The organism is Streptomyces sp. NPDC060194 (assembly GCF_042728285.1).
In the GTDB taxonomy this organism is placed as follows: domain Bacteria; phylum Actinomycetota; class Actinomycetes; order Streptomycetales; family Streptomycetaceae; genus Streptomyces.
The window spans coordinates 1-57,671 of the sequence record NZ_JBHWZH010000014.1 but is presented as its reverse complement, the minus strand read 5'-3'; the positions used below and the strand labels follow the sequence as shown (position 1 = coordinate 57,671).

Here is a 57,671-nt window from a genome sequence, read left to right as displayed (position 1 = left end):
AGGAGAACTACCTGCGCTGGGACAGCCTGGGCGAGTTCCTCGCGCTGGCCGTCAGCTTCGAGCACCTGGCCACCACGACGGGCAACGCGCGCGCCCAGGTGCTCGCCGACACCCTCGACCGCGCCACGGGCACCTTCCTCAACGAGGACAAGTCGCCCAGCCGCAAGCTCGGCGGGATCGACAACCGCGGCAGCCACTTCTACCTGGCGCTGTACTGGGCGCAGGAGCTGGCGAAGCAGACGGACGACGCGCAGCTCGCGGAGGCGTTCGGGCCGCTGGCGAAGACCCTCGCCGAGAACGAGGAGACGATCGTCGGCGAGCTGATCGCCGTCCAGGGCTCGCCCGCCGAGATCGGCGGCTACTACCAGCCCGACCCGGCGAAGGCGTCGGCGATCATGCGGCCGTCGGCCACGCTGAACGAGGCGCTGGCGCAGCTCGGCTAGTACGCAAGGGGTCCGCTGAGGGCCTTGACGACGGATTCCGCCCCGGTCGGCTCACTGCCCGGCCGGGGCGGAGCCGTGCCCTGAGACGTGTCGGGGTCCGGCGGAGGGGGGCCCGGGGGCCGTACGGCCGGTGCGTCAGATGCGCCAGGAGCGGATGCTGTCGGCCGCGGCGAAGACGTCGGCCTTCTCCGCGCGCAACTCCTTGGCCAGCTCCACGAGTTCGCCGTACGGGGCGTCCAGGCCCTCGCCGCTCGCGTGCATGTAGGCGATCGTCACCGCGCAGGCGAACCGGACGTTGTACGCGGGCAGCGGCCGGAGCAGCAGCAGGGTGTGCAGCAGTGCGGCCGCGCGCCAGGCGGGGTCGGAGTCGACGCCGAGGCGCGGCGGGTCGACACGGTGCCGGGCGACGGCGGCGACCAGGGCCGAGAAGTCGGATATGACCGGTGAGTCGGGCAGCACGGCCTCGTGCTGCTGGAGCAGCCAGCGGACGTCGATGTAGAGGATCGGCATGGGTCAGGCGGCCCGGCCCGTCGCGGGGCCGTCGTCGATGCCGGCTTCGGCGATCGCGGCGGCGAGGTCCGGGTCGTTGAACACGCGGCGGAACGCCTCCGCGCCGTCCTTGAGCGCCCGGTGGTGGGTGATGGCCTCGACGGCGGACGCGCGCACGAAGGCCTTCATGGTCATGCCGCGCTCGCGGGCGATCTCCCGGATCTCCTCGAGCTCCTGATCGGCGAAGTCCACGTTGAGTGCTGACATGGGTCAACGGTACCGCTCGGGTACCGCGTTGCCCATCGACACTGGTGGGAGCGCAGGAGTTCGGGTACCGCGCCGGTGTGCGGGGTGCGGCCGCGTGCCATCATGGCCGGTTGTGGACGACGACCCGGCACCGTACGACGACATGGCGCCGGACGACGGCGCCACCGGGTGGCCGGACGTGGTCGGGGACACGGCGCTGACGATCCAGCTCCCCGAGGCCGACCCTCTGGTGCGCGGGGAGGTGCCCGCGCACATCACCGTGCTGTACCCGTTCCTGCACGTCAGCCGGATCGACGCGGCGGTCGACGGAGAGCTGCGGGCGCTGTTCGGCCGGCACACGGCGTTCGAGCTGGTCCTTGCGGAGTTCCGGCGGTACCCGGGGGTGCTGTACCTGGCCCCGGAGCCGGCGGCTCCGATCGGCGCGCTGACCGCGGAGCTCACCGCGCGCTGGCCCGAGGCCGTGCCGTACCGGGGGATCTTCGGCGGTGACGGCCTGGATCCGCATCTGACGGTCGCGAACGACGAGGGGCCGGAGACCTGGCGGGCGGCCTACGACGCGCTGGAGGCGCGGCTCGCCCCGCTGCTGCCGCTGCGGGTCGGGGTGTCCGGTGTGCGGCTGATCGTGCGGGAGGCGGAGGGCTGGCGGGACGCGACCCGCTATCCCCTGGGGGCCTCCTTGGGCGTCCCCTAGGGGATTGTCGCGCGTTTCCTCGGGGTTTCCCGTGCCGTCGCCGACGCTCGAACCATGCCGTGACGGGGAACACTCCGAGGATCAGGGAGCCGAACACGCAGGGGGAAGGCGGACCGCATGATCGAGCGACTGAGGAAGCTCTTCGAACTGCCCTACCGGCCCCCCGGACCGGTGCAGGAGCGGCGGCCCGAGCAGCACAACCTCTTCGAGGCGGCGGCGGCCTACGTCGCGGCGTGCGCCGAGGACGACCCGGAGCGCAGCGAGGAGGCGGCGTCGTGGACCTCGCCCGAGGCGCTGTCGTTCGGGGTCAGTGAGCTGGCCTGCCGGGCGGTGATCCTGCTGGCCCGCGAGCGGAACGAGTCGCCGCAGACCGTCGCGCGCTCGCTGCTCGGGCTGCCGCGGGTGGCGGGCCAGGCCTCGCCGTAGGCGCGCAGGTCACGGCCGACGCTCCGGCGTGCGCCCGCTGTCCGGTGCGTCCGCCCGGTGCGGCCGGCGGTGGTGACATCCGTGCCGATCCGGTGGGCGTACGGCGCGTCCCGTCGTCCGTACCGGTCATCCGTCGGCGGCGCCGGGTCATGACAACATGTCCCCGGAGCGCCCGTTCGGACATGTGCTGGCGATCTCCGTGGCACCGCCTGGGACAGCGGGGGTGCGCGACCCATGGGATCGGCAAGGGGTGGAGATGGCCAACACGGCGAGTACCGGTGCGGACACCGGTCGGCGGGCGGTTGCGCGCGGCAAGGGCGGTACGAACGGGCAGGTCGGCGAGCCCGAGCTGCGGCAGCTGCTGGCCGGTCTCACGGCCGTGCGCGACGGCGACTTCGGCACCCGGCTGCCCGCGGACAGCCAGGGGCTGCTCGGGGAGATCGCGTCGGTCTTCAACGGCATGGTCGACCAGCTGTCGCTGTTCACCTCCGAGGTGACGCGCGTGGCCCGGGAGGTCGGCACCGAGGGCCGGCTCGGCGGGCAGGCGCACGTGCCCGGCGTGGACGGGACCTGGAAGGACCTGACCGACTCCGTCAACGCGATGGCCGGCAACCTCACCACGCAGGTGCGTGACATCGCGGAGGTGGCGACGGCGGTGGCGCGGGGCGACCTGTCGCAGAAGATCACCGTGGACGCGCGCGGCGAGATCCACGAGCTCAAGAACACCATCAACACGATGGTCGACGAGCTCTCCTCGTTCGCCGACGAGGTGACCCGCGTGGCCCGCGAGGTGGGCACCGACGGGCGTCTCGGCGGGCAGGCGCAGGTACCGGGCGTCGGCGGCACCTGGCGCGACCTCACCGACTCGGTGAACTTCATGGCCGGCAACCTCACCGCGCAGGTGCGGTCCATCGCCCAGGTGGCCACCGCGGTCGCGCAGGGCGATCTGACCCGCAAGATCGACGTGGACGCCCGGGGCGAGATCCTGGAGCTGAAGACGACCATCAACACGATGGTCGACCAGCTCTCGTCGTTCGCCGCCGAGGTCACCCGCGTGGCCCGCGAGGTGGGCACGGAGGGCCGGCTCGGCGGGCAGGCGGACGTGAAGGGCGTCTCGGGCACCTGGAAGGACCTCACCGAGTCGGTGAACGTCATGGGCGACAACCTCACCGCGCAGGTGCGGTCGATCGCCCAGGTCACGACCGCGGTCGCCGAGGGCGACCTCTCGCAGAAGATCACCGTGGACGCCCGCGGGGAGATCCTGGAGCTGAAGACCACCATCAACACGATGGTCGACCAGCTCTCCGCGTTCGCCGACGAGGTGACCCGGGTGGCCCGCGAGGTGGGCACCGAGGGCAACCTGGGCGGGCAGGCGACCGTCCGGGGTGTCTCGGGCACGTGGAAGGACCTGACCGACAACGTCAACGTGATGGCGTCGAACCTCACCAGCCAGGTGCGCTCCATCGCCCAGGTGGCCACGGCGGTGGCCCGCGGCGACCTGTCGCAGAAGATCACCGTCGAGGCGAAGGGCGAGGTCGCCGCGCTCGCCGGGGTGATCAACACGATGGTGACGACGCTGTCGGCGTTCGCCGACGAAGTGACCCGGGTGGCCCGCGAGGTGGGCACCGAGGGCATGCTCGGCGGCCAGGCGCAGGTGCCGAACGTGGCCGGCACCTGGAAGGACCTGACCGACAACGTCAACTCCATGGCGAACAACCTGACCAACCAGGTGCGCAACATCGCCCAGGTGACCACGGCGGTCGCCGAGGGCGACCTGACCCGCAAGATCGACGTGGACGCGCGCGGCGAGATCCTGGAGCTGAAGACGACCATCAACACGATGGTCGACCAGCTCTCGTCGTTCGCCGCCGAGGTCACCCGCGTGGCCCGCGAGGTGGGCAGCGAGGGGCGGCTCGGCGGGCAGGCGGAGGTCGAGGGCGTCTCGGGCACCTGGAAGCGGCTGACGGAGAACGTCAACGAGCTGGCCGGGAACCTCACGCGGCAGGTGCGGGCGATCGCCGAGGTGACCAGCGCGGTCGCCGAGGGCGACCTGACCCGGTCGATCACCGTGGAGGCCTCGGGCGAGGTGTCCGAGCTCAAGGACAACATCAACTCGATGGTGGAGTCCCTGCGCGAGACCACCCGCGCCAACCAGGAGCAGGACTGGCTGAAGACCAACCTGGCCCGGATCTCGGGGCTGATGCAGGGCCGCCGGGACCTCACGGTCGTCGCCGAGCTGATCATGGACGAGCTGACGCCGCTGGTCAGCGCCCAGTACGGCGGCTTCTACCTGGCTCAGGATGCCCCCGGCGGCCCGGAGCTGCGGCTGATCGCCTCCTACGGGCGGCCCGACGACGCCGACGGGGCGGACCGCCCGGTGCGGTTCCGGATGGGGCAGTCGCTGGTGGGCCAGGCGGCCCGCAGCCGCAAGACCATCGCGGTGGACGACCTGCCGGCGAACTACGTCACCATCTCCTCCGGTCTCGGCTCGACCAGCGCCACCAGCCTGCTCGTGCTGCCGATCGCGGTCGAGGACCAGGTGCTCGGGGTGATCGAGCTGGCGTCGGTCTCGGCGTTCACGCAGGTGCACCGGGACTTCCTGGACCAGCTGATGGAGACCGTGGGCGTCAACGTCAACACCATCGTGGCGAACGCGCGGACCGACGAGCTCCTCGGCGAGTCGCAGCGGCTCGCGGCGGAGCTGCAGGCCCGGTCGGGCGAACTCCAGGTGCGGCAGGAGGAGTTGCAGAACTCCAACGCCGAGCTGGAGGAGAAGGCGGCGCTGCTCGCGACGCAGAACCGGGACATCGAGACGAAGAACCTGGAGATCGAGCAGGCCCGCCAGGAGCTGGAGGAGCGGGCGCGGCAGCTGTCGCTGGCGTCGAAGTACAAGTCGGAGTTCCTGGCCAACATGAGCCACGAGCTGCGCACCCCGCTCAACAGCCTGCTGATCCTGGCCCAGTTGCTGTCGCAGAACCCGTCGCGCAACCTCACGCCGAAGCAGGTCGAGTACGCCGGGGTGATCCACTCGGCGGGCTCCGACCTGCTGCAGCTGATCAACGACATCCTCGACCTGTCGAAGGTCGAGGCGGGCAAGATGGACATCAACCCCGAACGGCTGCCGCTGCGGCGCCTGTTGGACTACGTCGAGGCCACGTTCCGGCCGATGACCGTCCAGAAGGGGCTCGACTTCCAGATCAGCGTCGCGCCGTCCGTTCCGGAGGAACTGGTCACGGACGACTCGCGGTTGCGCCAGGTGCTGCGCAACCTCCTGTCCAACGCTGTGAAGTTCACCGAGAGCGGCGCGGTGGAGCTGCGGATCGCGCCGGCCGCCGAGACGGACCTGCCGCACTCGCTGCGCCCGCACGGCCCGGCGCTCGCCTTCCGGGTCCTCGACACCGGGATCGGCATCGCCGAGCAGCAACTCGACGTCATCTTCGGCGCGTTCCAGCAGGCGGACGGCACGACGAGCCGCAAGTACGGCGGCACGGGGCTCGGTCTGTCGATCAGCCGGGAGATCGCGCACCTGCTCGGCGGCTCGATCCACGCGGCGAGCACGGTCGGCGAGGGCAGCGTGTTCACGCTCTACCTGCCGGTCGCCCGGTTCGAGGCCGACGGCGGCGAAACGGGCCGTCCGCACGGCTTGGAGGACGGCCTGGACGGGGTGGCGGCGGCCGTGCAGCCGAGTTCCACCCCGGCGCTCCCCCAGCAGCGCCGGCTCCTGGTGATCGAGGGGCGGCCGCACGGGCTGCTCTCGCTGGTCGCCGACAGCGCGGTGGCGGAGCTGTCCGAGGGGCGCGGCCACGCCGACCCGCGCGGACCGGTGCGCGTGCGGACCGTGGTGGGGCCGGAGGAGGCGGCGTCCGTGCTCGCCTCCGAGCCCGCCCACTGCGTGGTCCTGGAGCTGGACATGCCCGACAACGCGGCGCTGCGCTTCCTGCACGCGCTCGACGGTGACCCGGCGCTGCGCCAGGTGCCGGTCCTCGCCCATCACACCCGGCGCCTCGACCCGCAGACGGAGCGGCTGCTGCAGGAGCGGGCGAGGATCGAGCCGCTCGAACTGCTGCCGAGCCTCGACGAGTTGCGCGAGCGCATCGCGCTGCACCTGACGGCCGACACCCCCGGTGACGTGCTGCCGCTGGTGCGCCCGCTGGTGCCCAGCCAGTCGGCGGGCGCGGCACCGGTGGAGGAACTGCCGGCCGCCGACGACGACCTGGCGGGGCGTACGGCGCTGGTCGTCGACGACGACGCGCGGAACGTCTTCGCGATCACCGGGATGCTGGAGCTGCACGGCATGCACGTGCTGCACGCCGACAACGGCCGCAAGGGCATCGAGGCGCTGGCCCGCAGCGGCGGCGTCGACCTGATCCTGATGGACGTGATGATGCCGGAGATGGACGGCTACGCGGCGACCGCGGCGATCCGCGCGATGCCGGAGTACGCGGAGCTGCCGATCATCGCGGTGACCGCGAAGGCGATGGAGGGCGACCGGGCCAAGTCGCTGGCGGCCGGGGCGAGCGACTACATCACCAAGCCGGTCGACGCGGGCGCGCTGGTGGCCTGCATGCGCCGCTGGCTGAAGCGATGACGGCCGCAGGGGGGCGGGAGGCGCCGGCGCGGAGCGGCGCGGGGGACGCCGCCGAGGTCGACCGCACGGTCGAGACGCTGGCGTCCCTCGTCGACGAGCTGCGCGGGGAGGTGGGGCGGGCGCGCGCGGAGGCGGACGTGCGGGTGCTCGTGGGCATCGCGACCGGCATCCTCGTCGAGCGCGGGCACGGCGGCCCCGCCGAGGCCGCCCGCCGGCTGAAGGAGCTGGCCGCCACCACGCAGGTCCCGGTGCCGGAGCTGGCCGCGGACATCGTCCACGCGACGGCCGACGACCCGGTGGCCGAGGCGCTGCCGGGCCGGCTGCCCCGGCAGGCGGGGCAGGGCAGGGCGCCGGCGGAGGTGACCCAGGTGCGGGCGGCGGAGGCCGGCGCGCTGGGCGGCGACGCGCAGGCGGCCGCGGAGTCCCTGCTCACGCAGGCGCTCGCCCCGCTGGGCGCCACCGGGCTCGCGATCTGGGCGGCGCGCGGGCAGGGGGCGCTGACCCTGGCCGGTCAGGCCGGTTTCCCGGCCGTGGAGGCGGACGCCTGGCGGTCGGTGCCGCCGGGGGCGGGCACCCTCGCCCAGCGGGCGCTGGCCGAGCGGGGCCCGCAGTGGTTCGGCAAGCTGCCGGCCGACGCGCTCGGCATCGGCTGCCGCGAGGGGCACACCGGCGGGGCGCGGGCGCTGCTCCCGGCACAGGTCGGGGGCCGCTACCTGGGGGTCCTGGAGGTGTGCTGGCCGCACCCCCAGCCGCCGCTGTCCGCGGTCGCCGAGCGGCAGCTCGACGCGCTCGCCGAGGTGTGCGCGCACACCCTCTCCAGCGCGGACATGGACGGCACCGCCGACGAGCTGCCCGGCGGCACGGTCCGCCGGCTCGTCGACCTGGCGGACGGGCTGCTCGATCCGGCGATGGTCCTCCAGCCGCTCCTCGACGACCACGGCGCCGTCGTCGACTTCCGGATCGCGTACGCCAACCGGCACTTCAGCGACCTGGCGGGCCGCAGCCGGGCCGCACTCACCGGCTCGCGCCTCCTGGAGGCGTACCCGCTGATGGTCCATCCGGGCGGGCTCTACGAGCAGGCGCTGCGGGTGCACGCCACCGGGGAGCCGTTCCGGGCCGAGCGGATGGTGCTGAGCGCGGCGGTGGAGCAGGTGTCGATCTCGGCGGTGGCCGCGGTCGGGATAGGGCGCTACGGCGACGTGGTGCTGCTGAGCTGGCGGATCGAGGACGAGGCGACGCGGCTGGCCGCGCTGCTCGGGCACGCGCAGCGGCTGGGCCGGTTCGGCGGGTTCGAGGAGAACACCGTCTCGGGCGAGGTGCTGTGGAACAACCAGCTCTTCGACCTCTACGGGCTGCCGCGCACCGCGCACCCGGTGCCGATCGAGCAGCTGCACCACCACGCGCACCCGGACGACGCGGTGGCCATCGGCCGGTTCGTACGCCAGCTGCTGCACCACCGGCGGCCGACGTCGACCGCGTTCCGGCTGCAGCGGCGGGACGGGGTGGTGCGGCACATCCGGATCGTCGCCGAGCCGGTGCTCGATCCGGCGGGTCACCTGGTGGCCGTACGGGGTGCGTACCAGGACGTGTCGTCCCAGCACTGGACGGAGGTGGCGCTCGCGGCCACCCGGGACCGGCTCGCGGACACCGAGGAGCGGGCGGACGAGCGCAACCGGCTCGCCCTCCAGCTCCAGCAGGCGATCATGCCGCCGGCCCGGGCGCCGATCGACGCCTCGGGGCTGCGGGCCGCGGTCCGCTACCGGCCGGCCGAGACCGAGCACCTGGTGGGCGGCGACTGGTACGACACGGTGGTCATGCCGAACAAGCAGGTGCTGCTCGTGGTCGGCGACGTGGCCGGGCACGGGATCGAGGCGGCGACCGGGATGGTCGTGCTGCGCAACGCGCTGCGGGGCCTCGCGGCCACGGGGGCGGGCCCGGCGCAGCTGATGGGCTGGCTGAACACCGTCGCCCACCACCTGACGGCGCAGGTGACGGCGACGGCGATCTGCGGTCTGTACGACTCGGAGACGCGGACCCTGCGGTGGGCGAGGGCCGGGCACCCGCCGCCGGTGCTGGTGCGGGACGGGGCCGCGTCCGCGCTCTCGATGCCGCGCGGCATCCTGCTGGGCGCGATCGGGGAGGCGACGTACGACGAGCACCGGATCACGCTGGAGCACGGCGACCGGCTGCTGATGTACACCGACGGGCTGATCGAGCGGCGCGACCGGTCGATGGAGCGGTCGATGGAGCAGCTGCTGGAGGTGGCGGGGGCGCAGGTGCCGAACCTGGAGGAGCACCTGGACCGGCTGCTCACGCACAGCCGGTCCGACACCGACGACGACACCTGTCTGATCGGGGTGCAGCTGCACTGAGCGGCGGCGTGGCGGGCCGCCGCCGCACCTCGCGTCGGCGTGGGGACGCCGCCGGCGCGAGGTGTCGTGGCTCGGTGCGGCCGGGGCTCGACGCGGCCCGCGGGTCAGCGCGGCCCGCGGGTCAGCGGCCGAGCTCCTTGCGGGAGACGCGGCGCAGGCGCTGACGCTGGCTCTTGTCGAGCATGAGGTAGGCGGCGGTGGGGACGCCGACCATGATCAGGAGTGTGATCCACCAGTTGGTCAGGAGGAGCAGCACGACCGCCGTGGCCGCGCCTCCAGCGACGATTTTCGTCTGCTTCGTCATGTCGGTCCCCTTCTCCGCGGCGCCGTGCCGCGCTGTTGTCTCCAGTAACGGGCGGGGGCGGCCCACGGTTCCAGGGCGTCGCCGCACGCCGTTCGCCGGGCGTGACGCGCGTCACGTGGTTTCCGTGGGCGGCCACAGCCGGACGTTTGGTACTCTCGGCCGCTCCGGCTCCACTAGTCAAGTTTGAGGAATACGCCATTCCCGTGCCGCCCGCGTTCCGCACCGCCTTCTCCGCCGATCCCTCCGTCCGCGCCGAACTCGCCCGCTTCGCCGCGGTGTTCCTCCCCGGGGACCCCGCCCGGGCGGGGCGCGTCGCCTTCTGGCACCCCGACGGGGAGCACCCCCCGGCGGGACTCGGGCCGGTCGAGGAGCTGACGGTCGCCCTGCCCGAGGACGGCGAGGTCGGGCTGTACCTCGTGCCGGCCGCGGTGCTCACGGTCGCCGACGCGCTGCCGCTGCTCACCCGTGCGCGGCGGGTGCCGGGGGCCGATCCGGCGCTCGCGTTCTGGGGCGCCGCGACGCTGCTGGCGCTGGGGTTCGCCGCGCGGGGTCTGCTGCTCCCGGGCCTCTCCCCCGCCGGCCACGACTCCTGGCGGGCGGGGCCGCTCGCGCCGGAGGACGCGGCGCGGGTCCGCGAACTCGCCGCGTCGATGCCGCCGACCGCGCACGCGGTGCCGGTGGACGAGGAGGAACTGCTGCTGCCGGAGCCGGAGCGGCTCCTCGGCGCGTTCCTCGACGCCGTCGCCGACACCCTGCCCCGCTCCCCCGGCGCCCCGCTCGCCGCGGACGCGCCGGTGTTCGCGGACCGCGCCCCGCACCGGGCGCCCGAGCTGCGGACGTGGGCGGCGGACGTCGCGGCGGGGCACGACGCGGGGGTGCGGATCTCGCTGCGGGTGGAGGTGACGGGGCTGGGCGGGGCCGACGGCTTCGGTCCGGACGAGGGCGGGGCCTGCGGAGAAGACTCGAGCGAGGTCGGGGCCGGCGGGGAAAGTCCGGACGGTGGCTGCGGCTCCCCCGCGTTCCGCGCCGTCCTCCAGCTGCACAGCGTCGCCGACCCCGGGCTCGTGGCCGATGCCGCCGAGGTGTGGTCGGGCGCGGCGGCGGGGTTCGGGCCGCGGGCCCGGATGGACGCGCTGCTGGCCCTGCGGCGCGCGGCGCGGGCCTGGGCGCCGCTGGCCCCGCTGCTCTCGGCCGCGGTGCCGGACGCGATCCCGCTGGAGAACGAGGAGATCGCCGAGCTGCTCGGGGAGGCGTCACGGGAGCTGGCCGCGGTCGGCACCCGGGTGCACTGGCCCAAGGAGCTGGCCCGGAAGCTGACCGCCCGGGCGGTCGTGGGGCCGCCGGCCGGGTCGGCCACGAAGATTTTGGGGGCCTCGGGGAACTCGGGGGCCGACCCCCGGGCGTCGGAGCTGCCCTCGCTCCTCTCCGCGGACGCGCTGCTCGCCTTCAACTGGACGTTCGCGCTGGGGGACGTGGAGCTGTCGCGGGCCGAGCTCGACCGGCTGGCCGAGGCGAACCGCCCCATGGTGCGGCTGCGCGACCAGTGGGTGCTCGTCGACCCGGCCGAGGTCCACCGGGCGCGGGAGCAGCAGGACCGCAAGGTGATCCCGGTGGACGCACTGGGCGCGGCGCTCACCGGGTCCGCCGAGGTCGGCGGGCGCCGGGTGGAGGTGCGGGCGAGCGGCTGGCTGGCGGCGCTGCGGGACCGGATCGCGGATCCCGAGGGGCAGGTGGAGATCGCGCAACCGGCCGCTCTGGCAGCCGAGTTGCGTGACTACCAGCTGCGCGGGCTGAACTGGCTGGCGCGGATGACGTCGCTCGGCCTCGGCGGCTGCCTCGCCGACGACATGGGGCTCGGCAAGACGATCACCCTGATCTCCCTGCACCTGCACCGTCAGACCGAACCGGCCTTTGAAGGGCCGACGTTGGTGGTCTGCCCGACCTCGCTGATGGGCAACTGGCAGCGCGAGATCGAGAAGTTCGCGCCGGGCACCCCCGTCCGACGCTTCCACGGGTCCGCGCGCACGCTGGACGGGCTCGCGGACGGCGAGTTCGTCCTGACCACGTACGGCACCATGCGGCTGGACGCGGCGGCGCTGGGCGGGACGTCGTGGGGCATGGTCGTCGCGGACGAGGCGCAGCACGTGAAGAACCCGCACGCGGCGACCTCGCGGCAGCTGCGGACCATCGGCGCGAAGGCACGGGTGGCGCTGACCGGCACCCCGGTGGAGAACAACCTCTCCGAGCTGTGGGCGATCCTCGACTGGACCACCCCCGGCCTCCTCGGCCGGCTCGGGACGTTCCGCAGCCGCCACGCGGCGGCCGTGGAGAGCGGCCACGACCCCGCCGCGGCCGAGCGGCTGGCCCGGCTCGTGCGGCCGTTCCTGCTGCGGCGACGCAAGTCCGACCCGGGGATCGCGCCGGAGCTGCCGCCGAAGACGGAGACCGACCGGGCGGTGTCGCTCACCCCCGAGCAGGCGGGTCTCTACGAGGCGGTGGTGCGCGAGACGCTCGCCGCGATCGCCGCCGCGGACGGGATGGAGCGGCGCGGGCTCGTCGTGAAGCTGCTGACCGGGCTGAAGCAGATCTGCAACCATCCGGCGCAGTACCTGAAGGAGGAGCAGCCGCGGCTGACCGGGCGGTCGGGGAAGCTGGAGCTGCTCGACGAGCTGCTCGACACGATCCTCGCGGAGGGCGCGAGCACGCTGGTGTTCACGCAGTACGTGCGGATGGCCCGGCTGATCGAGGAGCACCTGGCGGCGCGGGGGGTGGCCACGCAGTTCCTGCACGGGGGGACGCCGGTGGCCGCCCGGGAGGCGATGGTCGAGCGGTTCCAGGACGGGTCGGTGCCGGTGTTCCTGCTCTCGCTGAAGGCGGCGGGGACGGGGCTGAACCTGACCCGGGCGGAGCACGTCGTGCACTTCGACCGGTGGTGGAACCCGGCGGTCGAGGCGCAGGCCACCGACCGGGCGTACCGCATCGGGCAGACCCGGCCGGTGCAGGTGCACCGGCTGATCGCGGAGGGGACGATCGAGGACCGGATCGCGGCCATGCTGGAACGGAAGCAGGGGCTCGCGGACGCGGTGCTCGGGGCGGGCGAGAGCGCGCTGACCGAGCTGAGCGACGCGGAGCTGGCGGAGCTGGTCGAGCTGCGCGGAGGTGACCGGTGAACTTCGCAACGCATGACGGATCGGAGGGGGCGGGCATGGACGGTACGGACGAGGTGCGCACCTTCGCCGCGCTGCCGCCCGCGCGCGGGCGCGGCTTCGCGCAGACCTGGTGGGGCCAGGCGTGGCTGAAGGCGCTGGAGGACACCGCGCTCGACAACGAGCAGCTGAAACGGGGCCGGCGGGCGGCCCGCGAGGGCGCGGTGGGCGCGGTCTCCGTGCAGGCGGGGCGGATCACCGCGGTGGTGCACGACCGGGACCGTACGGCGCACCGCTCGGACGTGCTCCTGACCCGGCTGTCGGACGCGGAGTGGGACCGGCTGCTCACGATGGCCGTGGAGCGGTCCGGGCACATCGCGGCGCTCCTGGACCGGGAGATGCCGCCGCACCTGGTGGAGGACGCCGCCGGTGCGGGGGTCGAACTCCTGCCGGGCATCGGCGACTTGGAGCCGCGGTGCGACTGCGGGTCATGGGACCACTGCATGCACACCACGGCGCTCTGCTATCAGGTGGCGCGGCTCCTGGACCAGGACCCGTTCGTGCTCATGCTGATGCGCGGGCGGCCCGAGCGGCTGTTCCTCGACGAATTGCAGGCGCGGGGCAGTGCGGCGGCGGAACCCGCGGAGGAGCCGCCGGCCGGTGTCCCGGCCGCCGAAGCGTACGCGGACGGCGGCATCCTGCCCCCGCTGCCCGCGCTCCCCGAGCTGACGGATGCGCCCGGGCGGCCGCCGTCCCTCGACACCGGCGCGGAGCCGCCGGCGGGGGTCGACGTCACCGCTCTGGAGTTCCTCGCGGCGGACGCGGCGGCCCGCGCGCACGTGCTGCTGGCCGAGGCACTGCGGGACGGCCACGAACAGCAGCCGATGGTCGGCGAGTTGACGCCGCAGGAGGACGCCGTACGGATGGCCGCCGCGTCCCCCGACGCCTCCGTCGTGGGTCGGCTCGCGGCCGGGTCCGCCCGGACCCGCGACGGTCTCGTCCGGGCGGTGCGGGCGTGGACGTACGGCGGGGCGGCCGGCCTGCGCGTCCTGGAGGAGGAGTGGACGCCCGACGGCGAGTCCCTCGTCCGGGCGGCGGCGTCGCTCGACGCGGCCTGGGAGGACGGCGAGCGCCCGCACCTGGTCGCGGCCGGCAACCGGTGGACGGCGGGCGACGGCCAGCTGCGCTACGGGCGCGACGGCCGCTGGTGGCCGTACCGGCAGGAGAGCGGCCACTGGGTGCCGGCGGGCGGGGGCGGCACGGACCCGGCGGCGGTGCTGGCGGGGCTCGACGAGGCGGAGTAGGGCGCGCCGGCGCCGCGGCACATCCGGGGAGCGGGGTGCGCGGGTATTTCGTCAGGGGTGTTTACAAATTAGGATGCGCAGCGATCGCAGGTCGGGCCGGAGCAGGAGGAGACCCGAAGATGGCCGTTGGTGAGGGTCCGTTCGTCGTGGGGGTGGACTCGTCGACGCAGTCCACGAAGGCGCTCGTGGTGGACGTGGCGACGGGTGAGGTGGTGGCGAGCGGGCAGGCGGCGCACCGCGTGTCCGGGAACGGCGGGGCGCGCGAGAGCGATCCGGAGCAGTGGTGGGCGGCGCTGGTCGAGGCGCTGGAGAAGTGCGGCCCGGTGGTGGAGCGGGCGGGCGCGGTGTCGGTGGGCGGGCAGCAGCACGGGCTCGTGACCCTGGACGCGGTGGGGCTGCCGGTGCGGCCCGCGCTGCTGTGGAACGACACGCGGTCGGCCCCGCAGGCGGCGCGGCTGGTCGAGGCGCTCGGCGGGCCGAAGGCCTGGGCGGAGCGGGTGGGCAGTGTGCCCGGGGCCTCGTTCACGGCGGCGAAGTGGGCGTGGCTCGCCGAGCACGAACCCGAGGCCGTCGCCGCCACCGCGGCCGTACGCCTCCCCCACGACTACCTGACCGGGCGGCTGACCGGGCGCGGCACGACGGACCGCGGGGACGCGTCCGGCACCGGCTGGTGGGCGGCGGCGGACGAGGCGTACGACGACGGGATCCTCGGGCTGGTCGGGCTCGACCGGGCGCTGCTGCCCGAGGTGGTCGGGCCCGGCGACGCGGCCGGCACCGTGCGCGGCGGGCTGCCGCTCGCCGAGGGCACGCTCGTCGCGGCCGGGACCGGCGACAACGCGGCGGCCGCGCTCGGGCTCGGACTGCGGCCCGGCGAGCCGGTCCTCAGCCTCGGCACGTCCGGCACGGTGTACGCGGTCGCGCGCTCCCGGTCCGCCGATCCGACGGGCACGGTGGCGGGATTCGCGGACGCGCGCGGGGAGTGGCTGCCGCTCGCCTGCACCCTGAACTGCACCCTCGCCGTCGACCGGATCGCCGGCCTGCTCGGGCGCGAGCGCGAGGACGTCGAGGCGGGCGGATCGGTGACCGTCCTGCCGTTCCTCGACGGCGAGCGGACGCCGAACCTGCCGTCCGCGTCGGGCCTTCTTCACGGACTGCGGCACGACACCACCGGTGGCCAGGTCCTCCAGGCCGCGTACGACGGCGCGGTGTACGCGCTGCTCGACGCGCTGGACCGGGTCCTGGCCGTCGACGGCGACGCGCCGGACGACACGCCGCTGTTGCTGATCGGCGGCGGGGCGCGCGGCACCGCCTGGCGGCAGACCGTGCGGCGGCTCAGCGGGCGGCCGGTGCGGGTGCCGCGGGCGGGCGAGCTGGTCGCGCTCGGCGCGGCCGCGCAGGCCGCGGCGCTGGTGACGGGGGCGGACGCGGCGGAGATCGCCCGCCGGTGGGGCACGGCGGACGGGCCGGTCCTCGACGCGGTGGAGCGCGACGAGGAGGCGTTGGCGCGGATCGGGGCAGTGCTCGGGGGCGCAGGGCCGCTGCTGAGCTGACGACCCGTCAACTCTGCCTCGTGTGCGACCGGTTGCCGGGACCTCCCGGCGGGGTGAGGATGGGGCCGAGCGCCGTCCAACGGCGGGCGGTGCCACCCCGCACGGGAGGCCAGCAGCGATGACCCGTTACACGGCACCTGGTTCGGACGGCGCGATCGTGGACTTCGCGTCGCGGTACGACCACTTCATCGGCGGTGCGTACGTCCCGCCCGCCCGCGGGGAGTACTTCGAGAACCCGAGCCCGGTCGACGGGCGCCCGTTCACCGAGATCGCGCGGGGCACCGCCGAGGACGTCGAGAAGGCCCTGGACGCCGCGCACGCGGCCGCGCCGGGCTGGGCGGCGACCTCGCCGACCGACCGGGCCAACATCCTGCTGCGCATCGCGGACCGGATGGAGCAGAACCTGGAGAAGCTCGCGGTCGCGGAGACGTGGGAGAACGGCAAGCCGGTCCGCGAGACGCTCGCCGCGGACATCCCGCTGGCGATCGACCACTTCCGGTACTTCGCCGGGGCGGTCCGCGCGCAGGAGGGCACGCTCAGCGAGGTCGACGAGGACACCGTCGCCTACCACTTCCACGAACCGCTGGGCGTGGTCGCGCAGATCATCCCGTGGAACTTCCCGATCCTGATGGCCGTGTGGAAGCTCGCGCCGGCGCTCGCCGCGGGCAACGCGGTCGTCCTGAAGCCGGCCGAGCAGACGCCGGCGTCCATCCACTACCTGCTGTCCCTGGTCTCCGACCTGATCCCGCCGGGTGTGGTCAACGTCGTCAACGGCTTCGGCGCGGAGGCCGGCAAGCCGCTCGCCTCCAGCCCGCGGGTCGCGAAGGTCGCCTTCACCGGGGAGACGACGACGGGGCGGCTGATCATGCAGTACGCCTCGGAGAACATCAAGCCGGTCACCCTGGAGCTGGGCGGCAAGTCCCCGAACATCTTCTTCGACGACGTCTGGGCGCGGGACGACGACTTCCGCGACAAGGCGCTGGAGGGCTTCACGATGTTCGCCCTCAACCAGGGCGAGGTGTGCACCTGTCCGTCGCGGGCGCTGATCCAGCGCGGGCACTACAGCGAGTTCCTCGAAGCCGCGGTCGCCCGCACCGAGGCCATCGTGGCCGGCCACCCGCTCGACACCGACACGATGATCGGCGCGCAGGCCTCCAACGACCAGCTCCAGAAGATCCTCTCCTACCTCGACATCGGCCAGCAGGAGGGCGCGAAGATCCTGACCGGCGGTCAGCGGATCGAGTACGACGGGGACCTCGCGGGCGGGTACTACGTCCAGCCCACGATCTTCGAGGGCGACAACCGGATGCGGATCTTCCAGGAGGAGATCTTCGGGCCCGTCGTCTCCGTGACCTCCTTCAACGACTTCGACGACGCGATCTCGGTCGCCAACGACTCCCTCTACGGCCTCGGCGCGGGCGTCTGGACCCGCGACATCACCACCGCGTACCGCGCCGGCCGCGCGATCCAGGCGGGCCGCGTCTGGACGAACTGCTACCACGCCTACCCGGCGCACGCCGCGTTCGGCGGGTACAAGCAGTCCGGGATCGGGCGCGAGAACCACAAGATGATGCTGGACCACTACCAGCAGACGAAGAACCTGCTGGTGTCGTACTCGGCGAAGAAGCTCGGCTTCTTCTAGGGGTGCGAGGGGGTCGCCCGGAGGCTGCGGGCGACCCCGGGCTCACCTGTGCGCGTCCGCTGCCCCGCGGTCCGCGTGCAGGGCCGCGAAGGCCTCGTGGAAGGCGGGGAACGTCTTCCGTACGCAGCCGGGGTCGTCGAAGGTGATACCCGGCGCGCGCAGGGAGGCGACGGCGAACGACATCGCGATGCGGTGGTCGTGACGGGTGCGGACACGGGCCGGTCGGGCGGCGGCCGGAGTGATCTCGATCCAGTCCGCTCCGGTCGCGACGGGCACGCCCATCTCCCGCAGGTTCTCGGCACAGGCCTCCAGCCGGTCGCATTCCTTGACCCGAGTGTTGGCGACGTCCTCGATCCGGACCGGTCCGTCGGCGAAGGGGGCGAGGGCCGCCGGCGTGGGCATCGTGTCGGAGATGTCCCGCATGTTGACGGTGATTCCGCGCAGTCGCCCCGTGCCCGAGACGGTGGTTGACGCCTCTCCGATGCGCACCTCCGCCCCCATCCCTTCGAGCACCTCGACGAATCGGAGATCGCCCTGGAGCGCGTCCCGGCCCAGGCCGGGGACCGTGACCTCGCGCCCCGTGAGCGCCGCGGCGGCGAAGAAGTAACTGGCGGTGGAGGCGTCGGGCTCGATCGCGTACTCGGTGGCCCGGTAGCCGCCGGGCCGGACGTGGAAGACCTCGCCGTCGGGCGACGGCGTGCGGTCCACCGTCGCCCCGAAGGCCGCCATCATGGCCAGTGTGATCTCGACGTAGGGAGCCGAGACCAGGCGGGTGACGCTGATCCGCAGCCCCTCGCGGGTGAGCGGACCGAGCATCAGCAGCGCGGTCAGGTACTGCGACGACTCGCCTGCGTCCAGGGCGATCTCGCCGCCTCGGACTCCGTCGGCGGCGACGGTCAGCGGATGGTGGCCCTCGGCCAGGACGTGGCGGACGTCGACGCCGAGCGCGCGCAGGGCACCGGTCAGCGGGGCGACGGGACGGCGGCGCATCTGGGCGGAGGCGTCGAAGCGGTAGGTGCCGTGCCCCGCCGCGACCAGGGTGGGCAGGAACCGCGCGGTGGTGGCCCCGTCACGACAGAAGACGTCGGCCTCCGGCCGCGGCGGGCCGGCCGGGCGCCCCTCGACGAGCCACCGCTCCGCCTCGCGCTCGACGCGGTAGCCGAGAGCGCCGAGGCCTTCCGCGAAGCCCTCGGTGTCGTCCGAGCTCAGGGGGCGCAGCAGGGCGGAGGTCCCCTCGGCCGCGGCGGCCAGGAACAGGGCCCTGGCGGTGAGCGACTTGGAACCGGGGATGTCGACGATCGTCACGGCGGGCGCTCCGGTGCGGGTGTCGTGGGGAACGGTTCGCGCCCGGATCCTGCCATGTCCGGACCAGGCCTCGCCCCGTGGTCTCACCCGGTGGACGGGCGGAGTAAAAAATAGTCATGCTGACCATAACTACTGGCTAGCATCGCGTCCATGAGTAACCGTCTGAGGAATATCGCCGGTGAGAACGAGCGGGTTGCGGCTGACGGCGTGTACACCGGTGGCGCCGGCGCGTCGGTCTCCGTTGCCGCGGAGCTTGCCGCCGCGCGCGCGGGGACGGTGTCCTACTCGCCGGCCTTTGCGCCCGGGCTCACCGGGGCCTTCGCCGGAGGGGTCGAGGTGACCGACGAGGACAGCATCGGCGCCGCCCGGCGGCTGACCGGGGAGGGGGTGGAGCATCTGGGCGTCCTCAACTTCGCGTCGGCCCGGAACCCGGGCGGCGGGTACCTGCGAGGAGCGAAGGCGCAGGAGGAGGCGCTGTGCCGGGCCGCTCTGCTCTACCCGTGCCTGCTCGAGGCCCCCGATTACTACGCGGCCCACCGGGCGTCCACCGACCTCCGCTACAGCCACCGGGTGGTCTACTCCCCGCACGTGCCGGTGATCCGGGACGGGTCCCACGCCCTGCTGGACCGTCCGTACCCGATCTCCTTTTTGACGTCCCCCGCCCCCAACGCCGGTCAGCTGGCCCGGCGTTCGCCGGACGGGAAGGTCGACGTCAGGGGTGTCCTCGCCGAACGCGCCCGCCGGGTGCTCGGCGTGGCCGCCCGCCACGGGGTGCGCGAACTCGTGCTGGGGGCCTGGGGTTGCGGTGTGTTCCGGAATGATCCCGCCGAGGTGGCGGACGCGTTCGCCGAGGCGCTCGCCACCCACGGCGCCCCGTTCCTCCGCGTGACCTTCGCCGTCTGGGACCGCACGCCCGCCTCCCCCAACCGCGCCGCCTTCCGGGCCAGGTTCGCCCACTGACGACGCGCAGCCGAAAGCCAGCGGGGTTGGGCGGTCCGGGTGAGGGTCCCAAGCCGCTCACCGACCGGGCGGAAGACCGGCCTGGTCGCCGCCACCATCGCGATCACCGGGCTGTCCGTGACCGTGTGGGCGCACCACATGTTCGCCACCGGCGCGGTGCTGCTGCCGTTCTTCTCGCACCGGCCACGTCAGTCGTCGGGTGCGTCCGGCTCGGGGAGGACCTGCCACGCCTGCACGGCGAGCAGGGCGACCTCGTCCTGGGGCGTGCCCTGCTCCACCTCGACCGAGACGACGAGGCCGTCCGGCAGCAGGGCGACGCGCGTCTCGCTCGCGGGCTCTTCGTTCCACTCGTCCGGCATCGCGCACCTTCCCTTCCCGGCCCGACGGCCGCGGAGCGTTCCGAGTGCCCCGGACGCGGCATCCCATGCGGCACGCGGCGGAGTGACGGACTGCGCGGCCCGGCCGTCACTTGAGGAAGCGGGAGGTCCTGCGGTCCGCGAGGGGTTTGCCGGCGGTCTGGCAGGTGGGGCAGTACTGGAGGGAGGAGTCGGCGAAGGAGACCTCGCGGACGGTGTCGCCGCAGACCGGGCACGGCTCACCGGTGCGGCCGTGGACGCGCAGGCCGCTCTTCTTCTCGGCCTTGAGGCGGCCGGCGGCGACGCCGCGGGAGCGTTCGACCGCCTGAGTGAGGGTGTCGCGCAGGGCGGTGAAGAGGCGGCTCGTCTCCTCCGGGGTGAGGGAGGCGGCGAGCTTGAAGGGGGACATCCTCGCCGCATGCAGGATCTCGTCGCTGTAGGCGTTGCCGACACCGGCGACGAGGCTCTGGTCGCGCAGCGCGCCCTTGAGCTGACGGCGTTCGCCGGCGAGGAGGCCGGCGAACCGCTGCTCGTCGAAGTCGTCGGCGAGCGGGTCCGGGCCGAGCCGGGCGACTCCGGGCACGTCCCCGGCGTCCCGCACCACGTACACCGCGAGCCGCTTCTGGGTGCCGGCCTCCGTCAGGTCGAAGCCGGCGCCGGTCTCCAGCGCGACGCGCAGCGCGAGGGGGCCCTTGCCGGGGCGGGGCGGGCCGTCGGGGAGGCGGTCCTTCCAGTGCAGCCAGCCCGCGCGGGCCAGGTGCGTCACGAGGTGCGGGCCGTCCGCGGTCTCCAGGTCGAGGAACTTGCCGTGGCGGTGCACGGCGGTGACCTCGTGGCCCTCCAGCGCGGACAGCGGCGGGTCGTACGTCTTCAGCACACTGATCGCGACGGGCAGCACCCGTACGATCTCGTGGCCGACGAGGTGCTCGGTGAGGAAGTCCTTGAGCGCCTCGACCTCGGGGAGTTCCGGCATGGGACCAGGGTGCCACGTGGACTCGGCGGCGGCAGGCCGTGAGAATGGGGACCAGGGGAAGGGGGGGTGGGGTCGCGATGGAGTCCGAGGTGGCGGGGCACCTGCCCCCGCGGCTGACGGGGCACGGGTTCCGGCGGCCGGGGGACGTGGTGGCCGTGCGGCAGACGCTGACCCGGCCGTACCGGCCGCACTGGCACGACTTCCACGAGATGGTGCTGGTGACCGGCGGCAGCGGGGTCCACCGCGTGGACGGGGTCGCGTACGCGGTGGGTACGGGCGACGTGCTGGTGGTCCCGCCGAGTTCCCTGCACGCGGTCGCGCCCGGGCCGGGAGGCCGGCTGGAGCTGGTCGACGTGACGCTCGACGTGCACGGGCTGCCGCCGGAGGTGCCGTCGCTGCTGGCCGGGCTCTCGACGGACACGGGCCCGCTGCGGACGGGTGCGGACGACCCGGTGCGGCGCCTGTTCGACGAGCTCGCGGGCGAGTCCGAGAGCGGCCGCGCGCACCGCAGGCTCGTCTGCGACGCCCTGGTCACCCAGCTGATCGCGTCCCTCGCGCGGGACCACCGGGCCCGGCCGGCGGCCGACCGCGGGCCCGTGCCGGCGTGGCTGCCGCGGCTGCTCGACCACATGGAGCGCCACTACGCGCGGCCGCTCGGCACGGACGACCTCGCCGCGGTGGCGCACCTGTCGGCGGCGCACCTGCGCGAGCGGTTCCGGCAGGAGACCGGGGAGACACTGTCCGGGCACCTGCAGCAGGTGCGCCTGCGGGCGGCGAAGGCCCTGCTGGCGACGACGGACCTGCCCGTCGCCGAGGTCCGCCGGGCGAGCGGCTTCGGCGACGCCTCGCACTTCGCGCGCGCCTTCCGGGCGGCGGTCGGCTGCTCGCCGACCGCCTACCGCAGCGCTACGCGTTGACGAAGTTGTTGCCGCCGTCGCGGTCGACGCCCCGCACCAGCCAGACGGGGCCGTCCTTCAGGACCCGCGCGGAGGTGTCGAAGTACCGCATCGTGTAGCCGGCCCGGCGCCGGCTGCTGGTGTTGGCGTCGGCGCCGTGGATGATCCGGCTGTCGTGCAACGACGCCTGGCCGCGCCGGAGTTCGAGGTAGACCGCGGTGCTGTCGTCCACCTGGCTGATCTCCTCGCCGAAGGTGTACGCCTCGCCGTCCGCAAGGGCGCGGTAGGCGGAGAAGCCGTTGTGCTGGGTGCCGGGGATGACGGCCATGCAGCCGTTCTCGCGGTCCACGTCGTCCAGCGCCAGCCAGACGGTGACGATGCGGTCGAACGCGTTGAACTCGGCGTTCCAGAAGGCGGAGTCCTCGTGCCAGGGGGTGGGGCGGCCGGTCAGCGGCTCCTTGGCGATGAAGTGGCTGGAGAACAGTCCGATGTCGGAGCCGATCAGCGGTTCGACGAGGTCGGCGACCTCCGGGGCCAGCAGGAACTCCAGGAGGCGCTCGTCCTCCAAGTGCGGCTTGTCCAGCTCGTCGGTGCGCTTGGCGCCCGCGCCGGCGACGTGCTCCTCGAAGATCGCCGCGAGCCGCTCGAAGCGCTCGGGGGCGAAGACCTGCTGGGTGAAGCGGTGGTAGCCGTCGTGCCGGTAGGCGGCGACGTCGTTCTCGGTCAGGCGGCTCATGGTCCTGGTCTCCTCGGGGTGATCGGTGGTCGGTGACCCGATGACCCGAAGGCTGCCGCCCGCGGCGGACGCGCGGTGTGCGCGGATGCGGCACGTGGTGTGCGTGGACGAGGACACCGTCGGCCGGGCCGGGCTCCGCGGCCGTGGGGCCCGCGGCCTCCACCCCGGGAAGCCCGGGGCCGCCGCTGTCGGTGGCGCGCCCGACCGGCAGGGGGGTGCCGACCGACGCGCACGACGGGCCGACCGGGACCTTCGCCGGGCTGGCCGGCCGAAGCGGCCGAGCCGACCGCACACCCGCCCTCACCAGAGGCTGCGCACCGACTCCCGGATGACGAGGTGGGTGCCGAAGACGGCCGTCTCCCGCCCCGAGCCCGGCTCGGCGGGGGCGAGCACGAGCCGCGCGGCGGCGCGGCCGAGCTCGTCGAACGGCAGGTGGACGGTGGTGAGCGGCGGCCAGGTCTCCTGCGACACGTCGAGGTCGTCGTAGCCGATGACGGAGACGTCGCCGGGGACGGAGAGGCCGGCCTCGCGGAGCGCGGCGAGGCAGCCGGCGGCCATGTAGTCGTTCTCGGCGAAGATCGCCGTCATGCCGGCCTCCTCCGCGAGGAGTTCTCTGGTGCGCTGGTAGCCGGTGGCCCGGCTGCGTTCGCCGGTCTTGACGAGCCGCTCGTCGACGGGGACGCCGAAGGAGGCGAGGGCGGCGTCGTGGCCGGCCGCCCGGCCCTCGCTGGTGGAGAAACCCCGCGGCCCGCGGAGGAAGGCGATCCGGCGGTGGCCGCGCGAGAGCAGGTGGCCGACGGCGGAGGCCGCGCCGCCGGCGCGGTCGTAGTCGACGACCGTGATCGGCGAGTCGTCGTCGAGGCCGGGGCGGCCGCAGAAGACGAGCGGGAGGCCGCGGTCGGCGAAGCGCCGGGCCATGGCGGCCATGCCGGCCCGGTAGGCGGGGGTGTCGTAGGCGCCGCCGGCGACGACGACGCCCTCGATGGCCGGGTCGCCGACGAGGTTGTCGAGCATGGCCAGTTCGGTCTCGGCGGAGTAGCCGGTCGACCCGACGAGGCAGAAGTGCCCGGCGCCCGCGGCCACCTGCTCGATGCCGGAGACGATCTCGACGAGGAACTCCTGCCGGATGTCGTGGGCGACGACGGCGACCGTGGGGAACCGCCGCTCCGCGTCGCCGGCCCGGCGGCCGCGCGCGTAGCCGAGGTCGGTCGCGGCCTCGACCACCCGGGCCTTGGTCTTCTCCGCGACCGGATACGTCCCGGCGAGGGCGCGCGAGGCGGTCGCCAGGGAGACCCCGGCCCGCTCGGCGACCTCACTCAGTGTGGCCCTGCGTGCAGCGTCCTGACCGTCCGATGCGGGGTTCGTCATGAAAAGTTTTCTATCAGACGCCCTGATGACCTCTCAACTCCGTTGCGGAACTGCTGGCGAAGCAGGCCCTGCACAACCCTTGACACCCCAAAACCGGCGGTCCTACGTTACACGCCAGTCAGCAAGTTTTCTTTCTTAGATAGAAAGTTTTTCTATCCATGGTGATGCAGTCCACGTCGGAACCCAGCCCCGCCGTCGCGGTGACGCACCGTGCGGTCGTCTGCATGGACCGGCGACTCAAGCCGGCCGTCTTCCCCGAGCCCGTACGGGCCCGCATCGCCGCGGCGGCCCCGCTCGTCGACCTCGACGACCTGGCCGGCTCGCCCGAACTGGCCGAGGCCACGGTGCTCTTCACCAGCTGGGGCGCACCGCTGATCGACGCCGCCGTCCTCGACCGGGCCCCGAACCTGCGCGCCGTGCTGCACGCGGCGGGGTCGGTGAAGGACGTCGTCGGCCCGGACGTCTTCGACCGCGGACTGCTCGTCTCCTCGGCGGCCGGGGAGATGGCGGACCCGGTCGCCGCGGTCGCCTACGCGTTCATCATCCTGGCGGCGAAGAAGTCGCTGACGCTCTCGCAGAACTACCGCGAGGGGACGGTGGCGGCCCGGCACGACCGCCCGGACATCGGCTTCGGTGACAAGACCATCGGCGTCGTCGGCGCCTCGCGGATCGGGCAGGCCCTGATCCGCCGGCTGCGCGCGGACGGCCGGCGGGTCGTGCTGTACGACCCGTACTGCACGCCCGCCGTGGCCGCGGAGCTCGGGGTGGAGCTGACCGACCTGGACTCGCTCTGCGCACGCTCGGACATCCTGTCGCTGCACGCGCCGATCCTGCCCTCGACCGTCCACATGATCGACGCCGCCCGGCTGCGGCTGCTGCCCGACGGGGCCGCCGTCGTCAACACCGCCCGGGGCCGGCTCGTCGACACCGAGGCGCTGCTCGCCGAGTGCGCGAGCGGGCGTCTGGAGGCGTACCTGGACGTCACCGATCCCGAGCCGCTGCCGCCGGAGCACGGCCTGCACCACCTGCCCAACGTGTTCCTGACCCCGCACATGGCCGGCACCGAGGGCGCCGACCTCGACCTGATGGGCCGCTTCGCCGCGGAGGAACTGCACCGGCTCGTCGCCGGAGAGCCGCTGCGCGGCCAGGTCCACGCCGACCGGCTCCCCCGGCTCGCCTGAGCCCGCCCGCCCCACCTCCCCCCTCCCGCCCGCTCTCCCCCGGTGCGTCCCCGCACCGAAGACCCGAACCCGAAGGGGCATGACAATGACGTCTCTTGACCGCCGGACCCTGCTCAGGGCGGCGCTCGGCGCCTCGCTCGCCACCTCCACCCTCGGACTGGCCGGCTGCGGGGGCGGTGGCAGCGCCGGCGCGAAGCAGAACGGGTCGCTGTCGGTGCTCACGCCCGTATTCGCCACCGCGCCCGGCAAGAAGGTCCTCGAGGGCCGGATCACCAAGGCCCACCGCGCCGCCTACCCGGAAGCGAGGCTGCGCGTCGACTACAACACCTGGGACGTGCTGCCGGAGAAGATCTCGACCGGTCTCGCCGGGGGCACCCTGGCGGACGTGGTCATGGTCGGCTTCGGCTGGATACCCCCGTTCGCCGCGAAGAACACGTTCACCGAGCTCGACTCCTCGCTGACGGACAAGGCGGGCTACCTGGACCAGGTCGTCGCCCCGGCCCGCTACCTGGACAAGCCGTACGCGCGCCCGCTGGGCCTGGATCCGAACGTCGTCGCCTACCGCAAGGACCACTTCGAGGCCGCGGGCATCACCGCCGCGCCCCGGACCCTGGACGACCTGCGCGCGGCGGCGAAGGAGCTGGCCCGGGCCAAGAAGGGCGGCGGGTTCGAGCGGGCCGGCATCGACATCTCCTCCGTCAACCTGCGCCAGCTGTGGGTCAACGCGCTGGACGCCGCCGGGGGCCGGATGTTCGACGAGGAGGGCACGAAGGTGCTCTTCGACGGGGCGCAGGGCGTGCGCGGGCTCGCGTTCATGGCGGGGCTCGTGGAGGACGGGTCCACCTCGCTGTCGTTCCGCAGCACCACCCCGCTGCAGTCCCTGCTCAAGGGCACCAGCTCCATGATGGCGACGGCGGCCTCGGCGATCGGGCAGGTCGCCGTCGAACTGGGCGCCGGCAACGCGGACCTGCAGAACATCGGCTACTTCGTCCTGGAGGACACCAAGCCCTCGATGTTCGTCGGCGGGACGCTCGTGGCCGTCAACAAGCGCTCGCGCAACCAGGAGGCGGCCGTCGCCTTCGTCGAGGAGGTCACCGCGAAGAAGAACTCCCTGGCCGTCACCGACCCCAACGGCTACATCCCGCCCTTCGCCGACGTCGCCGCCGACAAGGCGGTCCGCAACCCCGCCGCGCCGCTGATCCGGGACCACCTGAAGCACTCGGTCAACGAGGGCGGCTCGCCGGCCTGGATGGAGATCCGCACCGTGGTCAACCCCGCCGTCGAGGGAGTGCTCACCGGCAAGTCCTCCGTGGACCAGGCACTGGACTCGCTGCGCAAGCAGGCCGAGGACGCGATCGGGCGCCTGTGATGAGCACCGTCGACAAGACCGCCGCGGACCCCCGCGGCACGGCACGGCGCAGCCTGCTGCGCGGCCAGCGCCGGGCCGGGCTGCTCTTCGCCCTGCCGGGCACCCTGCACATCGGGCTGTGGATCGGCCTGCCCGTCGTCGCGGCGTTCGTCCTGAGCCTCACCGACTACGACGTGTTCACCACGCCGCAGTTCGTCGGCCTGGACAACTACGCCGAGATCTTCGGCGACGACGGCTTCCTGCGCAGTCTGTGGACGACGCTGCTCTACGCGGTGGGGACCGTGCCCGTCACCATGGCCATCTCGCTGGGCCTCGCGGTCCTGCTCAACCAGGGCATGCGCGGCCAGGCCTTCTTCCGGACGGCGATCTACCTGCCGCAGATCACGGCCACCGTCGCCGTCGCACTGATCTGGAGCTACATCCTCCAGGTGGACGGGCTGGCCAACGAGATCCTGGGCAGCGTCGGGATCGGCCCCGTCGCCTGGCTCAACGACCCCTCGGTGGCACTGGTCTCGGTGATCCTGATCAGCATCTGGCAGGGGCTCGGGTTCAACACCCTCATCTACCTCGCGGCCCTCCAAGGCGTGCCCGGCGACCTGTACGAGGCCGCGGCGATCGACGGGGCCGGGCCGTGGCGCAAGTTCCTCGACATCACGGTCCCCCTGCTGCGGCCCGCCACCTACTTCGTGCTCATCACGGCCACCGTCGGCGCGTTCCAGGCCTTCGACCAGGTGTACGTCCTGACCCGCGGCGGGCCGGCGTACGCGACCACGCTGACCACGTACGAGATCTACAACACCGGCTTCTCGGACTTCCGGCTCGGCGTGGCCTGCGCGCAGTCGGTGGTCCTGCTCGTCGCGCTGATCGTGCTGACGGCCGTGAACACCCGCACGATGGGAGAGTCCCGCGATGGCCACTGAAGCCCCTCCCGCGACGAGCCGTCCGGCCCCGGCGAGGACGCCGGGGGCCGGGCAGGGCGGCGGCGGCCGGCCCGCGTCCACCCGGCGGGCCCGGAGCCGGCGCGAGGGTTCGCCGGTCGCGCGGATCGCCGCGTTCTGGCTGCTCGCCATGGTGTCGATCCTGATGATCACGCCGTTCGCCTGGATGGTCCTTTCCTCGCTCCGCGACCCCTCGCAGGCCGCCTCCGGGGCCCTCCTCCCCGACTCCCCGCGCTGGCGCAACTACCTGGACGCGCTCACGGCGGCACCGTTCCTGACCTACGCCCGCAACAGCTTCTTCATCGCGACCGGCCACACGGTCATCAACGTCGTCCTCGCCTCGATGGCCGGCTACGCGCTCGCCCGGCTGCCGTTCCGCGGCTCGAAGGTCCTGTTCTTCGGCTTCATCGGCGCGATCATGATCCCGATGTACACGATCGTCGTGCCGCAGTTCATCCTGGTCCGGTCGATGCCGTTCTTCGGCGGCAACGACATCCTCGGACAGGGCGGCACCGGCTGGCTCGACTCCTGGTGGGCACTGATCATTCCCGGGGCGATGAGCCCGGTCTCGGTCTTCCTCTTCCGCCAGTTCTACCTCGGCGTCCCGCGCGAGCTGTCTGAGGCGGCCCGGATCGACGGGGCCAACGAGTTCACCATCTGGGCCCGGATCGTCACCCCGCAGATCCGCCCCGCGATCATCACCGTCGCCCTGCTCACCTTCCAGACCGGCTGGACCAACTTCCTCTGGCCCCTGCTCGTCACCGGCCGCGAGGACCTGCGCGTCCTGCAGGTGGGACTCGCGTCCTTCCAGCAGGAGAACACCACGCAGTGGGAGTTGCTCATGGCAGGTACGGCGATGGCGACCGTGCCCATGATCGTCCTCTTCGTCCTGGCCCAGCGGTACTTCGTCAACAGCCTCGCGCACGTCGGCATCAAGTGACGCCCCGCGCCGTCCCGGCGCACCCTCCTCACCCGCAGACCCGCCCCGGAGGTTCCGCATGTCCGAGCACAGCAGGTCCGGCCCGACCCGCCGGCACGTCCTCGCCATGGGCGCGGTGACCGCCGCGTCCGCCACCGCCCTCGCCCTCGCGCCCGGCGCGACGGCCGCCGCCGCGCCCCGCCGGGGCACGCCCCGCCCGCGCCGCGCGGGCGAGCCGAGAGTCCTGGTCACCGCCCGGCACCTGCCGGCCGTCCGCGCCAACCTCACCGACCCGGTGATCGCCCCGCGTTACGCCCTGCTGCAGAAGAACGCCGCACTCGACACGGACGGCACCCTCCCTGACGGCGTCTACAGCCTGCCGGTGAAGAGCGCCGTCGAGGCCAACGCCTTCCTCTACCTGGTGCACCGGGAGGAGGCCGTAGGCCGAAGGGCGGTCACGCAGATGCGGAACTTCCTCGCCACCTTCCGCCCGTTCCCGCACACCGCGTCGGTCACCGAGGTCCGCAGGACGGGGACCACCCTGTTCACCGCCGCGCTCGTCTACGACTGGTGCTACGAGCTGCTCGGCGACGACGACCGGGCGGCGTTCGTCGCGGCGATGAAGCGGCTCGCGGAGAACCAGGGGGTGGGTTTCCCGCCCGACCGGCTCAGCTCCGTCACCTCCCACGCCTCCGAGAACGAGTTGCAGCGCGACCAGCTGGCCGCCGGTATCGCCGTGTACGACGAGGACCCGGAGATCTTCGACCTGGTCTCGGCCCGCATCCGTGAGGAGTTCGTGCCGGCCCGGAACTTCTTCTATCCCACGGGCCGCCACCACCAGGGCGACTCCTACCAGGGCGTGCGCTTCGTCCCGGACATGCTCGCCACCGTCCTCTACGACCGGATGGGGTCCGACGCGGGGTACCTCGACGTCCAGCAGGAGCAGATGACGGACTGGATCCACCAGCGCCGTCCCGACGGCCAGCTCATGCGCTCCGGCGACACCTACCAGAGCACGTACCACGCGCTCGGGAAGTACTGGAGCGACTCGCCCACCGTCATCTCCCTGCTGCTGTCCACGGCCCACTACCGCAACCGGTGGCACCAGGACTACCTGCTCAGCCACATCGAGCACGGCCACAACGTCCGCACGGAGGAGGCCCTGTTCTTCTGCCTCTTCCACGACCCCTCGCTGCCCCGCAAGGCGGCCTCCACGCTGCCGCTGACCCGGATCGGCCCGCACCCGCTGGCCGGGATGACCGCCAGGACCGGCTGGGACGAGGGGCCGGACGCCGACACCTCGATCGCGCAGGTCCACATCGGCGGCCACAACTTCAGCAACCACCAGCACCTGGACGCCGGCGCCTTCCAGATCTACTACCGCGGCGCGCTCGCCCTGGACTCCGGGGTCTACGAGGGCCGCAGCGGCGGTTGGGCCTCCGCGCACGACCTCAACTACAACAAGCGCACGATCGCCCACAACGCGCTCCTGGTCCACGACCCCGCCGAGAGCTTCCGCTTCTACACCACCCCCGTCTCCAACGACGGCGGCCAGCGCTTCCCGGCGCACGCGAAGGAGGCGCGCGACCTCCCGGAGCTCCTCGACCCGGCGAACGGCTACGAGAACGCCACCGCCGCGTCGGGCTGGGCCGGGCCGGACCGCAGGAAGCCGGTCTTCAGCCACGTCAAGGGCGACATCACCGTCGCCTACGGGCCCAAGGTGCGCTCCTGCACCCGCTCGTTCGTGTTCGTCAACCACGGCGAGGAGGGCCGGCCGGCGGCGCTGCTCGTCCGGGACTCCCTGACCACGAGCGACCCGTCGTTCCGGACCGCCTTCCTGCTGCACAGCGCGGAGGAGCCGCGGGTCGAGGGGGCCAGGGTGGACGTCGCCCGCACGGATCCCGGGTACAGCGGGCGGCTGCGGATGGAGACGCTCTGGCCGGTCGACCCCCGGGTCACCGCGGTCGGCGGCCCGGGGCGGGAGTTCGAGGTCGACGGGAGGAACTACCCCAACGAGATCCCCGCCAACTCCTCGACCGACCCCGGCGCCTGGCGGGTGGAGGTGAGCCCGGCCGTGCAGGGGACGCAGACGGAGTTCCTGCACGTGCTCCAACCGCACGCCGCGGACGCCGAGCCGTTCCCGGTGCGGACCGCACACCCCGACGGCGCGTTCCTGGTCGGCGTGCACCGCTCGCTCACGCTGTTCGGCGACGGGCCGGGGCCGCTGCGCCGCACCGTGGAGTTCACGGTCGGCGAGGACGGCGGCGAGCGGACCTCGTTCCTCGCCACCGACCTGCGCGGCCCAGGCTGGACGCTGACCCGCCGCGGCGGCAGCGGACGGTGGCGGCAGGTCCGCGGGCAACTGCGGCGCGGTCACATCCTGTTCGCCGAACTGACCCCGGGCTCCTACCGGTTGAGCCGCTGAGAAGAAGGCAGTCATGACGCACGACATCTTCTACAACACCCACCACTCCCCCGCGGGCGCGTTCGCCTCGTTCACCCTCGGCTTCCGCGGGGCGAACGGCGGACTCGGGCTCGAACTGGCCGGGCCGGCCGGGGACAACGTGTGGATCGGCGCGGAGTCCGCGGACGGCTCCGGCTTCGAGGCGCTGCCGTTCTTCACCCCCGCGGCGGACGACCGGGTGCGCTTCGGCGACCCCTCCTCGGGCATCGGCCCCGGCACCGCCGCCGAGGGGGCGGCGAGGACCGTCGAGCGGCCGCTGACGGCGTTCGCGGACGACGCGATCCGGCGGGAGCTGACCGCCGGACGCGACACCTGGCGGGCCGGCGACCTCACCTTCACCGTCCGCTCCCCCACCGGGCCGCTGCCCGATCCCGACCACGCCGACGACGACGCGCTGCGGGAGGCGTACGTCCCCGCCGTCCTCGCCGAGCTGACTCTCGACAACACGGCGGGGACGCGGCCCCGCCGGGTGTTCCTCGGCTACCAGGGCTCGGACCGCACGCGCGGGATGCGGCACCTGGAGCCCGCCGGCGGGGTCACCGCCGGGGTCGGCCAGGGCCGCACGACGGCGCTGGCCACCGGCGACCCGGGGGTGCGGTCGGCGATCGGCCTCGACCTGGAGGACATCGTCGGCTCCCCCGACGGGGAGAACTGGGACTTCGGCCTCGGGGCGGCCGGAGCGCTGGTCGCCGACGTGCCCGCCGGGGAGCGCCGGACGCTGCGGGTCGCCGTCTGCTTCCACCGGGCCGGCACCGTGACCACCGGCGTCGAGGCGGCCTACCTCTACACCCGCTGGTTCCCTGCCGTCGAGGACGTCGCGGCGTACGCGGTCGGACGGTTCGACGCGCTGGCGCGGCGGTGGGAGCACGACGAGGCTCCGTTCGCCGCGGCCGGGCTGAGCGAGGACCAGCGCTTCATGCTGGCGCACGCCGTCCGCGGCTACTTCGCCTCCACCCAGGCGCTGGACGCCGGCGGGTCGCCGCTGTGGGTCGTCCACGAGGGCGAGTACCGGATGATGAACACCTTCGACCTCACCGCCGACCACGTGTTCCTCGAGGCCCGGCAGAACCCGTGGGTGATCCGCAACGTCCTCGACCGGTACGCCGAGCGGTACTCCTACGAGGACACCGCGCGGCTGCCCGGTTCGGCCGTCGAGCACCCCGGCGGCATCGCGTTCACCCACGACATGGGTTTCGCCAACGCCTTCTCACCGCCCGGCCGTTCGTCCTACGAGCGGTCCGGCAGCGACGGGCTGTTCTCGCAGATGTCCCACGAGCAGCTGGTCAACTGGGTGCTCTGCGCGGGGGTGTACGCGCACGCCTCCGGTGACGGCGGCTGGCTCGCGGAGCGTACGCCGCTGCTCGCCAGGTGCCTGGAGAGCATGCTCGGCCGCGACCATCCCGATCCGTCGCTGCGGGACGGGGTGATGAGCCTGGACGGCTCCCGCTGCGGTTCCGGGGCGGAGATCACCACGTACGACAGCCTCGACGCGTCCCTCGGCCGCGCCCGCCGCAGCGCCTACCTCGCGGTGAAGACCTTCGCCGCGTACGTCTGGCTCGGCGGGGTGCTCGACGGCGACGCGGCGGCCGCCGCCACGGCCCAGGCCCGTCGCTGCGCGGACACCGTCCTCGCCCACCGCACGCCCGAGGGGCTGATCCCGGCCCTGCTGGAGCAGGGGGCGCGCGGGGTCACCGTCCCGGTGATCGAGGGCCTGGCCCACCTGTGGGCGGCGGGGCGCGCCGACGCCCTGGCGGCCGACGGGCCGTACGGCGACCTGGTCGCGGCCCTGCGCGCGCACCTGGACGCCGTGCTCGTGAAGGGGACGTGCCTGTTCGACGACGGGGGCTGGAAGCTGTCGGCGACCAGCGACAACTCCTGGCTCAGCAAGATCTACCTCTGCCAGTTCGTGGCCCGGCACCTCCTCGGCCGTGCCGCCGACGACGTCGACCGGGCCGCCGACGCCGCCCACCGGGCGTGGCTGCTGCACCCGGAGCACTCCGTCTGGGCGTGGAGCGACCAGATGCTCGCCGGCGAGGTCACCGCCAGCCGCTACTACCCGCGCGGGGTCACCGCCGTGCTGTGGCTGTCCGAGCACAGCCGCTGACCCTTTCCTCGCCCCGACCTCCCTCCCCTCGAAGGACTCCCATGGACACGCACCACCCGAACCAGTCGACAGCGCGGCACCCGTCCGGCACACCGCGCTTCGGGGTCAACTACGTACCGAGCAGGAACTGGTGGTACTGCTGGAACGACTGGGACGCCGACGCCGTCCTGGCCGATCTGCGGGCTCTGGCGGGCCTCGGGCTCGACCACATCCGCATCCAGCTGATCTGGCCGGTCTTCCAGCCCAACCCCGCCTTCGTCAGCCCGGCGGCCCTCGGCCGGCTGCGCGAGCTGCTCGACCTCGCCGACCGGCCCGACACCGGCCTGGACGTCATGGTGAGCGTCCTGGACGGCTGGCTGAGCGGGTTCACGTTCGAGCCCGTGTGGGTCAGGGGCCGCAACATGATCACCGACGCGGAGGTGGTGGCGGCCGAACTGCACCTGCTCGACGTGCTCGCCGGCACCGTCGCGGACCACCCCCGGTTCCTCGGCTTCGACCTCGGCAACGAGATCAGCGTCATCACCGGCGGGACGCCGTCCGACGAGGGCGACCGGTGGGCCGCCCGGCTGCTCGACCACTGCGCCCGGATCGCGCCGGGCGGCTTCCACGTCAACGGCCACGACCACCGGCCCTGGCTGCACGGCGAGGTCTTCACCCCGGGGGGCGCGGCGACCAGCGGCAGCGCCAGCGTCTTCCACAGCTACCCCTACTGGACGGGTGTCCTCGAACGCTGGGGCCCCGACGGCACCGGCACGCTCCACCTGGCCGAGTTCATGGCCGAGCTGGCCGGCGCCCACGCGCCGGGCCCCGGGCGCCCCAAGTGGCTGCAGGAGTTCGGCGCCTCCCCGGTGGAACGTCCGGACGCCTCCATCCCCGGCTGGGCGGAGACGTTCGTCCGCAACGCCCTCACCTCGGCGGACGTGTGGGGCTGCACCTGGTGGGGCAGCCACGACATCGACCGCGGTCTCACCGGCTTCGACCCCTACGAGTACGAGCTGGGCCTGCTGACGGTGGACAACGAGGTCAAGCCGGTGGGCGCCGCGATCGCCTCCCTGGTCGCCTCGGTCCGTCGGAACCCGCCCCGGCCGCTGCCCCGGACCACCGCGCTGGTCCTGGCGAAGGACGCCGAGACCCTGGACGTGGCCGACCGGTTCTTCCGCTGTATCGAGGACGGGGTCCGCCCGGCGCTCGTCACCGCCGAGCGGGTGCACGACGAGGCGCACCTGACCGCGCGCGGCATCACCGAGGTCGTGCACGTCTGACCCCGGGGTGGCCGTTGCGGTGGCCGCGGGGTCGGTCAGCGCTCCCAGCGGCCGTCCACCCGGCGGGGCAGCCCGAGCGGATTGCCGTCGCGCAGTTCGGGCGGCAGCAGGGCGGGGGGCGTGGTCTGGTAGGCGACCGGTCGCGTCCAGCGCTCGAGAGCCGTCCCGCCGACGGAGGTGGAGGTCGAGGTCGAGGCCGGGTAGGGGCCGCCGTGGTGCTGGGCGAGGGCGACGGCGACCCCGGTGGGCCAGCCGTCGACCAGGACCCGGCCCGCGATGCGGGTGAGCCGCGCGAGCACGTCTGCCGCCGCACCCTCTCCCGCGGCCTCGCCGGCGGAGAGGTGAACGGTCGCGGTGAGGTTGCCCGGGAGGCGGGAGAGAACGGCGTCCGCCTCGTCCTCGCCGCGGTACCGCGCGACGACGGTGACCGGCCCGAAGCACTCCTCCAGCAGGAGGTCGTGGGGGCCGGCGGCGGTCAGCCGGGCGGCCGGGACGGTCAGGAAGCCCGGGCTGACCCGGCGCTCCGCGTCCGCCTCCGCGGGCACGGGGACACCGACGCCGGGCAGGGCGGCCCGCTCGGCGACGCCGGCGACGAAGGCGTCGCTCATCCGGCGGTCGAGCATGACGCCGGGGGCGGCCCGGGACACCTGCCCGGCCAGGGCCGCGACGAGGCCGTCGCCGGACGCTCCGTCGGGGACGAGGACCAGGCCGGGCTTGACGCAGAACTGGCCGGTGCCGAGCGTCATCGAGGCGGCGAGGCCGGCCCCGATCTCCTCGGCGCGCTCACCGGCCGCCGCCCGGGTGACCAGCACCGGATTCAGGGAGCCCAGTTCGCCGTGGAAGGGGATGGGCGCGGGGCGGGCGGCGGCCGCGTCGAACAGGGCCCGTCCGCCGCGCACCGACCCGGTGAAACCGGCCGCCGCCACCAGCGGGTGGCGGACGAGCTCGACGCCGGCGTCGAAACCGTGCAGCAGCCCGATCACGCCCTCCGGGAGGCCGTGCGCCGCGGCCGCCCCGCGGAGCACCGCGGCCACGCGCTCCGAGGTCGCGGGATGGTCGGGATGCGCCTTGACGACGACGGGGCACCCGGCGGCGAGCGCGCTCGCCGTGTCCCCGCCCGGGACGGAGAAGGCGAACGGGAAGTTGGACGCGGCGTAGACGGCGACGACGCCGAGGGGCACCCGGTACCGACGCAGATCGGGGACGGGCGGTACGGCGGTGTCGTCGGGGCGGTCGATGATCACGTCGAGGAAGGAGCCCTCGTCCACGAGGTCCGCGAACGCGCGCAACTGGTGGCAGGTGCGTGCGAGTTCACCGGTGAGGCGGATGCGGCCCAGCGCGGTCTCCGCGTCCGCCGCCTCGACGAGCGAAGCCTCGGCCCCGGCCAGGGACGCGGCGGCCGTCCGCAGGAAGGCCGCCCGCACGGCGCGGTCGGCGAGGGACCCGCGGGCGGCGTGGGCCGCCCGGACCGCCGCGTCGACGTCTTGGGCGGTGGCCTCCGCCGCGACCTCCTCCCGGCGCTCCCCCGTCCGCGGGTCGACACTCCACACCCCTCGTGCTGTCACGTCCTCGGCCTCCACTCACAGGGACGTTCGACTGATCGAACGCCGTTTGTCGTGTCGAACGTCCGGAGAGTACGGCCGCACCTCCAACTGGTCAACCGCGAACGGGCCGTTGACACCACCGGAGAGCCTCCTTACAGTCGCGTCAGCATGTCGAACCGTTGTCGAAATATCGAACAAGAAGGTCGGTGGCCGTGCGTATCACCCGCATCAGCACCCACGTGATCGGGACCCCGTGGCGGAACCTCACGTACGTCCAGGTCCACACCGACGAGGGGATCACCGGTGTCGGCGAGACGCGCATGCTCGGACACACCGACGCGCTCCTGGGCTACCTGCGGGAAGCCGAGGCCAACCACATCGTCGGATCCGACCCCTTCGCGATCGAGGACCTGGTCCGGCGGATGAAGTACGGCGACTACGGGCGGGCCGGCGAGATCGTCATGTCCGGCATCGCCTGCGTCGAGACGGCGTGCTGGGACATCAAGGGCAAGGCGCTCGGCGTGCCGGTGTGGCAGCTGCTCGGCGGCAACGTCACCGACCGCGTCAAGGCGTACGCGAACGGCTGGTACACCACGGAGCGGACCCACGAGGCCTACCACGGGGCCGCCCGGGCGGTCGTCGAGCGCGGCTACCGCGCCCTGAAGATCGACCCGTTCGGCACCGGACACCTCGAACTCTCCCACCGGGACACCCTGTACGCCGTCGCGCTGATCGAGGCGGTGCGCGACGCCATCGGCCCCGACACCGAGCTGATGCTGGAGATGCACGGCCGCTTCTCGCCCTCCACCGCCGTCCGGCTCGCCCGCGAGATGGCCCCCTTCCGGCCCGCCTGGCTGGAGGAGCCGGTCCCGCCGGAGAACCTCAAGGCGCTCGCGAAGGTGGCGGAGAAGGTGGACCTGCCCATCGCCACCGGCGAGCGCATCCACGACCGCATCGAGTTCCGTGAACTGCTCGAGTCGCAGGCCGCCGACATCCTCCAGCCGGACGTCGGCCACCTGGGCGGCATCCTGGAGACCCGCAAGCTCGCGGCCGCCGCCGAGACGCACTACATGCTGCTCGCACCGCACAACGTCGGAGGGCCGGTGCTGACGGCCGCCTCGCTCCAGGTGGGCTTCTGCACACCGAACTTCAAGATCCTGGAGCACTTCAACGACTTCGCGGACGCCGGCATCAAGAAGGTCGTCAAGGGCGCACCCGAGGTCGTCGACGGCTACTTCGCGCTCTCCGACGCCCCCGGCCTCGGGGTCGAACTGGACACCGACGCCGCCGCCGAGTTCCCCCAGCAACGGGCCCGGTTCGACCTGTGGGCCGAGGGCTGGGAGAAGCGCGCCCCCGCCGGGAGGCCGGCGTGAGCGACCGCCCGGCCGCCTCGGGGACGGGACACGCCGTCGTGGTCGACGGGCCCGGCCGGCTCCGCCTGACCGACCACCACCCGAGGCCGCCCGGCCCCGGGGAGGCCCTGGTCCGCGTGGCCGCCGTCGGCGTCTGCGGCAGCGACAGCGAACTGCTCCGGGGCACCCGGCCCGCCGGATACGTGCGCTACCCCGTGACCCCGGGGCACGAGTGGTCCGGGACCGTCCTCGCGGTCGGTGACGGGGTGCCGCAGGAACTCGTCGGCCGGCGCACGGTGGGCGAGGGGTTCCGCAACTGCCAGACCTGCGCCCGCTGCCGGGCCGGCGACACCACCCTGTGCACCGCCGGCTACGAGGAGACCGGCTTCACCCGGCCCGGGGCGATGGCCACCACCCTCACCCTCCCCGCACGCCTCCTCCACCCGCTGCCCGACGACGCCGACCTGACCGCGGCGGCCCTGCTCGAACCCGCCGCCTGCGTGGCGTCCGCGGCACTCCTCGCGGACGTCCGCCCCGGCGAACGGGTCGCCGTGGTCGGCACGGGCACGCTCGGCCTGCTGGCGACGCAGCTCCTGGCCGCCGCCTCGCCCGCCGACCTGGTCGTGTTCGGAACCCGCGCGGACCGCGCGGAGCCGGCCCGCCTCTTCGGCGCCACGTCCTACCGCACGGCGGACGGCTCCTCGGACCCGGCGGACTTCGACACGGTCGTCGAGGCCGCCGGCTCGGCGTCCGCCGCCCACCGGTCCGCCGCGCTGCTGCGGCGGGGCGGCAGGCTGGTGCTCACCGGCATCCCCGCCGCCGGAGCGCTCGGGCTCGACCCGACCGACCTCGTCGTGCGGCAGCTGGAGGTCCGCACGGTGTTCGGTGCGACACCCGCCGCCTGGACCCATGCCGTGCGCGCCTTCGCCGCGGGGCTGCTGACCCCCCTTCCGCTGGTGACCCACCGCCTCCCGCTCGGCGACGCCGGCGCGGCGATCGACCTGGCGGGATCGGGCCGCCCCGGCGTGGGCAAGGTCCTGCTCCACCCGTGAGCCCCACCCGTGCCCGCCCCCTCGACCCCAGGAGCCCCATGTCCGTCTCCGTCCCCCACCGTCCGCCCGGGGAGCCCCTGATGACCGCGCTCGGCCTGGGCGGGCCCGACCCGGACGCGGCCGACGCCTCGCCGCACCGCTTCCCCGACGGCGGCCGCTGGCGCGTCGAAATCCCCTCCGTCGAGGGCCCCGAGGCTCTGGCGGCGGTCCTCGATGAGTCGGCGCGCCTCGACGTCCCGGTCCACCGCGTGAGCCAGGGCAGCGGGGTGTGGATGCTGACCGACGCGGAGATCGCGGAGATGGCCGCCGCGACCGCCGAACGGGGCGTCGAACTGTGCCTGTTCACCGGCCCGCGCGGCACCTGGGACATCGGCGGCTCGACCCGGACGGACTCCCGCGGCGGTGGGACCCGTGCCCGCGGACAGGCCGCCGTGGCCGGCTGCGTCGAGGACGCGGTCCGCGCCACCGCACTCGGTGTCGGCTGCCTGCTCGTGGCGGACGAGGGCGTGCTGTGGACGCTGCACCGCGCACGGGCCCGGGGCCTCCTGCCCGCCGGGACCACGCTGAAGGTGTCGGCACTCGTCGGCCCGGTCAACCCGGCGGCGTACGCGGTCCACGAACGGCTGGGGGCGGACTCGGTCAACGTGCCCAGCGATCTCACCCTGGAGCACTTCACCGAGATCCGCCGGGTCAGCCGCGCCCCGTTGGACCTCTACGTCGAAGCCCCGGACGACCTCGGCGGCTACGTCCGCATGTACGAGGTCGCCGAGCTGATCCGGCGCGCCGCCCCTCTCTACCTGAAGTTCGGCCTCGCCAAGGCGCCTCCCCTGTACCCCTCGGGCCTCCACCTGCGGGAGACCGTCCTCGCCACGGCCCGCGAGCGCGTGCGCCGGGGGAGGCTCGTCCTGGACCTCCTCGCCCGGCACGGCGCCGACGGCGGGATGTCGCCACTCGGGTCACGACTGCCGGGTGAGCTGCGGCGCTTCGAGGAGGACCCGGACCCGGCCCGGGGGCCGGAGCACTCCTGACGCCCGGTTCAGCCCGCGAAGGCCGGCTGCACCACACCGCGGCCGGCTCCGGGCAGGACCAGCAGCGAGCCCGACAGCGGCGCACCGGGGGTCGCCCCCCGGTGCGCCGTGGTGACGTACAGGTCGGTCAGGTCGGCGCCGCCGAAGGCGCACGCCGTCGGGCGCGGCACGGGAAGCGGGACGATCCGGTCCAGGACGCCGTCCGGGGTGTAGCGGCGGAGGGCGCCGCCGTCCCACAGCGCGACCCAGACGCCGTCCTCCGCGTCCACGGTCAGACCGTCGGGCCATCCGGCGCCCTCCTCGACGACGGCGAAGGGGCGGCGGCCGGTGGGGAGCGGCTCGCCGCTGTGCACGTCGCAGACGTCGATGCGCCGGGTGGGCGAGTCCACCACGTACATGCGTCGGCCGTCGGAGCTCCAGCCGATGCCGTTGCTGACCGACATGCTCCAGGGGACGGGGGTGACCGCCCCGTCGGGGCCGTACCGGGCCAGGCTGCCGCCACCGGGGGCCTCGTCGTAGCGCATCGTGCCCGCCCACAGGGCGCCGTCGGGGGCGACGGCGGCGTCGTTGGCCCGGCGGCCGGGCACCGGCTCGCGGTGCAGCCAGCTGAACGCCCCGCGGGCGTCGTACAGCCCCACGCCGTCGCGCAGGTTGACGACGAGGCCGCCGGCGGTGCGGGGCTTGGCCGCGCCGACGTGCTGGCCGGTCGCCGTCACCGTGCGCCCGCCGGTGGCCGGGGTGAAGGTGTGGACGCGCGCGCCGAGGATGTCCACCCAGACCAGCCGCGCCGCGGCGGCGTCCCAGGTGGCCCCCTCCCCCAGTGCGGCCTGCGCCCGCACGGCGACCTCGACGTTCACTGCGCCCCCCGGAAACCGAGGCGCGCGGAGAGGTCCGTCGCGCCCTGCACCGCGAGCGCCCGGAGTTCGGTCCGGCGCTCGTCGCTCAGCCGGATCATCGGCACGGAGATCGACAGCGCGGCGACCACGCGCCCCCGCCCGTCCTTCACCGGGGCGGCCAGGCAGCCGACGTCCGGGTTCGACTCGCGCTCCTCGCTCGCCACCCCCGACGCCGCGATCTCCCCGAGCGCGGCCCGCAGCGCGGCGGGGTCGGTGATGCTCCCGGCGGTCATCGCGGGCAGCGGGCCGGCCGAGGCGAGGAGCGCGTCGAGTTCGGCCGGGGCGAGGGAGGCCAGCAGGGCCTTGCCCACGGCGGTGCAGTGGGCGGGGAGTCTGCGCCCGGCGGCGGAGACCATGCGGACCGCGTGCGTGGAGTCCGCCTTGGCCACGTAGATGACGTCCAGGCCGTCCAGGACGGCGACATGGACCGTCTCGCCGCAGGTCTCGGCGACGCGGCGGGCGACCTCCTGCCCCTCCTGGGCGAGGTCGAGCTGCTCCGCGTACCGGCTCCCGAGCTGGAAGGCGCGGACCCCGAGCCGGTAGTGCCCGGGCCGACCCGGCACGGTCACGAGATAGGAGCGCGCGACGAGTGTGGTGAGGAGTTCGTGCACCGTCGTGCGCGGCAACCCGAGTCCCCGCACGACCTCCGGCGCCGTCAGGACCCCGTCCCCGTCCAGGCACAGCTCCAGGATGTCCAGCGCCCGGGTCACGGCGGGCACGTGACGCCCCATGACCGACCCCCCTTGTTCGACATGCCAACACATGGTCGACAGTGCGAACACCTTAGCGAGGGGCGGCCGATGAGGACAGACCCGGGAGGGAAGCACGGGAGCGCGGAAGCTCGGGAGCCGGGCGGCGGCCGGGTCCGGATGCCCGTCGGGGTTCCGGACCCTCCCGCGCCGGCGGCCGCGGGTCAGCCCGGCGGCGGGAGCTGTGCGCCGCCCTTGAGTCGTTCGAGGTCGGAGGCGCGGACCTGGATGACGAACACGGCGATCAGCGCGGCGACCACGGCGAAGAGGGCCGCGGCGACGAACGCGGAGGAGACGCCGGACGACAGCACCTGGTCGCCCCAGGGCGGGGGCAGCTCGCCGGTCCGCTTGAACTGGAGCTGCTGGGCAGGCGTCGCCTCGGCGAGGAAGCGGGGGATCTGGTCGTCGGCCTCGTGGCGGCTGGCGGCGCCGAAGACGGTGACCAGGATGGACAGGCCGAGCGAGCCGCCGACCTGCTGCATGGTGTTGAGGATGCCGGAGGCCGCACCGGTGTCCTCCGCCTCCACCCCGGAGACCGCCATCAGGGTGAGCGAGACGAACTGCATCCCCATGCCGAGGCCGAAGACCAGGATCGGGCCGAGGATGCTGCCCGCGTAGGTGCTGTCGGCGTCGGTGAGCGTCAGCCAGCCGAGACCGGCCGCCGCGAGGACCGCGCCCGTGATCATGAAGGGCTTCGGGCCGTAGCGCGGGAGCAGCTGGGAGGCGAGGCCCGCGCCGACCGCGATGATCGCGCTGACCGGCAGGAAGGCGAGCCCGGCGACCAGCGGGCTGAAGCCGAGCACGTTCTGCACGAACAGGGTCAGGAAGAAGAACATCCCGAAGATCGCGGCGGACAGGGTGAGCATCATGCCGTAGACGCCGGCCCGGTTGCGGTCGCGGAACATCCACAGCGGGGTGATGGGCTGCCGGGAGCGGCTCTCCACCACGACGAACAGCCCGAGGAACACGACGGCCGCGACGAAGGAGCCGATGGTGAGCCCGTCGCTCCAGCCGTCCTCCGACGCCCGGATGAACCCGTAGACGAGCAGCCCCATGCCGGCGGTCGCCGTGAGCGCGCCGGTGAGGTCGAAGTGGCCGGGCCGGCGTTCGGACTCGCGGATGTAGCGCGGTGTGGCGAGGACGATCAGCAGGCCGATGGGCACGTTGACGAAGAGCACCCACCGCCAGTCGAGCCACTCGACCAGGACGCCGCCGGCGAGCAGGCCGATGGCACTGCCGCCGGCGGAGACCGCGGCGAAGACGCCGAAGGCCCGGTTCCGCTCCGGCCCCTCCGGGAAGATCGTGGTGATGAGGGACAGCGCGGTGGGCGAGGCGATCGCCCCGCCGACACCCTGCAGGGCGCGAGCGGCCAGCAGTTGCCAGGAGTCCTGCGAGAGCCCGCCGAGAAGGCTGGCGAAGACGAAGAGCAGCACGCCGAAGACGAACACGCGCCGCCGGCCGAGGATGTCGCCGAGCCGTCCGCCGAGCAGCAGCAGTCCGCCGAAGGTCAGGGTGTAGGCGTTGATGACCCACGACAGCGACTCGGTCGAGAAGCCGAGTTCCGACTGGATCTGCGGCAGGGCGATGTTCACGATGGTGATGTCGAGCACCACCATGAGCTGGCAGGAGGCGATGACGAGCAGCGCCATGTTGTTGTTGCCGCCGCCGCGCGGGGGCGGGGTGCCGGCGCGCGAGGATGTCGCTTCGGTCATCGCGGGGCACGCCTTCCGGGGGCGTGGTGTGCAGTCATGCTCCGGACGCTAGACGCGATGCACCTGACCTGCCATTCGGCACAGGGGTTCGAGTACGGCGGGGCGGGCGGGGGGCGGTCAGCGCCGGGCTCAGGCCGCCCCGGGGCGGCCTGCCAGGGGGACGGCGCGAAGGCCGGAGGGCGGTGTTCGGGGTCGCGGCCCGCGTCTCGTGGGAGGTCCTGAGCACCGTGTCCGCGGACCCTGGTGCGGGGATTCGTGTGCCCGGGGCCATTCCGCCGGGCGGGTGTTGAGCCTACGGTGCGAGTGATCAACCCGCCGGGGCGCCGTCGCCCCCACCTCTGCCCGCTGGAGATCGCCCATGGACTCCGTCTTCACCCAGGTCCTGCTGCCGGTGACGCTGGCCGTCATCATGGCCGGGCTCGGCCTGTCGCTGACGTCGCTCGACTTCCGGCGGATCGCCGAGCACCCGAAAGCGGTGACGGTCGCGTTGGTGCTGCAGGTGCTCGTCCTGCCGGCCGTGTGCTTCGGGATCGTGCTCGCGCTGGGCCTCTCCCCGGTGCTCGCGACGGGCATGATGCTGCTCGCCGCCTCGCCGGGCGGCATCCTCGCCAATGTCTTCAGCCACCTCTTCCGCGGGGACGTGGCCCTCAACGTGACGCTGACGGCGGTCAACTCGGTGCTCGCGGTGGTGACGCTGCCGCTGGTGGTCAACTTCAGCCTCTGGTACTTCGACCCCGACCTGGGCGAGGACGGCGTCACCCTGCAGTTCGGCAAGGTCCTCGAGGTGTTCTCCATCGTGCTGGTGCCGGTCGCGATCGGCATGCTCGTGCGGCGGGCGCGGCCGGGACTCGCGGACCGGCTCGACCGGCCGGTGCGGCTCGTCTCCACGGCCGTGCTCGCCCTGGTGGTGGTCGCCGCGGTCTTCAGCGAGCGGTCGGCGATCGGGGGGTACGCGGCCCAGGTCGGACTGGCCGCGCTGCTGTTCTGCCTGGTGAGCCTGGCGGTCGGCTTCTGGGTGCCGCGCGCGTTCGGCGTACGGCACCGGCAGGCGGTGGCCGCCGCGTTCGAGATCGGCGCGCACAACGCGACCCTCGCGATGACCCTCGCGATCGCCACCATGGACAGCACCCGGCTCGCGGTCCCCGCGGCCGTCTACGCCGTGGTCATGATCCCGGCCACGGCGGGCTTCGGCTGGTTCCTCACCACCCGCGCCCGGCACACCGCCGCCGCCGACCCCGTACAGACGGCGGACGGCGTGGGCTGACCCGCCGGGCGACGACGAGACCCGCACCGAGAGAGGACGCGCACCCCCGTGGCCAACCCGTACGACGTCGAGCGCACCTGGCCCGACTACTTCCTGGAGCACCGCGAGCTGACCGTCGAGCGGCAGGGCACCTACCGCTGCGGAGACCTGCCGGTGTGGACCGTGCACTGCCCCGGCGGGTACCTCGGCAACAGCATCGTGATCGAGGGCGACGACGGCCTGATCGTGTACGACACCGGCGTCAGTGTGGAGGCGGGCGAGATCATCGCGGCGGAGATCCGCAAGGTATCCGGCAAACCGATCCGCGCGGTGTTCTACTCGCACCACCACGCCGACCACTACAACGGCACCACCGCCCTGGTCGACCCCGACGACGTCAGGGCGGGGCGCGTCACGATCTACGCGTGGGAGAACTTCGAGCGGGAGCGCGCCGGGGAGTACGGCGAGATCGCGGACCGGCAGGCGATGGGGATCGCGTACTTCGGCGGGGCGCTGCTGCCCCCGGAGGACCGGCACCACCACGGCATCGGGCTGCTGCCCCCGGGCGGCACCCCCGGCTTCGTCCCGCCGACCCGGCTGCTGCGCGGCGACGAGGTGCTGACGATCGAGGGCGTCGAGCTGCGCGCCTTCCACACGGGCGGGGAGGCGATCAGCGAGTTCGGCATCCACCTGCCGCAGTTCGACGTGGTGCTGATCGCGGACGAGTTCTTCACCGGCCTCCCGAACATGCACACCATCCGCGGGTCCCGGCCGCGGATCCCCGACCACTACGTCGGCGCCCTGGACCGGGTGCTGGCGATCCGCCCGGAGTGGCTGGTCGGTTCGCACATCGAACCGCTGCGGGGCAAGGACCGGATCGCGGCGGCGGTCACCAAGTACCGGGACGCCACGCAGTACCTGTGGGACCAGTCGATCCGGCTCATCAACAAGGGGTACACGCCGGTCGAGTTGCAGCACGCGCTCAAGGAGCTGCCGGAGGAGGTCCTCGACCCGCCGTTCACCGTGCCGACGTACGGGGTGCCGTTCACGACCGTGCCGGAGTTCTTCACCGGGTGGGTCAGCTGGTTCTCGGGCGACGCGACGGACATGTTTCCCTCCGAACCGGCCGTCCAGGCACGGCGGTTCGCGGAGCTGATGGGCGGGGTCGAGGCGGTGCTCGCCGCGGCGAAGGACGACCACCGGGCGGGACGGCACCAGTTGGCGGCGGAGCTGGCGCAGGTGGCGCTGCGGGCGGACCCGTCGAGCCAGGACGCCCGGCTGGTGAAGGCGGCGGCGCTGCGGGCGATCGGGTACCAGCAGGTCAACCCGATCGCCCGGTCGTGGTACCTGACGGGCGCGCTCGAACTGGAGCAGGTCTTCGACCCGCAGCTGATCCTCGACTTCGTCGGCCCCCTCATCGCGGCGCCGCGGACCGGCCCCGAGGTCGTCGCGGGCTGGCGCTACCGACTCGACGCGGAGAAGGCGGCGGGGAGGACGCTGGTGGTGGGCGTGCGGTTCACGGACTCCGGCGACGAGCTGACCGTGCGCGTACGCCACCGGGTGCTCGTCGTCGAAACGGGCCCCGCGGACGACCGCCAGGCCCTCGTCGAGACGGACGCGGACGTCCTGGCCTCCGCGCGGACGGTGGAGGGGGACGAGGGCGCTTGGCCGACGCTGGTGCAGCTACTGGACCTGCCCCCGGCCGGGTTCCACATGCACATGCGGTGAGCGGGACCGTGCGTAGGATCCGACTGATCACGATCGCCAACTCGACCCCGTGGAGCCCGATTTGACCCGGCTTGCTGGTCTGGTCCGTCCGATGTCCCTGCTCCTGACGACCGCGCTCGCGGCCGTGTCGCTCACCGGCTGCGCGCTGCTCGATCTCGCCGAGGACTGCGACGGGACGGAGGAGCGGGTGGCGGAGTTGACCGGGCTCGACATTTTCGAAGCCGAGCCCTTGGGAGCCGAGGCCGCCGACGGATTCGAGAAGGTCGACGCCGACTGCTGGGCGGACAGCGGCGACGTGGTGGCGTACGCCAAGCGGACGTACACCTTCCCGGGGACGCGTGACGAGGTGCAGGAGCACTACCGGGCGGAGGCGGAGCGGGACGGATGGCGGTGGTTCCCCGAGGAGCAGTGCTTCGGCAAGGACGGCATGAGCCTGCGGGTGCTCGTCGTCGCGGCTCCGCACTTCGAGGCGGAGAGCCTCGGGGAGCCCACGGGCCTCGGTGCCGGCCCCGGCACCGACTACTGGGTCGAGGTGGAGTCCTACGGCGCCGGCGGCAAGGACGCCGTCTGCTGACGGAGAGCACGTGCGCCCCGGGCCCGCCGGGCCCGGGGCACGCGTTCACCGGCTGCGATCCCTCAGCAGTACTGCGCCTGCTTCCCGATCGACCGGTACATGCAGTCCGCGTTCTCCAGGAGCTGCAGCACCGCGTCCCGGTTGCGGCTCGTCTCCCGCTCGATCACCTCGTCCGGCGGGTAGAACCCGCCCCCGGACGCGCTGCGCGGGTACATCTCGAAGGTGTAGGCGAAGACCTTCTGGTTGCCCCACAGCCAGTCGGGGATGGACCCGTCGGTGATGTACAGGTCGCTGGACTGCTGGCCGGTGTAGCCGTTGGACGCGGCCATCTTCCCGCCGACGGTGGCGAAGACGTTGCGGTCGTCGGCGGTCAGGCCCGGGCCGGTGTCGTTGTAGGTGTAGCCGTAGGGCCACAGGACCAGCTCGCTGTAGGTGTGGAAGTCGATCGCGGCCTTGATCTGCTGCTTGCCGCCGACCACCCGGCTGCGGACGAAGTCCGCGACGACCTTCACCTCGGGCGCGGACTCGGCGCGCGGGCCGCGGTAGGTGTCGGAGGACGTCGAGCCCGAGGAGCCGCCGCAGCAGCCCCAGTTGTAGTTCCAGTTCCGGTTCATGTCGGTGCCGACGTAGCTGGAGCCGGAGTTGGGCTGCCGGTTCTTGCGCCAGTTGCGGTACGAGCCGGTGGCGACGTCGTACTCGCCGCCGTCGGGGTTGAGGTCCGGGATGATCCAGATCTCGCGCCCGTCGATCATGTTGCGGATCCGGGCGTCGGTGGCGTAGTCCTCGTTGAACTCGCGCAGCAGGTAGAGCGCCATCTCGACGGTGAGGTGCTCGCGCGCGTGCTGGTGGTGGGTGAAGAGGACCTCGGGCTCGTTCTCGTCGGTGGCGGCGTTGTCGCTGATCTTGATCGCGACGATGTCCCGGCCCTGGTAGCTCTTGCCGATGACCCGCTTGACCATCCGGCCCTGGCTGGCGGCGATGCGCTGGTCGATCTCCGCGCTCATCTCCGCGTAGTTGTGGTAGCGCGCGTCGGCGGAGGGGAAGTCGAAGGTCTGCGCGCCGTCCGCGGCCGTCTTCCGCGCCGGCGGGGGCGGCAGCAGCTCCAGCGTGTGGCCGGCGGCGCGGAGCTTCGCCGCCTGCGCCTTGTCGGCGGTGACGACGACGGCGTGCCCGTCGGCCTCGTCGATGGAGACGCCCGTGCGGGCGATGGCGGTCCGGGCCTCGGGGGTGGAGGGCCCGTGGATCTCGTACTGCCGGACGGCCTCGTCGGCCAGGACCTTGGCCGGGACGGGCTTCGGTCCTCCGGCGTTGGCCGTGGCGCCGGCGGTCAGGGGCGCGGCGACGGCGAGGGCGAGCGCGGCGGCCAGCAGGGTGGTGCGTCTGCCGCGTAAGGCTGAGCGCATGGGGAGTCCTTCGGGGGGTGGTGGACGTGCGACAGCACGAAGATGCCCCCGTGGCATGGGCGCGTCAATAGGGCCCTCGGGGGCGGCTCCGACGGGGCTACAGGCCCGCGGTCGTCCGCGAGGCCGAGTCGTAGGTCCGGGCCGCGGCGAACCGGCCCGCGGGGGCCGCGGGGCCGCGGAGCGCGGGCGGCAGCAGGAGGTCGTCGGGCAGGTCCCAGGTCGCGCCCCGGGCCCGCCCGAGCGTGATGTGCGGCTGCCAACTACCGGGCTGTAGATGGGGGTTGCCCGCCTCCACCCCGGCGTCGCGCAGGATGCCGTGCACGGTCCGGTGCAGCCGCAGCAGGCGCGCGTCCGGCCGGACGCGCAGGGCGAGGACGTCGTACCGGCCGGCGAACCGCAGCAGGCCGTCGAAGGCGGCCGGGAGGTCGAGGCCGTGCAGCTCGGCGCGCACGGCGGCGAACGCCGACGGGGTCCAGGCGTCGGCGCTCGCGAAGGTGAGATGCGGTCGGTTGGTGGGGTGGGAGTGGTTGCTCTGGCTCGGCAGGCCGGCGGCGGCCAGCCGGTGCCAGGCGTCGACGACCCGCTGCTCCGTGTGCTCGTCGAGGAGCAGTTCCACCGTGCGCATACCGGAGAGCTTAGGCGGAGCGGGTGCCCGCCCGGCGCTCCACGCACCGGCCGGGCACCCGTCGGGCTCACGCAGCGGTCACGGCGCCCAGGGGGCGACGATGTTCCAGCTGCTGTCCGCGGTCAGGGTCTGCGGACGGTTGTAGCCGCCGTCACCGCTGCCGGAGGCGATGTACACCTGCGAATCGAAGTGGCGGAGGTAGGAGCCGGGGATGTTGATCGACTCCAGGGTGACCCCGGTGCCGCCGACTCCGGGCCGCGCGCACCAGGTCGCGTCGGACCGGAAGAGCGCCGTGTTCTCGCTCGGCGCGTTGCGGACCCGGCTCGCGGCGTGCCGCAGGAACTGGCCGGGGAAGTTCACCGACTCGAAGGAGTAGCAGGAGGAGTCGGCGAGCCCGCGCCGGACGGTGTAGGTGGCGTCCGCCTTGAGACCGGCGGGGCTGCCGGAGGTGACGACCTCGGTATAGGCGAGGCTGTCGGCGTGCCGCAGGTAGCGGTTGGTCAGGTTGAACGTGGTCACCTGGAACGAGCGCCGGGTGTCGACGGGCAGCGCCGCGGAGCTGCGCCACAGGGCGGGGTCGGCGGTGTTCCAGGTGGCGTCGGCGTTGAAGTTGGTGGCGGTGTCCCAGGCGTTGGGGCCGCCGCTGCGGGCGAGGTAGACGTTCTCGGCGTAGTGCCGGAGGTAGCTGCCGGGGAAGTTCAGCGACTCGTAGGACGTGCCGCCGCCGGAGAGTCCCGGCCTGCTGCACCAGGTGGCGTCGGCGTTGAACGAGCCCCCGGCGCCCGCCTCGACCCGGGCCCGGCTGCCGGCGTGCCGCAGGTAGCGGCCGGGGAAGTTGACCGACTCGAACGAGTAGCAGCGCGGGTCGGCGAGGCCGGGCACGGTGCGGAAGGAGGCGTCCTGGCGGGCGCTGTCGGAGGAGGCCGCGCTGATCACGTCGGTGCGGGCCACGTAGTCGGCGTGCCGGAGGTAGCGGTCGGTGAAGCCGGCCGTGGTCACCTTGAACGAGCGGACGTGCCCGAGGGTGAGGTTCGGGGACGCGTTCTGGTTGCGCGAGGCCGCGATCAGCGCGAGGTGGGCGTTGCGGACCTGCGCGGTGTCGACCTTCTGGACGCGCCGGTCGTAGGTGAACAGGCCGTTGTACTCCCCCTCCAGGTCGGTGATCTCGGTGTAGATGGACGCGGACAGGCCCTTGGTCGTCATGAGCTGCTGGACGTCGCGGACCATGCCGGTGTAGCGGTCGTTGAGCTGGGCCGCGCTGGAGACCTGCTCGTAGGCGAAGAACTGCCCGTTGGGGCTGTACTCGTGGCCGGGCGTGCGCAGGCCGACGCCGCCGAACTCGCCCAGGGTGGAGAAGCGGGTGGCCGAGGGGCGGGGGGCGTCCGGACCGGTGTATGCATGCCAGTCGAGGGTGTCACCCGTGCCCGGGTCGCCCCGGGAGTCGCAGCAGTTGTAGCCGGAGTGCGCGTTCATCAGGCGGGACGGGTCCTGGTTCTTGATGTCCTCGGAGATCCGCCGGGTGGCGTTGATGTCCCACTCGCCCCAGCCCTCGTTGAAGGGCACGTAGGCGATGACCGCGGGCGAGAAGCGGTGCTCGTCGACGATCTCGCGCGCCTCGGTCTCGAACTGCGCCTGCTGCGCCGCCGTTCGGGTCTGGTCCCCGGTCGGGGTGGAGGGGATGTCCTGCCAGACGAGGAGTCCGAGCCGGTCGGCGTGGTAGTACCAGCGGGCGGGTTCGACCTTGATGTGCTTGCGGACCATGTTGAAGCCGAGGTCCTTGTGCTTCTGCAGGTCGAAGGCGAGGGCCGCGTCGGTGGGCGCGGTGTAGAGGCCGTCGGGCCAGAAGCCCTGGTCGAGCGTGCCGACCTGGAAGACGAACTCACCGTTCAGGGTGGGCCGCAGGACGCCGTTGACGAGCTTCTTGCCGACCTCCCGCATGCCGAAGTAGCTGGTGACGGTGTCGACCGGGGTGCCGGACGCGTTGCGGAGGGTGACCCGCAGGTTGTAGAGGAACGGGTCGTCGGGCGACCATCGGCGGGCGTTCGGGACGGGGACGGAGAACTCGGTGAAGCCGCCGACCGTGCTGCCCACCACCGTGGAGCCGTTGAGGGCCTCGGCGAGGACGGTGTGGCCGGTGACGCTGCCGCGGGTGAAGACGCGGACCCGGGCGGTGTTGTCGGAGAGATCGGCGCGGATGTCGACGGAGTAGATCGACGAGGCGGAGGTGGGCTCCAGCCACACCGTCTGCCAGATGCCGGAGGTGGGGGTGTAGAAGATGCCGCCGGGGTTGTCGACCTGCTTGCCGGTGGGCTGCTTCTCGCCGCGGCCGTTGGTCGGGTCGTAGACGCGGACGATCAACTCGTTCGCGCCGGACCGCAGCTGGGGCGTGATGTCGACCTCGAACCGGTCGTAGCCGCCCTTGTGCCGGGTGACCTCGGTGCCGTTCACGAAGACGGTCGCCTCGTAGTCGACCGCGCCGAAGTGCAGCTGCACCCGGCGGCCGTTCCAGCTCTGCGGGACGGTGAAGGACCGCTTGTAGAACATCAGGTCGCGGTTGTCGTTGCGCATGATCCCGGACAGCGCCGACTCCACCGGGTACGGCACGAGGATCCGCTCGGGCAGGGTCTGGCCGATCGGCGGGGCGGCGTTGCGGTTGACGTTGCCGACGCCGTCGACGGGCGGGTTCAGGAACTCCCACTCGCCGTTGAGGGACTGCCAGTCCGCTCTGGTCATCTGGGGTCTGGGGTACTCGGGCAGCGGGTCGGTCGTGGACACCTGGTTGGTCCACGGGGTGCTCAGGGGCGGTGTCTTGGGCTGGATCGCGGCGGCTGCGGTGCCGGCTCCGGTGAACACCAGGCCGGTGGCCATGAGCAGCATGGCCAGCAAGCCGGTGAGGATGCGGCGCATCGAACTCCTCCAGGGCAGGACGGCGCGCGGAGTCCGGGCAGCACGCCGTCCACGGCTCTGGCGGCGTGCGGGAGTCCGTGCGGGGCGGGTGGGGGCGGTGGATCAGCGGGTGGGCGCGCGCCCCCGCGCGGCGGCGGGGGCGGGCGCGATCCGGCGGGGCGGCCCCGCCGGAGGCGTCACGTCACTCGAAGTACTTCAGACTGAACCCGGTGTCCGTGTTCGGCCCGGGCACGTCGGCCCTGCTGTACGTGGTGTTCCCCCACCAGGTGAAGGTGCCGGAGTACCAGTGGCGGTTGGCCCACGTGTACGGCGTGCCCTTCGGCACGGCGTGGTACATGAGCGGGAAGCGCGGGCCGGCCGGCGGACTGGTGGTGATGTCACCGTCGAGCAGCACGAAGGAGTGGTGTCCCGGCCCGTTCACGTACAGCGTCGGGTCCCAACCGGCCATCATCGTGGACCGGTGGGAGCCGAAGAGGCAGCCGTTGGACTTGTACCAGTCCCACACGTACGTCGGGTCGCCGCCGGCCCGCAGCCTGAGGTCCGCGATGCAGTACTGGTCGCTCCAGCTGCCGTTGGCCGAGTAGGCGATGTGCAGCCGGCCGTCGGGGTCGCGGATCGGCTCGGGGCCCTCGTTGATGAAGGGGTTGCCGACCACCCGCTCCCAGCTCTCGCGCGGCTGGGAGATGACGTACCGGGGGCCGGTGGTGGCGGTCGGAGAGCTCATCCGGGCGATGTAGAGGTTCTGCTCCACGTTCGTGTCGCCCGCCCAGCCGGACCAGACGAACCAGCGCTGGTTGTCGAACCGGAAGCTCGTCCCGTCGATCGCCCACTTGTCGTCGGGCAGCACCATCCGCTGCTCGGCGGAGTAACCGCTGTCCGCCGAGGCCGAGTTGATGACGTACATCCGGTGCGCGGCGCCGACGCCCGCGGCGAAGTAGATGTAGTACCGCCCGCCGTCGCGGACGATCTCCGGCGCCCACACCTCGCCGAGCCGGCGGCTGTCGGTCCACACCGTGCGGGCGGGCGCGGCGGACAGGCCGTCGGGGGACGACGCCCGGCGGACGGCGAGGCCCCCGCCGGTGGACTGGACCGAGACGTACGTGGTGCCGACCCGGATCACGCTCGGGTCCGCGGCCCGCTGCCCCTGCCCCGCCGCGGCGGGCGGGGCGGACACGAGCGACAGCACGGCGACCAGGATGCCGGACAGCGCGGCGGCAGCGGCGCCGGAGAGCAATCGGGAGAGTTTCATGGCCCCATTCCTGTTCGATCATCGTGCCGGTGGGGGGAGGCGACCGCATTTACATCGATGGAAGAGCGCTGTCCAATGTCACGACTCGCGGCGAACATGTCAACAGTTGCGACAGAACGCGAAACAGCGCCGCCCCCGACCGGGGCGGCGCTGCGATCGGCGCCCGAGGGCCGGACCTACACGAACGCGCTGAGACCCGTCACCGATCGCCCGGTGATCAGCGTGTTGATCTCCCGTGTGCCCTCGTAGGAGTACAGGGCCTCCGCGTCGGCGACGAAGCGGCCGATGCTGTAGTCGAGGACGATGCCGTTGCCCGCGAGGAGTTCGCGGCCCCAGCCGACGACCTCCCGCATCCGGGTGGTGCAGTGGGCCTTGGCCATCGCGGAGTGCGCGTCGCGGAAGGTGCCGGCGTCCTCCAGCTGGGCGAGCCGGACGACCATGCCGAGGCAGGCGGTGGCGTCGCTGGCCATGCGGACGAGGAGGTCCTGGACGAGCTGGAAGCGGGCGACGGGCCCGCCGAACTGCTGCCGCTCCTTGGTGTAGTCGAGCGCGATCCGGTAGGCGGCGAGCATCACCCCGACGGCCTCCCAGGCGACGCCGCTGCGGGTGCGGCGCAGGACGTCGGCGGTGTCGCGGAAGCCGTGGGCCTCCTGCAGCCGGTTCGCCTCGGGGACCCGGCAGTCGGTGAGCACGATGTCGGCGTTCTCGACGGTCCGCAGGGCGATCTTGTTCTCGATGAGCGTGGCGGAGAACCCCGGGGTGCCGCGCTCGACGACGAAGCCGAGCACCCGGCCCTCGCCGCCCTCCTCCTTCGCCCAGACGACGATCAGGTCCGCGAAGGTCGCGTTCCCGATCCACCTCTTCTCGCCGTTGAGCACCCAGGTGTCGCCCTCGCGCCGGGCGGTGGTCCGCAGCCCGGCGGCGACGTCGGAGCCGCCCTGCGGCTCGGTGAGGGCGAACGCGCCGATCTTCTCCATCCGGCCCATCTCCGGCAGCCAGCGCCGGCGCTGCTCGGCGGAGCCGCAGCGGGCGATGCTGCCCATGGCGAGGCCCGCGTGGACGCCGTAGAAGGTGGCGAGCGAGGCGTCGACGCGGGCCATCTCCAGGGCGATGAACCCGGTGAGCAGGCTGCTGGCGGTGGTGTCACCGCACTCCTCGAAGGCGAGGCCCGCGATGTCCAGCTCACCGAAACGGGGGATCAGGTGGTGCGGGAAGGAGGCCCGGCCCCACCAGCCGTCCGCGTACGGGGCGACCTCCGCGCGCAGGAAGTCGCGGACGCGGTGGAGCGTCTTGCGCTCGTCGTCGTCGAGCAGCTCCTCGAAGCGGTACAGGTCCTCTTCCAGCAGGCCGTCAGCCATGGGTCCATCCTCTTCCCGCACGATCACGACGCGTTGTGCGCCCTGACCGGCCACCTACCCGGTGGTCTACGGGGAATACCCGGGCGGCCGCGTGGTGGCCCCGGACGGGTGGCCGGACGGCGGAGGCGTGTCGTGCCGGACCTGCTCGCCGCCGGTGGCCGGGACCAGGTGGTCGAGGGTGCCGGTGACGGTGAGCAGCCGGTCGAGGAGGGGCGGCCGGTTCTCCAGGTGCAGGGCGACTCCCGCGGCGGTCGTCCGGCGGTGCAGCATCAGCAGCATGGCCAGGCCCATGGAGTCGATGCCGGTGAGGTCGGCGCAGTTCAGGTACAGGGTGCGCAGGCCGGGCGCGGCGTCGAGGTGGGAGGTGGCGAGGTCGAGGAAGTGCTCGGAGCTGTCGTAGTCCAGGAATCCGTGGACCGCGACGTGCACGCTGCCGGCGTGCGGTCCGGCGGCGGTGGTCAGGCGCAGGGGGGCGGGTTCGTACCCGGCGGGCGGCGTCATGCGTGGTTCCTGGAGTCGAGGGCGCTCCCGGGTCCCGGGGCGAGGACGGCGGCGGCCCGTTCGAGGATGCGGGTGGCGCGGGGGAAGTCCTTGAGCTCCTCGCTCAGGACGTCGAGGGCCGGGGTCAGCGAGTGCGAGGGGACGGCGCGGGCGGTCAGGACGTCGGCCGTCCAGGTCAGGAATCCGGTGAACAGCTCCGCGTCGTCGGTGTAGAGGGCGGTGGCGAGGAAGTGGACGATGTGGTCGACGTCCTCGGCGGTGCGGCTGCGCTGGGCGGGGCTGTAGCCGCCCATGGCCGGGAACCGTTCCTCCAGGCCCTGGATGACGGTCCGCACCAGCTGGGGGCGGGTGCGGGCGACCATCGTGTACTCCTGGTCCGCGAGGTGCGGCAGGTCGTCGATGGGCTGGTGCGGGGAGGCGGGCCGGCCGAGCCGGTCGCCGGCCAGCCGGTCGGCGGCGGTGCGGGCGTCGGCGGCCCAGGCGTCCGCGCCGAGCAGGCGCGCGTAGCGGCCGCGGGGGCCGAACGCGGCGCCGCCGACCAGGACGGGGGTGCCGGTGGCCTGGACGGCGGTGATCGCGGCGTGGGCGACCGGCAGCCGGGTGGCGATCGAGCTGGAGAGCGCGACGGTGACCGGCCCGGTCTGGTGGACGTGCGCGATCAGGTGGTCGGTGGGGACCTGCGCGCCGAGGTAGTCGACCCGCCAGCCGCGCAGCCGGAGCACCTCGGCCACCAGCCGGGCGGGCAGGGCGTGCCACTCGCCGTCGACGCAGGCCACGGTGATCCTGCCGCGCTCCGGGGTGTCCTCGGGCGGGTGCCGCAGGGTGAGGGCGGCGATCGCCCGGTCGTTGATGGCGGTCGCCGCGTGCTCCTGGGCCACCGTCATCCGGTTGGCGGCCCATTCCTGGCCGATCCGGCCCTGGACGGGGGCGATCAGGTCGAGCAGGACGCTCTCGGGGTCCCAGTCCTCGTCGAGTGCGCCGAGGACCACGTGGGTGGCCGTGCGCTCGTCGCCCTCGGAGACGGCTTCCCAAAGCCTGTCCCTCCAGAGCGTCGGGTCGGTGACCGGTGGAGCCGTCATGCGGTGAACCTGCCTCGGGTGTGTCCGTCGACGGCGCTGAGGTGGTGGGAGCGGGGCGCTGCCACCACCATGACGGCCATGTCGTCGTGCGGTTCGGAGCCGACCCAGTCGGAGGTCAGCATCTGCACGTGTTCGACGACCGCCTGCGCGGGCATGCCGGCGCAGGCGGAGAGCGCCTCGCGCAGCCGGGCGTCGCCGAACAGCTCGTCGCCGAGCGGGCCGCCCATCGCCTCGGTGATCCCGTCGGTGTGCAGCACGAGGAACTCGCCGGGCGCGAGCGTCGCGGCGGCGGTCTTCGACTTCGCGTGCGGGAGCACGCCGACGAGGGTGCCCTGGGAGTCGACCTCCTCGACGGTGCCGTCCCGGCGGACGATCAGGGCGGCCGGATGGCCCGCACTGGTCACCCGCAGCCGCACGGAGCCGCCCTCGCGGACCGCGGAGGCCATGACGAGGGTCGCGAACCGGGTGTGGTGGGAGGTCAGGAGCGCCCCGTTGAGCAGGTCGATCATCCGCTGGTGGTCGTCGGCCATCGGCAGCAGCGCCTGGAGGGTGTTACGGATCTTCCCGGTCAGGACGGCGGCCTCCAGGCCCTTGCCGCAGACGTCCCCGAGCACGGCGAGGGACGCCCGGCCCGGGGCGGCGGCCGGGTGGACGTCGTAGAAGTCCCCGCCGATCCGCTCGTGGACACGGGAGGGGCGGTAGCCGCCGGCGAACTCGACGCCCGCGATCTGGTGCAGCTCCGGCGGCAGCAGGTCCTGCATCAGGGTGCGGGAGAGGGAGGACTGCTCCGCGTAGAGCCGGGCGGCCGAGACGGCGGCGCCGGCCCGGGCGGCGAAGAGCCGCGCGAAGACCTCCTCGTCCTGGCTGAAGGCGGCCTCGCCGTCGCGGCGCAGGAGGATGAGCGCACCGGCCGGCACCCCGTGGCCGGGCAGGGGGGTGACCACGATCGATCCGACGGGGCCGAAGTCGCCGGGGACGAGCCAGTCCGGGGCGGCGGCGGGGTCGATCCAGCGGGAGGGCACCGGGGGGAAGCCCTGCAGCGCCTCGGCGAGGCCGGGGATGTCGTCGGGGTTGACCACGTGCTCCCCGCGCCGCGGCTCACCGCCGCGGACGCAGGCGACGACGGGATGGCGGTTGCCGGACCGGGGGGCGATCACGAAGGCGGCGTCGCCGAGGTGCTCGGCCGCGAGCCGCGCGGTGACGTCCATGCAGCGGTCCACGTTCAGCGACGACAGCAGGGCGTTGGAGGCCTCGCCGAGGAAGGCGGTGCGCTCCCGCTCGGCGCGCAGGGCCGCGCGGGTCCTGCGGTGCTCGGTGTCGTCGGTCAGCCACCAGGCGAGGTCTCCGCCGCCGAGCGGGGCGGGGCGCGCCGTGAAGTGCCGGTCGCCGACCGCGCCGGAGACGGCCCCGTGGGCCCGCGGGCCGTGGCCGTCGCTCAGCCAGGCCGGTACGGCGTCGGCGAGGAGGACGCCGGGGCCGAGCCGGGGGAAGAGGTCGCCGGCGGCGGCGTTGGCCGAGCGGACCTCGCCGTCGGGCGCCGCGACCAGCACGGGGTAGGGGGCGCCCTCCCAGACGGGGTGGCCCGGGGCGTCCCGCCGCGGTGTGCGTGCGCGAGGAAGAGAAGTCACATGGGGCAAGGCCCGCTGCGCGAACCCCTCACCTCATCCGATCGAAACATTGCCATCGGGCAAGTGTCCCGCAGCCGGACCTGCGCTGGCAATCGAGCCCGGCCCGTACACCTGTACGGGGATTCACGGCCGTGTGGGCCGGGCCCGCAGGGGTAGGGTGACAGACCTTTAGGTTAGCCTTACCTAAAATCACATCGGGTGAGAACTACCAGGGGAGGAGTTTGCCGTGGGTCATGGCTGGGAGGGCGTCGTCCTCAAGCTGATGCGGGGGCGGGACTTCACGTTCACCGTCACCGGGGCCGAGCAGGTCACCGAGGACTTCCGCCGGGTGCACCTGACCGACGGCGGACTGCTCGCCGCGACCAAGGGCGCGCACCCGACGATGTGGGTCAGGCTCTGGTTCGAGCAGGCGGGCAAGCCGCACCAGCGCGCGTACACGCTCGTCGACCCGGACCCGGCGGCCGGGACGTTCAGCCTGGAGTTCGCGCTCCACGACGGCACCGCGAGCGACTGGGCCCGCACCGTGGAGCCGGGCGCCACGATCGAGGCGACCCTGCAGGGCACCGGCTTCGACCTGCCCGAACCGGCTCCGGCCCGGCTGTTCCTGATCGGTGACGCGGCCTCGCTGCCCGCGATCAACTCGGTGCTCGACGCGGTCCCCGACGCCGCCGCGACGATCTGGTTCGAGACGGCGCACGCCTCCGACAAGGAGCTGCCGTTCCGGCTCGACCCGGCCCGGCACACGCTGCACCACCTGGAGCGCCGGGACGCCGGGGCGCATCTGGTCGCGGAGGTGAAGGCCGCGCTGCCGGATCTGCTCGGCGGCGACACGTCGGACGCGTACGTGTGGATCGCCTGCGACACCGTGACGACGCGCGCTTTGGGCGCGTACGTCCGCAAGGAGCTGAAGGTGCCCAGGAACCGGGTGAACGCGCTGGGGTACTGGCTGCCCTGACCCCGTCCGCACGACCGCCGGGCCCGCGCCCCACC

The 57,671-nt window shown here is 73.4% G+C and carries 43 protein-coding genes and 3 pseudogenes (1 of these 46 running past the window's edge); 25 read left to right on the top strand and 21 right to left on the bottom strand.

The features are described 5' to 3' along the window. Positions 1-443 carry the final stretch of an NADP-dependent isocitrate dehydrogenase gene (locus ACFWEG_RS05190; RefSeq protein WP_387209368.1) on the top strand. 1,777 nt of this gene lie to the left of the window's left edge, so the window shows 443 of its 2,220 coding nt (coding positions 1,778-2,220); its start codon lies off the left edge, out of view; the stop codon is at positions 441-443. A gap of 135 nt (positions 444-578) precedes the next feature. On the opposite strand, the gene ACFWEG_RS05185 is transcribed toward ACFWEG_RS05190, so the two are convergent. Further along, complete coding sequence (locus ACFWEG_RS05185) at positions 579-953, bottom strand: toxin Doc (RefSeq protein WP_387209366.1); 375 nt, start codon at positions 951-953, stop codon at positions 579-581. A gap of 3 nt (positions 954-956) precedes the next feature. Next, positions 957-1,199, bottom strand: a complete 243-nt coding sequence (locus ACFWEG_RS05180; RefSeq protein ID WP_387209364.1) for a hypothetical protein — start codon at positions 1,197-1,199, stop codon at positions 957-959. A gap of 142 nt (positions 1,200-1,341) precedes the next feature. Between ACFWEG_RS05180 and ACFWEG_RS05175 the strand changes: the two genes are divergently transcribed. The 4 genes from ACFWEG_RS05175 (at position 1,342) to ACFWEG_RS05160 (ending at position 9,276) form a co-directional block, all read left to right on the top strand. After that, on the top strand, positions 1,342-1,890 hold the full coding sequence (locus tag ACFWEG_RS05175) for a 2'-5' RNA ligase family protein (protein WP_387209386.1): 549 nt from the start codon (positions 1,342-1,344) through the stop codon (positions 1,888-1,890). Between the two features lie 117 nt (positions 1,891-2,007). Further along, entirely contained in the window at positions 2,008-2,316 is a 309-nt protein-coding gene (locus ACFWEG_RS05170) for a hypothetical protein (protein WP_387209362.1), read from the top strand. A gap of 256 nt (positions 2,317-2,572) precedes the next feature. Next, complete coding sequence (locus ACFWEG_RS05165; protein ID WP_387209358.1) at positions 2,573-6,904, top strand: HAMP domain-containing protein; 4,332 nt, start codon at positions 2,573-2,575, stop codon at positions 6,902-6,904. Next, positions 6,901-9,276 (top strand): SpoIIE family protein phosphatase, encoded by a 2,376-nt coding sequence (locus ACFWEG_RS05160; RefSeq protein ID WP_387209356.1) that lies wholly within the window; start codon positions 6,901-6,903, stop codon positions 9,274-9,276. Before ACFWEG_RS05165 ends, ACFWEG_RS05160 begins: the two co-directional genes overlap by 4 nt. A 121-nt stretch (positions 9,277-9,397) precedes the next feature. Here the strand turns inward: ACFWEG_RS05160 and ACFWEG_RS05155 are convergent, their stop codons facing one another. Further along, complete coding sequence (locus tag ACFWEG_RS05155) at positions 9,398-9,580, bottom strand: hypothetical protein (protein WP_387209353.1); 183 nt, start codon at positions 9,578-9,580, stop codon at positions 9,398-9,400. Between the two features lie 197 nt (positions 9,581-9,777). Here ACFWEG_RS05155 and ACFWEG_RS05150 point away from each other — a divergent pair, with 197 nt between their 5' ends. The 4 genes from ACFWEG_RS05150 to ACFWEG_RS05135 all read left to right on the top strand — a co-directional run bounded on the left by ACFWEG_RS05150 (position 9,778) and on the right by ACFWEG_RS05135 (position 17,222). Then, a complete protein-coding gene (locus tag ACFWEG_RS05150; RefSeq protein WP_387209384.1) occupies positions 9,778-12,750 on the top strand; it encodes a DEAD/DEAH box helicase in 2,973 nt (990 codons plus the stop codon). Positions 12,751-12,785: 35 nt separating this feature from the next. Beyond that, complete coding sequence (locus ACFWEG_RS05145) at positions 12,786-14,030, top strand: SWF or SNF family helicase (RefSeq protein WP_387209351.1); 1,245 nt, start codon at positions 12,786-12,788, stop codon at positions 14,028-14,030. Positions 14,031-14,149: 119 nt separating this feature from the next. Next, a complete protein-coding gene (xylB, locus tag ACFWEG_RS05140) occupies positions 14,150-15,580 on the top strand; it encodes a xylulokinase (RefSeq protein WP_387209349.1) in 1,431 nt (476 codons plus the stop codon). Positions 15,581-15,698: 118 nt separating this feature from the next. Continuing rightward, the gene (locus ACFWEG_RS05135; protein WP_387209346.1) at positions 15,699-17,222 is read left to right on the top strand and encodes an aldehyde dehydrogenase family protein; all 1,524 of its coding nucleotides are present in this window, start codon (positions 15,699-15,701) and stop codon (positions 17,220-17,222) included. Positions 17,223-17,264: 42 nt separating this feature from the next. Here the strand turns inward: ACFWEG_RS05135 and aroA are convergent, their stop codons facing one another. After that, positions 17,265-18,527: a 3-phosphoshikimate 1-carboxyvinyltransferase gene (aroA, locus tag ACFWEG_RS05130; RefSeq protein ID WP_387209343.1), complete on the bottom strand. Its 1,263-nt coding sequence runs from the start codon at positions 18,525-18,527 to the stop codon at positions 17,265-17,267. Between the two features lie 150 nt (positions 18,528-18,677). On the opposite strand from aroA, the gene ACFWEG_RS05125 reads away from it, so the two are divergent. Beyond that, positions 18,678-19,487, top strand: coding sequence for a TIGR02452 family protein (locus ACFWEG_RS05125; protein WP_387209340.1), 810 nt, complete (start codon positions 18,678-18,680; stop codon positions 19,485-19,487). Between the two features lie 188 nt (positions 19,488-19,675). Here ACFWEG_RS05125 and ACFWEG_RS05120 read toward each other — a convergent pair whose 3' ends face one another. Beyond that, on the bottom strand, positions 19,676-19,846 hold the full coding sequence (locus ACFWEG_RS05120; RefSeq protein WP_387209338.1) for a hypothetical protein: 171 nt from the start codon (positions 19,844-19,846) through the stop codon (positions 19,676-19,678). A 106-nt stretch (positions 19,847-19,952) separates the two neighbouring features. Next, complete coding sequence (locus tag ACFWEG_RS05115) at positions 19,953-20,816, bottom strand: Fpg/Nei family DNA glycosylase (RefSeq protein WP_387209336.1); 864 nt, start codon at positions 20,814-20,816, stop codon at positions 19,953-19,955. A 77-nt stretch (positions 20,817-20,893) separates the two neighbouring features. Here ACFWEG_RS05115 and ACFWEG_RS05110 point away from each other — a divergent pair, with 77 nt between their 5' ends. Further along, positions 20,894-21,733, top strand: a complete 840-nt coding sequence (locus ACFWEG_RS05110) for a helix-turn-helix domain-containing protein (protein WP_387209334.1) — start codon at positions 20,894-20,896, stop codon at positions 21,731-21,733. Here the strand turns inward: ACFWEG_RS05110 and ACFWEG_RS05105 are convergent. Continuing rightward, positions 21,723-22,448, bottom strand: a complete 726-nt coding sequence (locus tag ACFWEG_RS05105; RefSeq protein WP_387209332.1) for a phytanoyl-CoA dioxygenase family protein — start codon at positions 22,446-22,448, stop codon at positions 21,723-21,725. The two genes, ACFWEG_RS05110 and ACFWEG_RS05105, sit on opposite strands and share 11 nt — an antisense overlap. Positions 22,449-22,748: 300 nt before the next feature. Then, positions 22,749-23,816: a LacI family DNA-binding transcriptional regulator gene (locus tag ACFWEG_RS05100; RefSeq protein ID WP_387209331.1), complete on the bottom strand. Its 1,068-nt coding sequence runs from the start codon at positions 23,814-23,816 to the stop codon at positions 22,749-22,751. 164 nt (positions 23,817-23,980) lie between these two features. Here ACFWEG_RS05100 and ACFWEG_RS05095 point away from each other — a divergent pair, with 164 nt between their 5' ends. The 7 genes from ACFWEG_RS05095 (at position 23,981) to ACFWEG_RS05065 (ending at position 34,053) form a co-directional block, all read left to right on the top strand. Beyond that, positions 23,981-24,997 carry a hydroxyacid dehydrogenase gene (locus ACFWEG_RS05095; RefSeq protein ID WP_387209329.1) on the top strand — a complete coding sequence of 339 codons (1,017 nt, stop codon included), beginning with the start codon at positions 23,981-23,983 and terminating at the stop codon, positions 24,995-24,997. A gap of 85 nt (positions 24,998-25,082) precedes the next feature. After that, a complete protein-coding gene (locus ACFWEG_RS05090) occupies positions 25,083-26,366 on the top strand; it encodes an extracellular solute-binding protein (RefSeq protein WP_387209327.1) in 1,284 nt (427 codons plus the stop codon). Further along, a complete protein-coding gene (locus ACFWEG_RS05085; RefSeq protein WP_387209325.1) occupies positions 26,366-27,286 on the top strand; it encodes a carbohydrate ABC transporter permease in 921 nt (306 codons plus the stop codon). Before ACFWEG_RS05090 ends, ACFWEG_RS05085 begins: the two co-directional genes overlap by 1 nt. Then, on the top strand, positions 27,276-28,244 hold the full coding sequence (locus ACFWEG_RS05080) for a carbohydrate ABC transporter permease (protein ID WP_387209323.1): 969 nt from the start codon (positions 27,276-27,278) through the stop codon (positions 28,242-28,244). Before ACFWEG_RS05085 ends, ACFWEG_RS05080 begins: the two co-directional genes overlap by 11 nt. Positions 28,245-28,302: 58 nt before the next feature. Beyond that, on the top strand, positions 28,303-30,648 hold the full coding sequence (locus ACFWEG_RS05075) for a heparinase II/III family protein (RefSeq protein WP_387209321.1): 2,346 nt from the start codon (positions 28,303-28,305) through the stop codon (positions 30,646-30,648). A 13-nt stretch (positions 30,649-30,661) separates the two neighbouring features. Beyond that, positions 30,662-32,791 (top strand): glycoside hydrolase family 52 protein, encoded by a 2,130-nt coding sequence (locus ACFWEG_RS05070; RefSeq protein ID WP_387209319.1) that lies wholly within the window; start codon positions 30,662-30,664, stop codon positions 32,789-32,791. Positions 32,792-32,832: 41 nt separating this feature from the next. Then, positions 32,833-34,053 carry a glycosyl hydrolase gene (locus ACFWEG_RS05065; RefSeq protein ID WP_387209317.1) on the top strand — a complete coding sequence of 407 codons (1,221 nt, stop codon included), beginning with the start codon at positions 32,833-32,835 and terminating at the stop codon, positions 34,051-34,053. Positions 34,054-34,088: 35 nt separating this feature from the next. Here ACFWEG_RS05065 and ACFWEG_RS05060 read toward each other — a convergent pair whose 3' ends face one another. After that, positions 34,089-35,618, bottom strand: coding sequence for an aldehyde dehydrogenase (NADP(+)) (locus ACFWEG_RS05060; RefSeq protein ID WP_387209315.1), 1,530 nt, complete (start codon positions 35,616-35,618; stop codon positions 34,089-34,091). Positions 35,619-35,809: 191 nt separating this feature from the next. On the opposite strand from ACFWEG_RS05060, the gene ACFWEG_RS05055 reads away from it, so the two are divergent. From ACFWEG_RS05055 to ACFWEG_RS05045, 3 genes are read left to right on the top strand one after another with little or no spacing between them, the layout of a single operon-like run. Then, positions 35,810-36,970: a mandelate racemase/muconate lactonizing enzyme family protein gene (locus tag ACFWEG_RS05055; protein ID WP_387209312.1), complete on the top strand. Its 1,161-nt coding sequence runs from the start codon at positions 35,810-35,812 to the stop codon at positions 36,968-36,970. Continuing rightward, a complete protein-coding gene (locus ACFWEG_RS05050; RefSeq protein WP_387209310.1) occupies positions 36,967-38,001 on the top strand; it encodes a zinc-binding dehydrogenase in 1,035 nt (344 codons plus the stop codon). The genes ACFWEG_RS05055 and ACFWEG_RS05050 overlap by 4 nt, the downstream gene beginning before the upstream one ends. Positions 38,002-38,039: 38 nt before the next feature. Continuing rightward, positions 38,040-39,029, top strand: coding sequence for a hypothetical protein (locus ACFWEG_RS05045; protein WP_387209308.1), 990 nt, complete (start codon positions 38,040-38,042; stop codon positions 39,027-39,029). 8 nt (positions 39,030-39,037) lie between these two features. Here the strand turns inward: ACFWEG_RS05045 and ACFWEG_RS05040 are convergent, their stop codons facing one another. The 3 genes from ACFWEG_RS05040 to ACFWEG_RS05030 all read right to left on the bottom strand — a co-directional run bounded on the left by ACFWEG_RS05040 (position 39,038) and on the right by ACFWEG_RS05030 (position 42,386). Continuing rightward, the gene (locus ACFWEG_RS05040) at positions 39,038-39,886 is read right to left on the bottom strand and encodes an SMP-30/gluconolactonase/LRE family protein (protein WP_387209306.1); all 849 of its coding nucleotides are present in this window, start codon (positions 39,884-39,886) and stop codon (positions 39,038-39,040) included. Further along, positions 39,883-40,656, bottom strand: a complete 774-nt coding sequence (locus ACFWEG_RS05035) for an IclR family transcriptional regulator (RefSeq protein ID WP_387209303.1) — start codon at positions 40,654-40,656, stop codon at positions 39,883-39,885. Before ACFWEG_RS05035 ends, ACFWEG_RS05040 begins: the two co-directional genes overlap by 4 nt. A gap of 182 nt (positions 40,657-40,838) precedes the next feature. Beyond that, positions 40,839-42,386 carry an MFS transporter gene (locus ACFWEG_RS05030; protein WP_387209301.1) on the bottom strand — a complete coding sequence of 516 codons (1,548 nt, stop codon included), beginning with the start codon at positions 42,384-42,386 and terminating at the stop codon, positions 40,839-40,841. A 337-nt stretch (positions 42,387-42,723) separates the two neighbouring features. On the opposite strand from ACFWEG_RS05030, the pseudogene ACFWEG_RS05025 reads away from it, so the two are divergent. The 3 genes and pseudogenes from ACFWEG_RS05025 to ACFWEG_RS05015 form a co-directional block, all read left to right on the top strand. Beyond that, positions 42,724-43,650, top strand: a pseudogene (locus ACFWEG_RS05025) (bile acid:sodium symporter family protein); the annotation flags it as partial. 48 nt (positions 43,651-43,698) lie between these two features. After that, complete coding sequence (locus ACFWEG_RS05020; protein WP_387209299.1) at positions 43,699-45,357, top strand: alkyl sulfatase dimerization domain-containing protein; 1,659 nt, start codon at positions 43,699-43,701, stop codon at positions 45,355-45,357. Between the two features lie 91 nt (positions 45,358-45,448). Next, positions 45,449-45,931: a hypothetical protein gene (locus ACFWEG_RS05015; protein WP_387209297.1), complete on the top strand. Its 483-nt coding sequence runs from the start codon at positions 45,449-45,451 to the stop codon at positions 45,929-45,931. Between the two features lie 62 nt (positions 45,932-45,993). Here ACFWEG_RS05015 and ACFWEG_RS05010 read toward each other — a convergent pair whose 3' ends face one another. The 9 genes and pseudogenes from ACFWEG_RS05010 to ACFWEG_RS04970 all read right to left on the bottom strand — a co-directional run bounded on the left by ACFWEG_RS05010 (position 45,994) and on the right by ACFWEG_RS04970 (position 56,603). Beyond that, a complete protein-coding gene (locus tag ACFWEG_RS05010; protein ID WP_387209295.1) occupies positions 45,994-47,334 on the bottom strand; it encodes a M14 family metallopeptidase in 1,341 nt (446 codons plus the stop codon). 97 nt (positions 47,335-47,431) lie between these two features. Further along, positions 47,432-47,959, bottom strand: a complete 528-nt coding sequence (locus ACFWEG_RS05005) for a 2'-5' RNA ligase family protein (RefSeq protein ID WP_387209293.1) — start codon at positions 47,957-47,959, stop codon at positions 47,432-47,434. Between the two features lie 78 nt (positions 47,960-48,037). Beyond that, positions 48,038-48,469 (bottom strand): annotated as a pseudogene (locus ACFWEG_RS05000) (AbfB domain-containing protein); the annotation flags it as partial. 63 nt (positions 48,470-48,532) lie between these two features. Next, a pseudogene (locus tag ACFWEG_RS04995) lies at positions 48,533-50,866 on the bottom strand (AbfB domain-containing protein); the annotation flags it as partial. Between the two features lie 181 nt (positions 50,867-51,047). Continuing rightward, complete coding sequence (locus tag ACFWEG_RS04990; protein WP_387209291.1) at positions 51,048-52,115, bottom strand: glycoside hydrolase family 43 protein; 1,068 nt, start codon at positions 52,113-52,115, stop codon at positions 51,048-51,050. Positions 52,116-52,291: 176 nt separating this feature from the next. Continuing rightward, positions 52,292-53,473, bottom strand: coding sequence for an acyl-CoA dehydrogenase family protein (locus ACFWEG_RS04985; protein WP_387209289.1), 1,182 nt, complete (start codon positions 53,471-53,473; stop codon positions 52,292-52,294). A 66-nt stretch (positions 53,474-53,539) separates the two neighbouring features. After that, positions 53,540-53,974 carry an STAS domain-containing protein gene (locus ACFWEG_RS04980; protein WP_387209286.1) on the bottom strand — a complete coding sequence of 145 codons (435 nt, stop codon included), beginning with the start codon at positions 53,972-53,974 and terminating at the stop codon, positions 53,540-53,542. After that, entirely contained in the window at positions 53,971-55,053 is a 1,083-nt protein-coding gene (locus tag ACFWEG_RS04975) for a B12-binding domain-containing protein (RefSeq protein ID WP_387209284.1), read from the bottom strand. The genes ACFWEG_RS04980 and ACFWEG_RS04975 overlap by 4 nt, the downstream gene beginning before the upstream one ends. Then, entirely contained in the window at positions 55,050-56,603 is a 1,554-nt protein-coding gene (locus ACFWEG_RS04970) for a PP2C family protein-serine/threonine phosphatase (RefSeq protein WP_387209382.1), read from the bottom strand. Before ACFWEG_RS04970 ends, ACFWEG_RS04975 begins: the two co-directional genes overlap by 4 nt. Before the next feature lie 304 nt (positions 56,604-56,907). Between ACFWEG_RS04970 and ACFWEG_RS04965 the strand changes: the two genes are divergently transcribed. Next, positions 56,908-57,636 (top strand): siderophore-interacting protein, encoded by a 729-nt coding sequence (locus ACFWEG_RS04965; RefSeq protein WP_387209282.1) that lies wholly within the window; start codon positions 56,908-56,910, stop codon positions 57,634-57,636. Positions 57,637-57,671 lie beyond the last annotated feature (35 nt).

Coding starts and splice junctions, on each gene's coding strand:
- ACFWEG_RS04985 (WP_387209289.1), bottom strand. CDS start 53,473: ATGGCTGACGGCCTGCTGGAAGAGGACCTGTACCGCTTCGAGGAGCTG.
- ACFWEG_RS05090 (WP_387209327.1), top strand. CDS start 25,083: ATGACGTCTCTTGACCGCCGGACCCTGCTCAGGGCGGCGCTCGGCGCC.
- ACFWEG_RS05165 (WP_387209358.1), top strand. CDS start 2,573: ATGGCCAACACGGCGAGTACCGGTGCGGACACCGGTCGGCGGGCGGTT.
- ACFWEG_RS05100 (WP_387209331.1), bottom strand. CDS start 23,816: ATGACGAACCCCGCATCGGACGGTCAGGACGCTGCACGCAGGGCCACA.
- ACFWEG_RS05175 (WP_387209386.1), top strand. CDS start 1,342: ATGGCGCCGGACGACGGCGCCACCGGGTGGCCGGACGTGGTCGGGGAC.
- ACFWEG_RS05030 (WP_387209301.1), bottom strand. CDS start 42,386: ATGACCGAAGCGACATCCTCGCGCGCCGGCACCCCGCCCCCGCGCGGC.
- ACFWEG_RS05095 (WP_387209329.1), top strand. CDS start 23,981: ATGCAGTCCACGTCGGAACCCAGCCCCGCCGTCGCGGTGACGCACCGT.
- ACFWEG_RS04975 (WP_387209284.1), bottom strand. CDS start 55,053: ATGACGGCTCCACCGGTCACCGACCCGACGCTCTGGAGGGACAGGCTT.
- ACFWEG_RS05005 (WP_387209293.1), bottom strand. CDS start 47,959: ATGCGCACGGTGGAACTGCTCCTCGACGAGCACACGGAGCAGCGGGTC.
- ACFWEG_RS05110 (WP_387209334.1), top strand. CDS start 20,894: ATGGAGTCCGAGGTGGCGGGGCACCTGCCCCCGCGGCTGACGGGGCAC.
- xylB (WP_387209349.1), top strand. CDS start 14,150: ATGGCCGTTGGTGAGGGTCCGTTCGTCGTGGGGGTGGACTCGTCGACG.
- ACFWEG_RS04990 (WP_387209291.1), bottom strand. CDS start 52,115: ATGAAACTCTCCCGATTGCTCTCCGGCGCCGCTGCCGCCGCGCTGTCC.
- ACFWEG_RS05010 (WP_387209295.1), bottom strand. CDS start 47,334: ATGCGCTCAGCCTTACGCGGCAGACGCACCACCCTGCTGGCCGCCGCG.
- ACFWEG_RS05070 (WP_387209319.1), top strand. CDS start 30,662: ATGACGCACGACATCTTCTACAACACCCACCACTCCCCCGCGGGCGCG.
- ACFWEG_RS05045 (WP_387209308.1), top strand. CDS start 38,040: ATGTCCGTCTCCGTCCCCCACCGTCCGCCCGGGGAGCCCCTGATGACC.
- ACFWEG_RS05065 (WP_387209317.1), top strand. CDS start 32,833: ATGGACACGCACCACCCGAACCAGTCGACAGCGCGGCACCCGTCCGGC.
- ACFWEG_RS05135 (WP_387209346.1), top strand. CDS start 15,699: ATGACCCGTTACACGGCACCTGGTTCGGACGGCGCGATCGTGGACTTC.
- ACFWEG_RS05145 (WP_387209351.1), top strand. CDS start 12,786: ATGGACGGTACGGACGAGGTGCGCACCTTCGCCGCGCTGCCGCCCGCG.
- ACFWEG_RS05015 (WP_387209297.1), top strand. CDS start 45,449: ATGTCCCTGCTCCTGACGACCGCGCTCGCGGCCGTGTCGCTCACCGGC.
- ACFWEG_RS05085 (WP_387209325.1), top strand. CDS start 26,366: ATGAGCACCGTCGACAAGACCGCCGCGGACCCCCGCGGCACGGCACGG.
- ACFWEG_RS05160 (WP_387209356.1), top strand. CDS start 6,901: ATGACGGCCGCAGGGGGGCGGGAGGCGCCGGCGCGGAGCGGCGCGGGG.
- ACFWEG_RS05180 (WP_387209364.1), bottom strand. CDS start 1,199: ATGTCAGCACTCAACGTGGACTTCGCCGATCAGGAGCTCGAGGAGATC.
- ACFWEG_RS05120 (WP_387209338.1), bottom strand. CDS start 19,846: ATGCCGGACGAGTGGAACGAAGAGCCCGCGAGCGAGACGCGCGTCGCC.
- ACFWEG_RS05075 (WP_387209321.1), top strand. CDS start 28,303: ATGTCCGAGCACAGCAGGTCCGGCCCGACCCGCCGGCACGTCCTCGCC.
- ACFWEG_RS05115 (WP_387209336.1), bottom strand. CDS start 20,816: ATGCCGGAACTCCCCGAGGTCGAGGCGCTCAAGGACTTCCTCACCGAG.
- ACFWEG_RS05155 (WP_387209353.1), bottom strand. CDS start 9,580: ATGACGAAGCAGACGAAAATCGTCGCTGGAGGCGCGGCCACGGCGGTC.
- ACFWEG_RS05080 (WP_387209323.1), top strand. CDS start 27,276: ATGGCCACTGAAGCCCCTCCCGCGACGAGCCGTCCGGCCCCGGCGAGG.
- ACFWEG_RS05105 (WP_387209332.1), bottom strand. CDS start 22,448: ATGAGCCGCCTGACCGAGAACGACGTCGCCGCCTACCGGCACGACGGC.
- ACFWEG_RS05125 (WP_387209340.1), top strand. CDS start 18,678: ATGAGTAACCGTCTGAGGAATATCGCCGGTGAGAACGAGCGGGTTGCG.
- ACFWEG_RS05170 (WP_387209362.1), top strand. CDS start 2,008: ATGATCGAGCGACTGAGGAAGCTCTTCGAACTGCCCTACCGGCCCCCC.
- ACFWEG_RS05185 (WP_387209366.1), bottom strand. CDS start 953: ATGCCGATCCTCTACATCGACGTCCGCTGGCTGCTCCAGCAGCACGAG.
- ACFWEG_RS04980 (WP_387209286.1), bottom strand. CDS start 53,974: ATGACGCCGCCCGCCGGGTACGAACCCGCCCCCCTGCGCCTGACCACC.
- ACFWEG_RS05035 (WP_387209303.1), bottom strand. CDS start 40,656: ATGGGGCGTCACGTGCCCGCCGTGACCCGGGCGCTGGACATCCTGGAG.